This window comes from Pseudomonas sp. GW460-12-10-14-TSB1 (assembly GCF_017349775.1).
GTDB classification, from domain to species: Bacteria; Pseudomonadota; Gammaproteobacteria; order Pseudomonadales; family Pseudomonadaceae; genus Aquipseudomonas; species Aquipseudomonas piscium.
In genome coordinates this window covers 57,672-113,681 of the sequence record NZ_JACNAC010000010.1, presented here as the reverse complement: position 1 = coordinate 113,681, position 56,010 = coordinate 57,672, and the positions used below count along the sequence as shown (strand labels likewise).

54 protein-coding genes, 1 tRNA gene and 1 pseudogene (2 of these 56 running past the window's edge) are annotated in these 56,010 nt (G+C 61.9%); 34 read left to right on the top strand and 22 right to left on the bottom strand.

Going from position 1 to position 56,010, the window contains the following annotated elements; all coding sequences use genetic code 11:
- The 3 genes from J4D52_RS09415 to J4D52_RS09405 form a co-directional block, all read right to left on the bottom strand.
- On the bottom strand, nt 1–429 hold the beginning of the coding sequence (locus J4D52_RS09415; protein WP_063432797.1) for a sigma-54 dependent transcriptional regulator. 906 nt of this gene lie to the left of the window's left edge; only the first 429 of its 1,335 coding nucleotides appear in the window; the start codon lies at nt 427–429; its stop codon lies beyond the left edge, outside the window.
- Nucleotides 423–2,189, bottom strand: coding sequence for an ATP-binding protein (locus J4D52_RS09410; protein ID WP_063432796.1), 1,767 nt, complete (start codon nt 2,187–2,189; stop codon nt 423–425). The genes J4D52_RS09415 and J4D52_RS09410 overlap by 7 nt, the downstream gene beginning before the upstream one ends.
- A gap of 143 nt (nt 2,190–2,332) precedes the next feature.
- Entirely contained in the window at nt 2,333–3,856 is a 1,524-nt protein-coding gene (locus tag J4D52_RS09405) for a fumarate hydratase (RefSeq protein WP_007931196.1), read from the bottom strand.
- Nucleotides 3,857–4,213: 357 nt separating this feature from the next.
- On the opposite strand from J4D52_RS09405, the gene J4D52_RS09400 reads away from it, so the two are divergent.
- The 3 genes from J4D52_RS09400 to J4D52_RS09390 are packed head-to-tail and all read left to right on the top strand — an operon-like array spanning nt 4,214 to nt 7,030.
- Entirely contained in the window at nt 4,214–5,320 is a 1,107-nt protein-coding gene (locus J4D52_RS09400; protein WP_025805945.1) for a diguanylate cyclase, read from the top strand.
- The gene (locus J4D52_RS09395) at nt 5,313–6,251 is read left to right on the top strand and encodes an iron-sulfur-binding ferredoxin reductase (RefSeq protein ID WP_102677826.1); all 939 of its coding nucleotides are present in this window, start codon (nt 5,313–5,315) and stop codon (nt 6,249–6,251) included. Before J4D52_RS09400 ends, J4D52_RS09395 begins: the two co-directional genes overlap by 8 nt.
- A 29-nt stretch (nt 6,252–6,280) precedes the next feature.
- Nucleotides 6,281–7,030 (top strand): enoyl-CoA hydratase-related protein, encoded by a 750-nt coding sequence (locus J4D52_RS09390; protein ID WP_025805942.1) that lies wholly within the window; start codon nt 6,281–6,283, stop codon nt 7,028–7,030.
- Between the two features lie 182 nt (nt 7,031–7,212).
- Here the strand turns inward: J4D52_RS09390 and pyk are convergent, their stop codons facing one another.
- Entirely contained in the window at nt 7,213–8,664 is a 1,452-nt protein-coding gene (pyk, locus tag J4D52_RS09385; RefSeq protein WP_063432793.1) for a pyruvate kinase, read from the bottom strand.
- 157 nt (nt 8,665–8,821) lie between these two features.
- Here pyk and J4D52_RS09380 point away from each other — a divergent pair, with 157 nt between their 5' ends.
- Entirely contained in the window at nt 8,822–9,196 is a 375-nt protein-coding gene (locus J4D52_RS09380) for a tol-pal system YbgF family protein (RefSeq protein ID WP_025805940.1), read from the top strand.
- Nucleotides 9,197–9,348: 152 nt separating this feature from the next.
- Complete coding sequence (locus tag J4D52_RS09375; protein WP_025805939.1) at nt 9,349–9,708, top strand: PilZ domain-containing protein; 360 nt, start codon at nt 9,349–9,351, stop codon at nt 9,706–9,708.
- 3 nt (nt 9,709–9,711) lie between these two features.
- Here J4D52_RS09375 and J4D52_RS09370 read toward each other — a convergent pair whose 3' ends face one another.
- Genes J4D52_RS09370 through J4D52_RS09345 form a run of 6 tightly spaced genes read right to left on the bottom strand, consistent with a single transcriptional unit; the run spans nt 9,712 to nt 16,460 of the window.
- Nucleotides 9,712–11,043, bottom strand: coding sequence for a DUF58 domain-containing protein (locus J4D52_RS09370; RefSeq protein WP_063432792.1), 1,332 nt, complete (start codon nt 11,041–11,043; stop codon nt 9,712–9,714).
- A gap of 13 nt (nt 11,044–11,056) precedes the next feature.
- Nucleotides 11,057–12,082 (bottom strand): MoxR family ATPase, encoded by a 1,026-nt coding sequence (locus J4D52_RS09365; protein ID WP_053280631.1) that lies wholly within the window; start codon nt 12,080–12,082, stop codon nt 11,057–11,059.
- Nucleotides 12,079–13,242 carry a DUF4350 domain-containing protein gene (locus tag J4D52_RS09360; protein ID WP_102677827.1) on the bottom strand — a complete coding sequence of 388 codons (1,164 nt, stop codon included), beginning with the start codon at nt 13,240–13,242 and terminating at the stop codon, nt 12,079–12,081. The genes J4D52_RS09365 and J4D52_RS09360 overlap by 4 nt, the downstream gene beginning before the upstream one ends.
- Entirely contained in the window at nt 13,239–14,777 is a 1,539-nt protein-coding gene (locus tag J4D52_RS09355; RefSeq protein WP_102677828.1) for a DUF4129 domain-containing protein, read from the bottom strand. The genes J4D52_RS09360 and J4D52_RS09355 overlap by 4 nt, the downstream gene beginning before the upstream one ends.
- A complete protein-coding gene (locus J4D52_RS09350) occupies nt 14,764–15,741 on the bottom strand; it encodes a stage II sporulation protein M (protein WP_025806027.1) in 978 nt (325 codons plus the stop codon). The genes J4D52_RS09355 and J4D52_RS09350 overlap by 14 nt, the downstream gene beginning before the upstream one ends.
- Nucleotides 15,738–16,460, bottom strand: a complete 723-nt coding sequence (locus J4D52_RS09345) for an RDD family protein (RefSeq protein WP_102677829.1) — start codon at nt 16,458–16,460, stop codon at nt 15,738–15,740. Before J4D52_RS09345 ends, J4D52_RS09350 begins: the two co-directional genes overlap by 4 nt.
- Nucleotides 16,461–16,642: 182 nt before the next feature.
- Between J4D52_RS09345 and sbcB the strand changes: the two genes are divergently transcribed.
- Nucleotides 16,643–18,073, top strand: a complete 1,431-nt coding sequence (gene sbcB / locus J4D52_RS09340) for an exodeoxyribonuclease I (RefSeq protein ID WP_009050490.1) — start codon at nt 16,643–16,645, stop codon at nt 18,071–18,073.
- 104 nt (nt 18,074–18,177) lie between these two features.
- Here sbcB and mvaT read toward each other — a convergent pair whose 3' ends face one another.
- Nucleotides 18,178–18,552 (bottom strand): histone-like nucleoid-structuring protein MvaT, encoded by a 375-nt coding sequence (mvaT, locus tag J4D52_RS09335; RefSeq protein WP_007931174.1) that lies wholly within the window; start codon nt 18,550–18,552, stop codon nt 18,178–18,180.
- A gap of 338 nt (nt 18,553–18,890) precedes the next feature.
- Here mvaT and purU point away from each other — a divergent pair, with 338 nt between their 5' ends.
- Entirely contained in the window at nt 18,891–19,739 is an 849-nt protein-coding gene (purU, locus tag J4D52_RS09330; protein ID WP_007931173.1) for a formyltetrahydrofolate deformylase, read from the top strand.
- Nucleotides 19,740–19,817: 78 nt separating this feature from the next.
- On the top strand, nt 19,818–20,000 hold the full coding sequence (locus tag J4D52_RS09325) for a hypothetical protein (RefSeq protein WP_102677830.1): 183 nt from the start codon (nt 19,818–19,820) through the stop codon (nt 19,998–20,000).
- Between the two features lie 65 nt (nt 20,001–20,065).
- Here the strand turns inward: J4D52_RS09325 and J4D52_RS09320 are convergent, their stop codons facing one another.
- From J4D52_RS09320 to J4D52_RS30730, 4 genes and pseudogenes are all read right to left on the bottom strand, one after another.
- Nucleotides 20,066–20,842, bottom strand: a complete 777-nt coding sequence (locus J4D52_RS09320) for a DUF2334 domain-containing protein (RefSeq protein WP_173678566.1) — start codon at nt 20,840–20,842, stop codon at nt 20,066–20,068.
- Complete coding sequence (locus tag J4D52_RS09315; RefSeq protein ID WP_102677831.1) at nt 20,835–21,956, bottom strand: glycosyltransferase family 1 protein; 1,122 nt, start codon at nt 21,954–21,956, stop codon at nt 20,835–20,837. Before J4D52_RS09315 ends, J4D52_RS09320 begins: the two co-directional genes overlap by 8 nt.
- A 171-nt stretch (nt 21,957–22,127) precedes the next feature.
- Nucleotides 22,128–22,892 carry a methyl-accepting chemotaxis protein gene (locus J4D52_RS30735; RefSeq protein ID WP_370686811.1) on the bottom strand — a complete coding sequence of 255 codons (765 nt, stop codon included), beginning with the start codon at nt 22,890–22,892 and terminating at the stop codon, nt 22,128–22,130.
- A 93-nt stretch (nt 22,893–22,985) separates the two neighbouring features.
- Nucleotides 22,986–24,017: pseudogene (locus J4D52_RS30730) on the bottom strand (cache domain-containing protein); the annotation flags it as partial.
- A gap of 184 nt (nt 24,018–24,201) precedes the next feature.
- Between J4D52_RS30730 and J4D52_RS09305 the strand changes: the two are divergent.
- Nucleotides 24,202–25,689 (top strand): helicase HerA-like domain-containing protein, encoded by a 1,488-nt coding sequence (locus tag J4D52_RS09305; RefSeq protein ID WP_025805922.1) that lies wholly within the window; start codon nt 24,202–24,204, stop codon nt 25,687–25,689.
- Between the two features lie 15 nt (nt 25,690–25,704).
- On the opposite strand, the gene J4D52_RS09300 is transcribed toward J4D52_RS09305, so the two are convergent.
- A complete protein-coding gene (locus J4D52_RS09300; protein ID WP_102676950.1) occupies nt 25,705–26,160 on the bottom strand; it encodes a DUF721 domain-containing protein in 456 nt (151 codons plus the stop codon).
- A 306-nt stretch (nt 26,161–26,466) separates the two neighbouring features.
- Here J4D52_RS09300 and secA point away from each other — a divergent pair, with 306 nt between their 5' ends.
- The 4 genes from secA (at nt 26,467) to J4D52_RS09280 (ending at nt 32,211) form a co-directional block, all read left to right on the top strand.
- Complete coding sequence (gene secA / locus J4D52_RS09295) at nt 26,467–29,208, top strand: preprotein translocase subunit SecA (protein ID WP_102676951.1); 2,742 nt, start codon at nt 26,467–26,469, stop codon at nt 29,206–29,208.
- Between the two features lie 123 nt (nt 29,209–29,331).
- On the top strand, nt 29,332–30,549 hold the full coding sequence (gene argJ, locus J4D52_RS09290) for a bifunctional glutamate N-acetyltransferase/amino-acid acetyltransferase ArgJ (RefSeq protein WP_023966924.1): 1,218 nt from the start codon (nt 29,332–29,334) through the stop codon (nt 30,547–30,549).
- A gap of 94 nt (nt 30,550–30,643) precedes the next feature.
- Nucleotides 30,644–31,276 carry a glutathione S-transferase gene (locus tag J4D52_RS09285; protein WP_063432786.1) on the top strand — a complete coding sequence of 211 codons (633 nt, stop codon included), beginning with the start codon at nt 30,644–30,646 and terminating at the stop codon, nt 31,274–31,276.
- Nucleotides 31,273–32,211 carry a Nudix family hydrolase gene (locus tag J4D52_RS09280; protein ID WP_102676952.1) on the top strand — a complete coding sequence of 313 codons (939 nt, stop codon included), beginning with the start codon at nt 31,273–31,275 and terminating at the stop codon, nt 32,209–32,211. Before J4D52_RS09285 ends, J4D52_RS09280 begins: the two co-directional genes overlap by 4 nt.
- A 69-nt stretch (nt 32,212–32,280) precedes the next feature.
- Here the strand turns inward: J4D52_RS09280 and J4D52_RS09275 are convergent, their stop codons facing one another.
- From J4D52_RS09275 to J4D52_RS09265, 3 genes are read right to left on the bottom strand one after another with little or no spacing between them, the layout of a single operon-like run.
- Entirely contained in the window at nt 32,281–32,859 is a 579-nt protein-coding gene (locus J4D52_RS09275) for a cob(I)yrinic acid a,c-diamide adenosyltransferase (protein ID WP_102676953.1), read from the bottom strand.
- Nucleotides 32,860–32,861: 2 nt separating this feature from the next.
- Entirely contained in the window at nt 32,862–34,898 is a 2,037-nt protein-coding gene (locus J4D52_RS09270) for a HAMP domain-containing sensor histidine kinase (RefSeq protein ID WP_102676954.1), read from the bottom strand.
- A 45-nt stretch (nt 34,899–34,943) separates the two neighbouring features.
- Entirely contained in the window at nt 34,944–35,861 is a 918-nt protein-coding gene (locus J4D52_RS09265; protein WP_102676955.1) for a putative 2-dehydropantoate 2-reductase, read from the bottom strand.
- Between the two features lie 145 nt (nt 35,862–36,006).
- On the opposite strand from J4D52_RS09265, the gene J4D52_RS09260 reads away from it, so the two are divergent.
- Together J4D52_RS09260 and J4D52_RS09255 are read left to right on the top strand one after the other, a co-directional pair.
- Nucleotides 36,007–36,492, top strand: a complete 486-nt coding sequence (locus J4D52_RS09260) for a YajQ family cyclic di-GMP-binding protein (RefSeq protein WP_007931144.1) — start codon at nt 36,007–36,009, stop codon at nt 36,490–36,492.
- 137 nt (nt 36,493–36,629) lie between these two features.
- The gene (locus J4D52_RS09255; protein WP_025805912.1) at nt 36,630–37,469 is read left to right on the top strand and encodes a mechanosensitive ion channel family protein; all 840 of its coding nucleotides are present in this window, start codon (nt 36,630–36,632) and stop codon (nt 37,467–37,469) included.
- 191 nt (nt 37,470–37,660) lie between these two features.
- Here J4D52_RS09255 and J4D52_RS09250 read toward each other — a convergent pair whose 3' ends face one another.
- The gene (locus J4D52_RS09250) at nt 37,661–39,007 is read right to left on the bottom strand and encodes an OprD family porin (protein WP_025805911.1); all 1,347 of its coding nucleotides are present in this window, start codon (nt 39,005–39,007) and stop codon (nt 37,661–37,663) included.
- A gap of 922 nt (nt 39,008–39,929) precedes the next feature.
- On the opposite strand from J4D52_RS09250, the gene J4D52_RS09245 reads away from it, so the two are divergent.
- Entirely contained in the window at nt 39,930–40,355 is a 426-nt protein-coding gene (locus J4D52_RS09245; RefSeq protein WP_063432784.1) for an HIT domain-containing protein, read from the top strand.
- Nucleotides 40,356–40,358: 3 nt separating this feature from the next.
- On the top strand, nt 40,359–40,565 hold the full coding sequence (locus tag J4D52_RS09240; protein WP_009050472.1) for a SlyX family protein: 207 nt from the start codon (nt 40,359–40,361) through the stop codon (nt 40,563–40,565).
- Nucleotides 40,566–40,643: 78 nt separating this feature from the next.
- Here J4D52_RS09240 and J4D52_RS30640 read toward each other — a convergent pair whose 3' ends face one another.
- Nucleotides 40,644–41,249, bottom strand: a complete 606-nt coding sequence (locus J4D52_RS30640) for a cold-shock protein (RefSeq protein WP_009050471.1) — start codon at nt 41,247–41,249, stop codon at nt 40,644–40,646.
- A gap of 458 nt (nt 41,250–41,707) precedes the next feature.
- Here J4D52_RS30640 and J4D52_RS09230 point away from each other — a divergent pair, with 458 nt between their 5' ends.
- The 17 genes from J4D52_RS09230 (at nt 41,708) to J4D52_RS09150 (ending at nt 55,039) form a co-directional block, all read left to right on the top strand.
- Nucleotides 41,708–42,181, top strand: a complete 474-nt coding sequence (locus J4D52_RS09230; RefSeq protein ID WP_025805907.1) for a Dps family protein — start codon at nt 41,708–41,710, stop codon at nt 42,179–42,181.
- A 262-nt stretch (nt 42,182–42,443) separates the two neighbouring features.
- Nucleotides 42,444–42,665, top strand: a complete 222-nt coding sequence (locus J4D52_RS09225; RefSeq protein ID WP_007931131.1) for an FmdB family zinc ribbon protein — start codon at nt 42,444–42,446, stop codon at nt 42,663–42,665.
- Between the two features lie 96 nt (nt 42,666–42,761).
- Nucleotides 42,762–44,537 (top strand): aspartate--tRNA ligase, encoded by a 1,776-nt coding sequence (gene aspS, locus J4D52_RS09220; RefSeq protein ID WP_053280613.1) that lies wholly within the window; start codon nt 42,762–42,764, stop codon nt 44,535–44,537.
- 117 nt (nt 44,538–44,654) lie between these two features.
- Nucleotides 44,655–45,401, top strand: coding sequence for a YebC/PmpR family DNA-binding transcriptional regulator (locus tag J4D52_RS09215; RefSeq protein WP_102676956.1), 747 nt, complete (start codon nt 44,655–44,657; stop codon nt 45,399–45,401).
- Between the two features lie 158 nt (nt 45,402–45,559).
- Complete coding sequence (gene ruvC / locus J4D52_RS09210) at nt 45,560–46,084, top strand: crossover junction endodeoxyribonuclease RuvC (RefSeq protein ID WP_007931118.1); 525 nt, start codon at nt 45,560–45,562, stop codon at nt 46,082–46,084.
- 114 nt (nt 46,085–46,198) lie between these two features.
- Nucleotides 46,199–46,807: a Holliday junction branch migration protein RuvA gene (ruvA, locus tag J4D52_RS09205; protein ID WP_025805903.1), complete on the top strand. Its 609-nt coding sequence runs from the start codon at nt 46,199–46,201 to the stop codon at nt 46,805–46,807.
- Nucleotides 46,808–47,866, top strand: coding sequence for a Holliday junction branch migration DNA helicase RuvB (ruvB, locus tag J4D52_RS09200; RefSeq protein ID WP_009050468.1), 1,059 nt, complete (start codon nt 46,808–46,810; stop codon nt 47,864–47,866).
- 139 nt (nt 47,867–48,005) lie between these two features.
- Nucleotides 48,006–48,473 carry a tol-pal system-associated acyl-CoA thioesterase gene (gene ybgC / locus J4D52_RS09195; protein ID WP_102676957.1) on the top strand — a complete coding sequence of 156 codons (468 nt, stop codon included), beginning with the start codon at nt 48,006–48,008 and terminating at the stop codon, nt 48,471–48,473.
- Nucleotides 48,463–49,158 carry a protein TolQ gene (gene tolQ, locus J4D52_RS09190; protein ID WP_007931111.1) on the top strand — a complete coding sequence of 232 codons (696 nt, stop codon included), beginning with the start codon at nt 48,463–48,465 and terminating at the stop codon, nt 49,156–49,158. Before ybgC ends, tolQ begins: the two co-directional genes overlap by 11 nt.
- Nucleotides 49,159–49,172: 14 nt before the next feature.
- A complete protein-coding gene (gene tolR / locus J4D52_RS09185; protein WP_007931110.1) occupies nt 49,173–49,625 on the top strand; it encodes a protein TolR in 453 nt (150 codons plus the stop codon).
- The gene (tolA, locus tag J4D52_RS09180; protein WP_025805901.1) at nt 49,625–50,704 is read left to right on the top strand and encodes a cell envelope integrity protein TolA; all 1,080 of its coding nucleotides are present in this window, start codon (nt 49,625–49,627) and stop codon (nt 50,702–50,704) included. Before tolR ends, tolA begins: the two co-directional genes overlap by 1 nt.
- Nucleotides 50,705–50,742: 38 nt before the next feature.
- A complete protein-coding gene (tolB, locus tag J4D52_RS09175; RefSeq protein ID WP_007931107.1) occupies nt 50,743–52,002 on the top strand; it encodes a Tol-Pal system beta propeller repeat protein TolB in 1,260 nt (419 codons plus the stop codon).
- 52 nt (nt 52,003–52,054) lie between these two features.
- Entirely contained in the window at nt 52,055–52,552 is a 498-nt protein-coding gene (gene pal / locus J4D52_RS09170; protein WP_003178634.1) for a peptidoglycan-associated lipoprotein Pal, read from the top strand.
- 6 nt (nt 52,553–52,558) lie between these two features.
- Nucleotides 52,559–53,383: a tol-pal system protein YbgF gene (gene ybgF / locus J4D52_RS09165; protein ID WP_025805899.1), complete on the top strand. Its 825-nt coding sequence runs from the start codon at nt 52,559–52,561 to the stop codon at nt 53,381–53,383.
- A gap of 166 nt (nt 53,384–53,549) precedes the next feature.
- Complete coding sequence (queE, locus tag J4D52_RS09160) at nt 53,550–54,197, top strand: 7-carboxy-7-deazaguanine synthase QueE (protein WP_009050465.1); 648 nt, start codon at nt 53,550–53,552, stop codon at nt 54,195–54,197.
- A 1-nt stretch (nt 54,198) separates the two neighbouring features.
- Nucleotides 54,199–54,900, top strand: a complete 702-nt coding sequence (queC, locus tag J4D52_RS09155) for a 7-cyano-7-deazaguanine synthase QueC (protein ID WP_102676958.1) — start codon at nt 54,199–54,201, stop codon at nt 54,898–54,900.
- Between the two features lie 63 nt (nt 54,901–54,963).
- Nucleotides 54,964–55,039, top strand: a tRNA-Lys gene (locus tag J4D52_RS09150).
- Between the two features lie 99 nt (nt 55,040–55,138).
- Here the strand turns inward: J4D52_RS09150 and J4D52_RS09145 are convergent.
- On the bottom strand, nt 55,139–56,010 hold the 3' portion of the coding sequence (locus tag J4D52_RS09145) for an AraC family transcriptional regulator (RefSeq protein ID WP_102676959.1). Its footprint extends 13 nt past the window's final position; the window shows 872 of its 885 coding nt (coding positions 14–885); its start codon lies off the right edge, out of view — the gene reads right to left on this strand; the stop codon is at nt 55,139–55,141.

Genomic DNA, 56,010 nt, shown 5'->3' with positions numbered 1-56,010 from the left:
GGTGGAATCGATTTTCTCCCGGGTATCGGCCTGTTCGTGCAGGCGCCGGTTCTCCAGGACCAGGCCGCGTTTATCCAGAGCTCGGCGCAGGCTGCTCAGCAGGGTTTCCGGACTGAAGGGTTTTTCCAGGAAGTCATAGGCGCCGTCGCGCATTGCTTCCACCGCCATCGGCACGTCGCCGTGGCCGGTCAGCAGGATCACCGGCAGGTCGGCGTCGCGCTGCTGCACCTGTTTGAGCAGCTCCAGGCCGCTGATGCCAGGCATGCGCACGTCGCTGAGGATCACCCCGGGGAAGTCCCTGGGCAGCCGGGCCAGGCAGTCCTCGGCGCGACTGAACAGCTGCACCTCGAAGCCCGACAGGTTCAGCCATTGTTCGACGGCGGTGCGAATACTGGCTTCGTCGTCGACCAGCATCACCGAATTCAACATGGGATATGCGCCTCCAGGTCGATGGGCAGGCTCAGGGTGAAGATCGCGCCCTGGCCTTGATTACCGGCGCTCAGGCGCCCGCCCAGTTCGTGGACGATAGCGTAGGACACCGCCAGGCCCAGGCCCAGGCCGTCACCCACCGGCTTGGTGGTGAAGAACGGATCGAAGACGTTCGGCAGGTGTTCTTCGGCGATGCCGCCACCGCTGTCGATGACGCTCAGGCTCCACAGCTGCTGGTCGGCTTCGAGGCGGATTTCCAGGTGCTTGAGAGGCTTGTCGTGCATGGCGTCCAGGGCGTTGCGCAGCAGGTTGATCAGCACCTGCTCCAGGCGTATGGCATCGCCGCGCACCCAGGCCGGGCGTGTCAGCTGCAGGCGTGTGTCGACCTGTTCGTCGCGCAGCCGGGTATCCAGCAACTGCAGGGCCTGATCCACCACCGCCGCCAGGTCCAGGCGTTCGCGCAGGCCGCTGGGGCTCTTGCGGGCGAAGGTTTTCAGGTGGCCGGTGAGGCTGGCCATTCGGGTCAGCATATCGTCCAGCGGTTTCAGGGCCTGGTAGGCCTCGTCGACCCGCCCGTGATCGAGCAGCAGGCGCAGGGTGGCCAGTTGCATGCGCTGGGTGGTCAGCGGCTGGTTGATTTCGTGGGCCAGGGCCGCGGACATCTGCCCCAGGGCAGCGAGCTTGGCCGACTGCACCAGACCATCCTGGGCGGTGCGCAGGTCGCGGGTACGCTCCTCGACCAGGCGTTCGAGCTCCTCGCGGCTGCGCTGGCGCAGCCTGGCCAGGCGCCAGCGCTGGTTGAGGAACAGCAGCAGGAACACCAGGGTCAGCCAGGCGCCGGCCGCGGCCAGGCCGGCGTTGCGTCGGTCTTCGAAGGCGATCTGCGGGCGGCGCAGCAGATGCAGGGTCCAGCCTTCGGTCGCCAAGGGCAGGGACTCCCACAGGTAGTCGACGCTGCCGTCCGGGCCCTCGACCCGGGTCAGCGTACTGTCGTCGTCAAAGCGCCGCAGCGGCCGATGTTCGAGCGGGGTCAGCAGTTGCTTGTCGTACTGCCGGGTGGCCTTGAGTTCGGCACGGTCGCTGTCCGACAACGGACGCAACTGGCGATAACGCCATCCCGGCTGGTTGGCGATGAACACGATGCCACGGGCGTCGCTGACCAGCAGGGTGTCGCTGCCCTGGCTCCATTCGCGCTCCAGTTCGGGAAACTCCAGTTTCACCACCATGGCGCCGAGGAACTGTTCCTGCTCGTCCTTGACCGCGCTGGAGAGGAAATAGCCGGGAATGCCGCTGGTGACGCCCACGGCATAGAAGCGTCCGCTGCCCTGGCTGCGGGTCTGGCTGAAGTAGGGGCGAAAGCCGTAGTTGTGCCCGACGTAGCTGCTGGGCAGGCGCCAGTTGCTGGCGGCCACCGCGAGGCCGGTGTGGTCCAGCAGCTCCAGGGTGGAGGAGCGGGCGGCGCCGTTGATCCGTTCCAGTTTGCGGTTCAGGGCGTCCTGCTGTTCCGGGCCGACCGGTCCCTTGAGCGCCGAGCGCAGTTCCGGGTCCAGCGCCAGCACGGCGGGCAGGGCGCGGTAACGCTCGATCAGGGTATGCAGGGAGTTGGCATACAACGCCAGTTGCTCGCTGGCACGGGTGGCATCGTCCTCCAGTGCCTGACGCTCGGCGTGGCGCATGGCGAAGGTCGCGCTGACCACGGCGCCGGCGAGAATCACCAGGGTATAGAAGGTCAAGCGCAGCGGGCGGGAGATCTGGACCATGAGTCAAGGGCAGGCTGAAAGGGGCAGGAAAGATAACATGCCTGTCCGGGGCTTCGTTGATCGTGGACAGCCCTGGTCCGGGCAGGCATGAAAAAGGCGGCGCTGCTCATCGAGCAACGCCGCCTTGGGTGACCAGCAAGCGCTTACTGCACTTCTACCGCCAGGCTTTCACTGATCTTTTTCTGCCAGATGGCAGGACCGGTGATGTGCACCGACTCGCCTTTGCTGTCGACCGCGACAGTGACCGGCATGTCTTTGACTTCGAACTCGTAGATCGCTTCCATGCCCAGTTCGGCAAAGGCCAGGACCTTGGACTTCTTGATCGCCTGGGCCACCAGGTAGGCAGCGCCGCCGACGGCCATCAGGTACACGGCCTTGCTGTCCTTGATCGCTTCGATCGCGGTCGGGCCGCGCTCGGACTTGCCGATCATGCCCAAGAGGCCAGTCTGCTCGAGGATCTGGCGGGTGAACTTGTCCATCCGCGTCGCGGTGGTCGGGCCAGCCGGGCCCACCACTTCGTCACCGACCGGATCGACCGGGCCGACGTAGTAGATGAAGCGACCCTTGAGGTCCACCGGCAGGGTTTCGCCCTTGTTCAGCATCTCGACCATGCGCTTGTGCGCGGCGTCGCGACCGGTGAGCATCTTGCCGTTGAGCAGGACGGTTTCGCCCGGCTTCCAGCTCTGCACTTCTTCCGGGGTCAGGGTGTCGAGGTTGACACGGCGGGCCGACGGACCGGCTTCCCAGACGATTTCCGGGTAGGCGTCCAGAGGTGGCGCTTCCAGGGACGCAGGGCCCGAACCGTCGAGCACGAAGTGCGCGTGACGGGTCGCGGCGCAGTTCGGGATCATGCACACCGGCAGGGAGGCGGCGTGGGTCGGGTAGTCCATGATCTTCACGTCGAGCACGGTGGTCAGGCCACCCAGGCCCTGGGCACCGATACCCAGCTGGTTGACCTTCTCGAACAGCTCCAGGCGCATCTCTTCGATACGGTTCTGCGGGCCGCGAGCCTTCAGCTCGTGGATGTCGATGGATTCCATCAACACTTCCTTGGCCATCACCGCGGCTTTCTCGGCGGTGCCGCCGATGCCGATGCCGAGCATGCCCGGCGGGCACCAGCCGGCGCCCATGGTCGGAACGGTCTTCAGCACCCAGTCGACGATCGAGTCGGACGGGTTGAGCATGGCCATCTTCGACTTGTTCTCGGAGCCGCCGCCCTTGGCCGCCACGTCCACTTCCACGGTGTTGCCGGGAACGATGGAGTAATGGATGACCGCCGGGGTGTTGTCCTTGGTGTTTTTACGAGCGCCCGCCGGGTCGGCGAGGATCGAGGCCCGCAGGACGTTTTCCGGCAGGTTGTAAGCGCGACGCACGCCTTCGTTGATCATGTCGTCCAGGCTCATGGTCGCGCCGTCCCAGCGCACGTCCATGCCCACGCGTACGAATACGGTGACGATACCGGTGTCCTGGCAGATCGGGCGGTGGCCGGTGGCACACATGCGCGAGTTGATCAGGATCTGCGCCATGGAGTCACGGGCCGCTGGCGATTCTTCGCGCAGGTAGGCTTCGTGCATCGCCTGGATGAAATCCACGGGGTGGTAGTAGGAAATGAATTGCAGGGCGTCGGCAACGCTCTGAATCAGGTCGTCTTGCTTGATCACGGTCATGAGTCGCGCTCCTCTAAAAGACGGGAACATTTAATAAGGTGCTTGCAGCTTGGGTGTATCGGTCGGTTGCAAACACCTTCAAGGCACGCCGGACACACTGGCGCGACGCTAAAAAGGCGCGGCAGTATACCGCGCCTCGGGGCCAGGCACACGCGCCGGCAGTCAAACCAAAGTCGCATGCCCGGGACACGCCAGCCGGGATACCGCCAGGCATGACGGTGGGCGCGGCCCGGCGCGGGATGGCGCTGGGCGGGGACAAAAATGGGATAGTTATTTTTTGGCGACACCACTAAAGTGGCAAGTGGCCTGTAGGGTAGGAAACTCTTTAAAGCCCCCTTTCGCATGGTGAGTCAACGATTGACCCATAACGCTATCCAGAGTCTTTTACTCAAGCGCTTCGTTCTTGCGGCGGGTACCTATGGACTGGCGTTGCTGCTGCTCTGGCTGGCCATTTTCAGTGGCCACTATTCGGCGCCGCTGCGTTCGGCGCTGATCGATACCGGCCTGGTGGTGCTGAGCCAGGCGGTGCTGCTCTGGCTGTTCGTGTCCGGGCGCAACCTGCGCTTTCGCGACCCGAGCCTGACCGAGATCCAGATCCTCCTGGGCATCGGCTGGCAGACCTGGATGCTGGCCCACCTCGATACCGCGCGCGGCACCTTCCTGGTGTTCTACCTGCTGATGCTGTTGTTCGGCCTGTTCCACCTTCCGCGCCGGGCCTTCGTGCGTTGCGCCCTGTGCATTTTCATCGGCTTTGCCGGGATCACGCTGTGGGACGGCTACCACTTCCGGCTGGCCGATCCGATGCTCGCCGTGCTGCAGGTGTGCGTGCTGTTCGTGGTGCTGGCCTGGCTGTGCCTGTATGCCAGCTATGTGCAGGCTTCCCGGCAGCGCATGCGGCAACGGCGCTTTGCCTTGCAGGCCCACCAGGACACCTTGCGCGGCATGATGCGACAACTGGAAGACCTGGTCGCCACCGACGAACTGACCGGCCTGTACAATCGACGGCATTTCCTGCGGCTGGCTTCGCGCGAACTGCATGCGATGAGCCTGGACCAGATGCATGGCCTGGCGCTGATCGACCTCGATCACTTCAAGCGGATCAACGACGTGCACGGCCATGCCGCCGGCGATCAGGTGCTGCAGGCGTTCGCCGCCGTGGCCAGCGCCTGTTTGCGCGATGGCGATGTATTGGCCCGCTACGGCGGCGAGGAGTTTGTCATGTTGTTGCCCGATTGCGATCCCGAACGCCTGACCTCCTGCTGCGAGCGTCTGCGCGTGGCCTTCATGGACGCCCAGTTGATCGGCATCGAGGTGCCGGGCCTGAGCCTGTCCGTGGGGATGACCCTGGTGGAACTGGGCGACGATCTGGACGACGCCCTGCAACGTGCCGACCAGGCGCTGTACCGGGCCAAGCGCGACGGGCGCAACCGCTGCGCCGCGGCCTGGGAAAATATCGATGCCTGAGCTGCGTGTCGGTGAGCGGCAGTGGTCGGTGGCTGCTGGCAGCAATTTGCTCGATGCCTTGAATCAGGCCGGCGTGGCGGTGCCTTACAGCTGCCGCGCCGGCAGTTGTCACGCCTGCCTGGTGCATTGTGTCGGGGGCCTGCCCAGCGACAGCCGGCCCGATGCCCTGAGCGACGATCAGCGCCAGCGCGGCTGGCGGCTGGCCTGTCAGTGCCAGGTGGTGGAAGACCTGCGGGTGGAAACCTACGACCCGCTGCGCGATGGCGCACCGGCCGAGGTGGTGGGTGTGGACTGGCTGTCGGCCACGGTGCTGCGCCTGCGTTTGCAGCCGGAGCGCAACCTGCGTTATCAGGCCGGCCAGCATCTGGTGTTGTGGACGGCCTCTGGCGTGGCGCGGCCGTATTCGCTGGCGAGCCTGCCCGGCGAAGACCGCTTTCTCGAGTTCCACCTCGATTGCCGCCAGCCCGGCGAGTTCAGCGACGCGGCGCGCCAGCTCAAGCCCGGCGATGGGCTGCGCCTGGGCGAACTGCGCGGTGGGGCGCTGCATTACGACCCAGACTGGCAAACCCGGCCATTGTGGCTGCTGGCGGCGGGCACTGGGCTGGCGCCGTTGTTCGGTATCCTGCGCGAGGCTCTGCGCCAGGATCATCAAGGCGCCATCCGCGTCATTCACCTGGCCCATGACGCCAGCGAACATTACCTGGCCAAGCCCCTGGCGGCGCTGGCGGCGAACCGCGCCAACCTCAGTGTCGAGCTGTTGACCGCGACCGAGCTGCCAGCGGCTTTGGCACAACTGCGGCTTGTTTCGCGACAAACCCAGGCCTTACTCTGCGGGCACCCCGACAGCGTCGATGCTTTCGCCCGACGCTTGTACCTGGCGGGGCTGCCGCGCAATCAACTGCTGGCCGATGTATTCCTGCCCCGTGGTTGAGCGCTGATCCGTCCTGAGCGAGACCACCCATGACCGATACCATCCTGCTTGAACGCGAGGGCGGGCTGCTGACCCTGCGTCTGAACCGCCCGGACAAGAAAAATGCCCTGACCCGGGCCATGTACAGCCAGCTGGCCGAAGGGCTGCGGCAAGCCGACGCCGACCCTGAGGTCCGCGCGGTACTGATCAGCGGCAGCAGCGACTGCTTTACCGCCGGCAACGATATTGCCGACTTCCTTCAGCAGCCGCCCACCGGCCTCGACAGCCCGGTCTTCCAGTTCATGCTCAGCCTGTTCGAGTGCCGCAAGCCGGTGGTCGCCGCGGTCGCGGGCCCGGCCGTGGGGATCGGCACCACCCTGCTGCTGCATTGCGACCTGGTGTACGTCAGTCGCGATGCCCGCTTGCGCATGCCTTTCGTCAATCTCGGTTTGTGCCCCGAGTTCGGTTCCAGCCTGATCCTGCCGCGCCTGCTTGGGCAGGCCAAGGCCGCCGAGCTGTTGTTGCTGGGTGAGGGTTTCAGTGGCGAACAGGCTGCGCAGTGGGGCATTGCCAACCTGGCCTTGGCCGACGGCGTGGCGACCCTGGACAAGGCCCGGGAGATGGCGCTGCGTTTCGAGAAGCTGGCGCCGCAGGCGGTGCAGATCAGCAAGCAGCTGATGCGCACACCCGATCGCGAGCAACTGCGCAAGGTGATTGCGGAGGAGGGCGCGCTGTTCACCCAGCGCCTGCATTCGCCGGAAGCGCTGGCTGCCTTGTCGGGGTTTCTTGCCAAGAACTGATCCCGGCCCTGTAGGAGCGAAGCTTGCTCGCGATGGCGGGCGCCGCGTTGTTTCTGGTGGACCGCGGTGTAGCTATCGTGGGCAAGTCGGATCGCCGCCCGCTCGCTCCTACAGGTTCGCAGAGTCCATAAAAAAGCCCCGCAGTCTTCACTGCGGGGCTTTTTATTGTTGCGTCAGGTGGCTCAGACCATTGGGTCGCCAACGTGCAGGATCTTCATGCCGTTGGTGCCGCCGGTGGTGTGGTAGCTGTCGCCCTTGGTCAGGATCACCCAGTCGCCTTTCTGTACGACGCCGCGCTTGACCAGCTCGTCGATGGCCTTCTGGCTGACTTCGCTTGGCGGCAGGGATGCCGGGTCGAACGGGATGGTGTAGACGCCACGGAACATCGCGGTGCGGGCCTGGGCTTCGCGGTGCGGGGTGAACGCGTAGATCGGCACCGAGGAACGGATACGCGACATGATCAGCGGGGTGTAGCCGCTTTCAGTCAAGGCGATGATCGCCTTCACGCCCGGGAAGTGGTTGGCGGTGTACATGGTGGCCAGGGCAATGCTCTCGTCGCAACGCTCGAAGGTCTTGCCGATGCGGTGGCTGGAGGTCTTGCTGGTCGGGTGCTTTTCCGCGCCGATACAGATGCGGTCCATGGCCTGCACCGCCTCGAGCGGGTAGGCGCCGGCGGCGGATTCGGCGGACAGCATCACGGCGTCGGTATAGTCGAGCACGGCGTTGGCCACGTCGGACACTTCGGCGCGGGTCGGCATCGGGTTCTGGATCATCGACTCCATCATCTGGGTCGCCACGATCACCGCCTTGTTGTGGCGACGGGCGTGCAGGATGATTTTCTTCTGGATGCCCACCAGCTCGGCGTCGCCGATTTCCACGCCCAGGTCACCACGGGCCACCATCACGGCGTCGGACGCCTTGATCAGGCCGTCGAGGGTTTCGTCGTTGGCCACGGCTTCGGCGCGCTCGATCTTCGCCACCAGCCAGGCGGTGCCGCCGGCTTCGTCGCGCAGTTGGCGGGCGTATTCCATGTCAGCGGCGTCACGCGGGAAGGACACGGCCAGGTAGTCCAGGTCCATGGCCGCGGCCAGCTTGATGTCGGCCTTGTCTTTTTCGGTCAGGGCCGGGGCGGTCAGGCCACCGCCGCGACGGTTGATGCCCTTGTGGTCCGACAGCGGGCCGCCGATGGTCACGACGCAATGCAGTTCGGTGCTGGTGGCGGTTTCGACGCGCATCACCACGCGGCCGTCGTCGAGCAGCAGCTCGTCGCCCACGCCGCAGTCCTTGACCAGGTCCGGATAGTCGATGCCGACGATGTCCTGGGTACCTTCGGTCAGCGGGTGGCTGGTGGAGAAGGTGAACTTGTCACCGATCTTCAGCTCGATGCGCTTGTTGGCGAATTTGGCGATACGGATCTTCGGGCCTTGCAGGTCACCCAGCAGCGCGACGAAGCGGCCATGCTTGGCGGCCAGGTCACGCACCAGCTTGGCGCGAGCCTTGTGCTCGTCCGGGGTGCCGTGGGAGAAGTTCAGGCGGGCGACGTCCAGGCCAGCCAGAATCAGCTGTTCGAGAACTTCCGGCGAGTTACTGGCCGGGCCAAGGGTAGCGACGATTTTGGTACGACGGACGGACATGCAAAGACTCCTGAGTTCAAGCGCAACGAGAGGCTACTATGGTCCGAAGCTGTAGTCATTGTTCGTTTGCACTACTTATTCGTTTGTTTCTTTAAACGAACATTCCTGAAGATTTTCCAACGCGGGTCGATAACGTGCACAAGACAGGAGAACCCCCATGCGATTCGTGCTCATTGCTGCCCTGGCCGTCAGTGTTGTCGGCTGTACCCGCTGGTCGATGGACCATCATCTGAATACCGCCTACCGCGCCTATGACGCCGGCAACTGCGAACGGGTGATACTCGAACTGAGCCAGGTCGACCGCACGAGTCGCTCGCGCCCTTATATCCAGCCCGAGGTATCGATGCTGCGCGGACAGTGCCTGGAGCGGCAGAAGCTGTTCCTCGATGCTGTGCAGACCTATCAGTACATCATCACCGAGCACCCCGGCAGCGAGTACGCCTACCGCGCCCGCGCGCGCCTGGAAACCCTGCAGCAACTGGGGCATTACCCTTCGCGCAGCAGCGCTCAGGCGCGTCCGACCGCGTTGTAACGATCTTCATCGTGCCGTCGCTGGTCCCGCATGAGTCTTGAACTAACATCTGTGGGCCTGTTTTAGAGTATCGTTTCTAAAATGGGCCGGCCGGGGCCAGCAGTCCTCGGTGCGACGATGCGCAATGACCTTCTTAAATAGCGATGCATGACATGTTCACGGACCGGCGGATCGAGCGGCACCAGTTGCCGTGTTTTTTGAAAGTGTTCAATCGGCTGACCGATCGACCCATCGGTTATCTGGGCAACGTCTCCGAAGACGGCTTCATGTTGATCAGCCAGTTGCCGATGCTGATCGGCGCCGATTTCGAGTTGCGCCTGCAGGTTCCCGGTCGCGACGGCCAGTTGCAATCGATCGAGATCACCGCCTCCTGCCGCTGGTGCCATGAAGATGTCACGCCCCATCATTACGACACCGGCTTCGTGCTGCTGCGTTCGCCTCCCGAGTACCGCGAGCTGGTGACGGCCTTGCGCACCTACTTCAGTTTCTACCCGTTGCAGACCTCCGCCTGAGCGTTACAGCGTCCCGGCCTTTTTCCAGCTGAGGTAACGGGTCACCAGCTCTGCCCCCAGTTCACCCGGCCGCACATCGAGCAGGGCAACGCCCTGGGCGCTCAGGCGCTCATGCAGGTTGGTACGGGCATTCAGGTAATTGATCGTGCCGCAGTAGGCCAGGGCGTCGGGCAGGTTGTGCACCGGCGCCTGGCGCAGCTGATCGAGGACTTCCTCGCGCAGGCTGGCCACCAGCACCCGATGCTGGCGCCCGAGACGCTTGACCGCGGTCAGCAGTTCCTCGTCGTCCTCGTCCCTCAGGTTGGTCACCAGCACCACCAGGGCCCGGCGTTTCTGCCGCGCCAGCAGCTCGCTGGCGGCGGCCTGGAAGTCGGCGCAGCGCTGGCTGCTGTCCAGGTCGTAGACAGTGTTGAGCAAGGCACTCAACTGGCCCACGCCCTTGACCGGCGCCAGGTAGCGGCGGCGTTCGCCGGCAAAGGTGCTCAGGCCCACCGCATCGCCCTGGCGCAAGGCGACATAACTGAGCAGCAGGCAGGCGTTGAGCGCATGGTCGAAATGCGCCAGTTCCCCGTCCTGGCTGCGCATGCGTCGGCCGCAGTCGAGCATGAAGACGATCTGCTGGTCGCGTTCGTCCTGGTACTCGCGGGCAATCGGCGTGCGTTGCCGGGCGGTGGCTTTCCAGTCGATCTGGCGCAGGCTGTCGCCCTCGCGAAACTCGCGCAGCTGGTTGAACTCCAGGCCCAGGCCGCGACGTGGCTGTTGCCGCACGCCGATCTGGTTCAGCCAGTTGTCGACGGCCAGCAACCGGGCGCCGTAGAGGCGGGCGAAATCCGGGTAGACGCGCGTGCTGTCGTTGAGCTTCAACAACCGACGCGCCGACCACAGGCCCAGCGGGCTGGGCAGGCTGACCTCGCAGCGCTCGAAGTTGAAATGGCCGCGCTTGAGCGGCCGCACCCGGTAACCCAGTTCCTGCGACTGGCCCGGTTCCAGCAGCAGCGACTGCGGCAGGTATTCGAAGCCCAGGCCGTCCGGCACATGATCGAACAGCTCCAGGGTCAGCGGCTGAGTAAAGTCGTGGCGAACCTCTAGGCGCACTTCGCTCCAGCGGCCCAGGGGCAGGCTGCCGGGCAACTGGCGCTGGAGCTGGGGCGAAGGCAGGCGCCTGAGCCGGAAGGCATCCAGCACGGCCAGCAGCAACAGGGCCAGGAGCAGGCCCCAGGCAATCGCTTGCAGGCTGGTCGCGACCGCCAGGCCATAGGCCCGCGCGGCGCCGAGCAGCACGTCCAGCGCCAGCAATACGCCAAGCCAGGTCAGAAACAGGCGTGAGGGTTTCATCGCTTCAGCGGGCTCACAGTCGCGGTGCCGGTACTTGATCGAGCAGTTGCTTGAGCACCTGCTCCACCGACAGGCCTTCGATATCCAGCTCCGGGGCGATCCGCACGCGATGGCGCAGTACCGCCAGGGCACAGCCCTTGATGTCGTCCGGAATGACGAACTCGCCGCCCCGCAACAAGGCCCTGGCCCGCGCCCCACGAACCAGGGCGATCGACGCCCGCGGCCCGGCGCCGAGGGTCAGTCCCGGCCAACTGCGGGTGGCCCTGGCCAGCCGCACGGCGTAGTCGAGGACCTGCTCGTCCAGCGGCAGGTCGCTGGCGATCCGCTGCAGGGCCAGCACGTCCTTGGCCTGCAGCAGGGTGCGCAGCGGCTGCACGTCGAGCATGTCGGCCCGAGGCGAGCGGGTGACCTGGCGGACCATGTTCAATTCCTGGTCGCTGTCCGGGTAATCCATGCGCAGCTTGAGCATGAAACGGTCGAGCTCGGCTTCCGGCAGCGGGTAGGTGCCTTCCTGTTCAATCGGGTTCTGCGTGGCCAGGACCATGAAGGGCTGGACGATGGGCAACGCCCGGCCTTCGAGGGTGACCTGGCGCTCCTGCATGGCTTCGAGCAGGGCAGCCTGGGTCTTGGCCGGCGCGCGGTTGATCTCGTCGGCCAGCAGCAGGTTGGTGAACAAGGGGCCCTTGCGCAGCTTGAACTGCTCGGTCTGCAGGTCGTAGACCGCATGGCCGGTGACGTCGCTGGGCATCAGGTCCGGGGTGAACTGGATACGCGCGAACTCGCCGCCGAAGCAACGGGCCAGGGCGCGCACCAGCAAGGTCTTGCCCAGCCCGGGCACGCCTTCGAGCAGCACGTGGCCGCCGGCGATCAGGGCGGTGAGCACGTCGTCGATCACCGCGTCCTGGCCGATCACTGCCTTTTGCAGTTCATGGCGCAGGGCCTGGGCCAACTGGCTGGCGCGCTGGCGTTGCTGGACGGCATGCGCTTGCGCATGACCGGGCTCGGTGGCGGGAAGCGGTTCGGCGGGAAGGTCGCTCATAGGGCATTCCTGAGAGTTTGCAGGTGGGTGACCAGGCGGCTGAAGTCGGCGCTGGAAAGGCGTTGTTTCGGCTGGGGGGCCAAGGCCTGGCTGATGACACTGTCCGGTTGCCGGGTGAGGCGGGCGAGGACCTGCCCTTGTTCGGCGGCGGTGAGTCGTTCGAAACCGGGATGACGATGCTGGGCGCGGCGCAGGATGTCCTGGCGCAGGGCGTGCAGCAGCCCTTGCTGGCCGGTATGGCGCAACAGGAAGCGGGCACTGGCTTGCAGGTGCTCGCGCAACTGGCGCCGGGCTTTGGGCGTCGGGGCCTGCATCGGTCCGTGGCGAACCCCGACATGCCACAGCCACAGGCCGAGCAGCGCGGCGAGGGCGACCAGCGCCTGCGGGAAGTACTTCAGCAGCAGGCTCCAGAGGCTGTCGTGATCGGTGTCGAACAGCAGGGTGACGTCGCTGTCGGCGCTCAGGTACCAGAGCAGCCAGGCGTTGTCGTACTTGGCGATGAACGGGGTCTTCCAGATCTCGGCGTCGGTGAGCACGGTAACCGAACCCTTGCCGTAGCTCAGTTGCATCATGTGGGTCGCCCGGGCGCTGTTGGCCCAGGACTGGGCGAGGTTGTCCGGGTCTTCCAGATGGAAGTCAGTGTCGAAACCGATGTAGGCCGGGGCGTCTTCGTCTTCCAGGTAGAGCTTGGTCAGTTTCGGGTAGGGCTCTTTGCCGGCGTTGGGCGGTGGGGCTTTCAGGTCCTTGCTGAGAAATTGGCGCAGGTGCAGGCGATCGAGCAGCAGGTCGCCGCTGCGTCCAGCCTCTTTGTTCCACAGTGCTTCGGCGACGAACAGCAGGCGCCCGCCGGCCCTGGCCCAGTCCAGTAGTTGCTCGACCTGCTGCGGCGTCATGTTCGAGCGCTCGCCCAGCAGCAACAGGCTGTGTTGTTCCGGCTTGAGGGTCGGCAGCACCTCCAGGCCGTTGGCGTGGTGAACCTGCAGGCCGCGCTGGCGCAGGAACATTTCCGCCGCCAGGTAAGGGTTGGCGCGGGCTTGCGGGGAAGGGCCGTGATCGATGGTTTCCTGGTAGGGCCTGGCGTTGAGGTAGAGGTACAGCAGCAAGCCGCCGAGCAGGCCGGCGACCAGCAGCGCGAGCAGCGGCAGCAGGCGCCGGTTCACCGTGGAACTCCCGGGCCGAACAGGGTCCGCCAGCCATCGCACAGTTCCTGCTTCAGCTGTGCGGGAGGCAGGCGATGACCGTAGGCCAGGTTCTGCCAGTGCTGGGTCAGGCTGCTGCTGAACGCCTGGAGCTGAGGCAACTGTAAAGCCTTGATCTGCTCGAGGACCTGGCCCTCGGTGTCCGCCGGTTTCAGCGGCAGGCGGAAGTCATGCAGGAGCCGGCTCAGCAGCGCGCGGTACAACAGCCCGAGGGCCTCCCGAGGCTGCTGTGGCCAGAGCGCTTCGGCAGCGGCGGCGACATCTTCGGGCAAGGCGTCGGGGCTGAGGTCCAGGCCGAACAACTGTTGTGGAGCGGTTCGCGCGGGGACCTTGCCGGACCGCGGTCGGCGGCCGACAAAGGCCCGCAACCACTCACGATGACGCCACACCAGCAAGGCCAGCGCCCCCAGTAGCAGGGCCCAGAGCAGGATCTCCAGGGCTTTGGCCGCGGCGCCGAAGACACTGTTGTCGAGCAGATCGGTCAGGGCCTTGAGCCAGCCCGGCAGCTCAGATTCTTCAGCGCTTTTCGGGCTGTCTTCGTCGAACCGGTAACGGGTCAGGGTCTGCGGGTTCTTGAAGGGCGGCTGGTCGAGGATCTGGTTGATGCTGTCTTTCGCGGCCTGGCTGGTCAGCGGCTGATCCAGCAGGCGCGGGCTGTCGGGCGTGGCGAGCGGTTCGGCGGCCCAGGCCTCGGGCGCCAGGGGCAGCAGGCTCAGGCTGCCCAGGACCAGTAGCAGGGCGACGCCGCTCAAGCGCTGCCGCAGGCGGCGCAGCACCAGTTCGATATCCCAGGCCTCCAGCAGTGTGCGGCGATTGAGGTAAAGGCTGAAGCCGCAGGCGACGTACACCGGCTCCCAGATAATCAGGATCAGGGCATAAAAGGCGTTGGTCAGGTGTTCGAGCCAGAGCCAGTCCTGCTGGGCGGCGGCGATCAGGGTCTGCCAGTCCCAGTCCAGCTCGATCTGCTGTGGCAGCAGCAGATAGAACAGCGCCAGTAGGCCGATCCACAAGATGCCTTCCAGGTGCACGCCGATCAGGGTCAGCCAGTGCGCGGCCCCGGCATTGCGCTGTAGCAACACGTGCACCCGCTGCTGGCGCGCCTCGCCGCTCAGGCCTTCAAGCTGCACCACGGGCATGATGAAACTGCGGCTCAGGCTCAGGCGGCGCCAGGTCAGGCTGGCCAGCAGTTGCGGCTTGAGCAGCCGTGGCCATTGGCGCAGGGCCTGGCGCAAGGTTGGGGTTTCGCCGAACAGGGCCTTGGCGAGGATGTACAGCGGCAGCCGTTCGAAGGCCGGCTTGAGCCACCAGAACAGCAGCAGGGCGAGGGTGGGCGAATCCCAGAGCAGCAGGCTGAGCAGGGCGAACACCGGCAGGGTGATCAGCGCCCAGCTGGTCATCAGCAGGCGCCGGTGGCGCTGGCTCAGCAATACGCCCAGGTCCATGGCTTCCCAGGTCGTGCGCGGGCGAATCACCACGCTGGCTTCACTCAGGCGCATGACGGCGTCCAGCGAATATCAGGTAGGCCAGGACCAGCAGCCAGCAGGCGCCGCCGACCAGGTATTTGATCCAGGCCGCGGGCCAGGTCAGGGAGGACCAATAGGCTTCGATGAACGCGGCGATCAGCAGGAATAGGATGACCCCGCAGATCAACTGCACACTGGTGCGCGCGGCCAGCAGCAAGGCTTCGCCGCGGGGCAGGCGCCCGGGGGCGATCAGCGCCCAGCCCATTTTCAACCCCGCCGCGCCGGCCAGGGCGATGGCGCTGAGCTCGAAGGCGCTGTGGCCGACGACGAACGACCAGAAGGTGGCGCCATAGCCGATCTGGGTCAGGTGGCCGGCCACCGCGCCGATGGTCAGGCCGTTGAAAAACAGGAAGAACAGGCTCCCCAGGCCAAACAGCAGGCCGCTGGCAAAGGTCTGAAAAGCGATGCCGATGTTGTTCATGATGTAGTAGCCGAACATCATCCAGTCTTCGCCGGCGGCGCGGTTGGCGAGCCGGCCCAGGCGGCTGGCGTTCGGGTCGTAGAGGCGTTGCATCTCGGCCACCTGTTGCGGGCTGATCACGCTGTAGATCAGCTCGGGCACCAGGTACACCAGCAGGCCGATACCCAGCAGGCTGCCAAAGAACACCAGGCTGGCGGCCAGGACGAAGCGCCATTGCTCGCGCACGAGCTGCGGGAAACCGGCCAGGATGAAGCCCAGGACCCGGGCGCCCAAGGGGCTGCGTTGGCGATAGAGCTGCTGATGGCCACGCAGCGCCAGTTGCTGCAACGGATCGACCAGGAAGCTACTGTAGCCGCGCTCCTGGGCCAGGGCCAGGTGCTGGCACAGGCGCCGGTAATCCTCGGGGAAACGGGCGCAGGTCTCGGGCGTCGCCTGGCCGCGTTCCAGTTGCTCGAGCTGTTCGCGCAGGCGCTGCCACAAGGCTTGATGACGGCTTTCGAACAGGCTCTGTTTCATGTCGGCCCCAGCAGCCCGCGGGCGATGCCGTTGAGTTCCGCAGTGGCTTGCGCAGGCGTGACATGCAGGGGCTCGGCGAGCAGGGCGGCCAGTTCCTGGACCCGCTGCTCGGACAGTTGCTCCTGGCGTTCGGCGAAGCTGAGGATGGCTCGTTGTTCGGCCAGGCTCAGGGTGAAGGCGGCGGTTTTGGCGGGCACTGCCGGCAAGGTCGGGCGGACCACCGGCTGCTCGCGGTAGATCACCAGCGTGCCGGCGGCCAGGTCGCCGAGGCGCTTGAAGGTCGGGTGCTGCAGGCAACTGATGGCGCCGAGGCAATAACCGAACGGCAGCATGTCGACAAAACGCAGCAGGTTGCGGGTCAGGGAAGGGCCCCAGCCGATGGGGGTGCCATCGTCCTGCACGACCCGCAGGCCCATCAGTCGCTTGCCTGGCGAGCAGCCCTGGTTCAACACCTCGAACAGCACCATGTACCACCAACTGACCAGAAACAGCAGGATCGAACCCAGCCCCATGCCGAGCTGCCCGAGAAACCCCAGGACAATAAACAGTACGCCGAGGATCAGGCCACGAAAGCCCAGGTCGATGGCAAAGGCCAGGGCACGCGACATCAGCCCCGCCGGCCGCAGCGGCAGGTCGATGCCTTCTGGCGTTTCGACCTGGTAGCGGGTGTCCAGCGGTGGGGGCAATGCTTTCCCTGGCAGTGCTGTCGTCTCGAGCATAGGCAACTTGAGGCTGGCCTGGTGGCGATGGATGACCGCCTGATGCTAGCAGTGTCGGAGGGGCGAACGACATCATTAACTGTCTCGCGTGACGTGCGCCGTTACCCTTGAATCGCAAGAAGGCTGGCCGCGGCCGATGCCAAGCGCCTAGACTTCGCCGGTCTTTTGCTCAGGAACAGCCCGTGACTTCCATCTTCTGGTACGACTACGAAACCACCGGCATCAACCCGCGCTGCGATCGGCCGTTGCAGGTGGCAGGGATTCGCACCGACTTCGAGCTCAACGAGATCGGCGAGCCGGTCAATCTCTATTGTCAGCCCAGCGACGACATCCTGCCCCATCCGGCGGCCTGCATGATCACCGGCATTACCCCGGGCCGGCTGGCCGAGCAGGGGTTGAGCGAAGCCGATTTCATGACCCGGGTGCACGCCCAGCTGGCGGCGCCGGGCACCTGTGGCGCTGGCTACAACACCCTGCGCTTCGACGACGAGATGACCCGCTACAGCCTGTACCGGAATTTCTTCGACCCTTACGCCCGCGAGTGGCAAGGCGGCAACAGCCGTTGGGACCTGATCGATGTGGTGCGCACCGCTTATGCCTTGCGCCCGGAAGGGATTGTCTGGCCACGGGACGAGGAAGGGCGGGTGACCCTGAAGCTGGAGCGCCTGACGGCAGCCAATGGCATCGATCACGGGCATGCCCACGAAGCGCTGTCCGATGTGCGCGCCACTATCGCCTTGGCCAAGTTGATTCGCGACAAGCAGCCGAAACTGTATGAATGGCTGTTCCAGTTGCGCAGCAAGCAGAAGGTCATGGACCAGATCCGCCTGTTGCAACCGCTGGTGCATATTTCCGGGCGCTTTTCCGCGGCGCGCAGTTATGTCGGCGTGGTCCTGCCGCTGGCCTGGCACCCGCGCAATCGCAATGCCCTGATTGTCTGCGACCTGCACCTGGACCCACAGGGATTGCTCGACCTGGACGCCGAGACGTTGCGCCAGCGCTTGTATACCCGCCGCGAAGACCTGGCCGAAGGCGAGTTGCCGGTGCCGTTGAAGCTGATTCATATCAATCGCTGCCCGGTCGTCGCGCCGCTGAATGTATTGCGTGGCGAAGACCAGCAGCGTTTGCAACTGGACATGGCGGAATATAAGGCCCGGGCGCTGCGGCTAAGTGACGCACAAGAAGTTTGGCGGGATAAACTTGCGGCTATTTATGCCAGCGAGGATTTTGCCCCCAGCCTCGATCCCGAGCAGCAGTTGTACGACGGTTTTATCGGTGATCGCGACCGACGCTTATGCGAACAAGTGCGCAATGCCGAGCCGGTTCATTTGGGGCAAGAGCAATGGCCGTTCGATGATGAACGTTTGCCGGAATTATTATTTCGTTATCGCGCCCGTAACTTTCCTGACACCTTGAACGGGGAGGAGCAAGAACGCTGGAAAACATTCTGTCAGCAGCGCCTGTGCGACCCGCAGTGGGGAGCGCCCAATACCCTGGAAAGTTTTAATCAGGCGGCTGCCGAACTACTGGCGAGTGCTACATCGATTCAGCGTCAGGTGCTGGATGAATGGCAGGATTACAGCCGGTCGCTGGCGCTGCGTTTCGGCCTTTGATTGTTCGGCTTAGAACATTTCGGGCGTTTGCCGGAAATAAAAAAACGCCAGCAAGCTGGCGTTTTTTCATAAGGTCGCAAATCCCTCTGTGACGGGCGTACGGCTTAACCCAGCAGGGTTGCCCAGCCTTCGACCACGTCGCCGCCCCACTTGGCTTTCCACTCTTTCAGAGTTTTGTGGTTGCCACCCTTGGTTTCGATGACTTCGCCGTTGTGCGGGTTCTTGTATTGTTTGACCTTGCGTGCGCGCTTGGTACCGGTAGTTTTGGCGGCAACACGTGGCGCTTTAACTTTCGAGTCCGGATCCAGCAGCGCGATGATGTCGCGCAGGGACTTGGAGTATTCACCCATCAGGGCGCGCAGTTTGCCTTCGAATTCCAGCTCGGCTTGCAGTTTGTCGTCTTGCGACAGGTTCTTCAAACGGGCTTGCAGCTCTTTGATAGCTTCTTCTGTGGCGCGGTATTCGTTGATCAGGGACATGAGAATTGCCTTATGTTGAGTGCTGAGTGGCAGGTGACAGTGGCGTAATAATAGTCAGGCAGTTTGCCCAAGTAAACAATAAAGCCGTCTTTTATTTAATTTGATTAGAGTGTTTAGCAAAGAAGCTGAGTGATGAGTTAAATGTTGTGAACGAGTCCGCAGGAATATTCCCCAAAGAGTTATAGGACTATTTCCAAGTGTGACTGATTTCCCTCTCGCATCGGGCATGAGCCCTACGGGCGGCTCAGAGGAATCGGATTCCGACATCACGAATACTGCAGTTTTGTCGCGCAATCGCTAGAATGGCGGCCTTTGCGAAGTTCTGGAGTTTCCCCCTCATGCGCACTTTTCGGTTGGTGATTTCTTGCCCGGACCGCGTTGGCATCGTTGCCAAAGTCAGTAACTTTCTGGCGTCCCACAACGGCTGGATCACCGAAGCCAGTCACCACTCGGATGACCTGAGCGGCTGGTTCTTCATGCGTCACGAAATACGTGCCGATTCTTTGCCGTTCGGCCTTGAAGCCTTCCGTGAAGCCTTTGCGCCGATTGCCGAAGAGTTCTCGATGGACTGGCGCATTACCGATACCGCGCAGAAGAAACGCGTGGTGTTGATGGCCAGTCGCGAGTCCCATTGCCTGGCGGACCTGCTGCACCGCTGGCACAGCGACGAACTCGACTGCGAAATCTCCTGTGTGATTTCCAACCACGACGACTTGCGCAGCATGGTCGAGTGGCATGGCATCCCTTATTACCACGTGCCGGTCAACCCACAGGACAAGGAGCCGGCGTTCGCCGAGGTCTCGCGCCTGGTCAAGCAGCACGATGCCGAAGTGGTGGTGCTGGCGCGCTACATGCAGATCCTGCCGCCGGAACTGTGCAGCGAATACGCGCACAAGGTGATCAACATCCACCACAGCTTCCTGCCATCGTTCGTCGGCGCCAAGCCTTACCACCAGGCTTCCCTGCGTGGCGTGAAGCTGATCGGCGCGACCTGCCACTACGTGACCGAAGAGCTGGACGCCGGCCCGATCATCGAGCAGGACGTGGTCCGTGTCAGCCACAGCGACAGTATCGAAGACATGGTGCGTTTCGGCCGTGACGTCGAGAAGATGGTCCTGGCCCGCGGCCTGCGCTACCACCTGGAAGACCGCGTGCTGGTGCACGGCAACAAGACCGTAGTGTTCTGATCAAAGGTGCTTTGACCGAATCCGCCGGGCCTGTGCATTCAAGCTTCAGGCCCGGCGATTTTTCATAAGGATCGGCCGATGAGTGATCCACTGGATAAAGCCACATCCAAGGCACCCGCCACCCTCGGTGAGGGCTGCCTGAGCCGCTACGACCCAGATGACATGAGCGCCGAGGACGGTACCGAATTTCCCGGTGCCGCCGAGTTGTGGCAGCAGTTGCAGCAGGATGTTCCGGATACAGACCCGCCTAAGCCTGCTTGAGCTTCATCAGGGTGCGCAGCAAGGGCGCCCGACCATCAGCAAGAATACCGACCCGATCGTCCGGCTCATGGGGCACCGCGCGCCCTCGGCGGCTGGGTGTCCAGCCAGTCGGCCTTGGTCAGCGGTATGCGTCCTTGCTCCAGCAGGCGTTCGAGGATGTCCAGCCAGTACTGGCGCGAGTCGGGGTAACGCATGTCCACCGGGTGCAGGCCGAGGCGAATGACCGGTGCCTGTCGCCAGCGTCGTTCGCGTTGGGCGTTGACCAGCCGGGAGACTTGTCGGCGCCAGGCGCTGCGGGCGCTCCACACCAGGCCGGGGGCGGCGATCGGCGAGAAGTCCGGCAGCCGGTACAGATGCTGCGGGCCGCTGGTGTAGCGCAGGGGCAGTTGGCGCAGGGCCTGGCGTGTGCCCGGGCTCATCAGCCAGGCGGGGGCGACGAACCCCTGCACGGGCCAGTTATAGCGCTGGAACACTTCCAGCCCGGCATGCAGGCGTGCCAGGGCAGCATTTTCCGAGAGGCTGTGGAACTCGCCCTCACGGGTATACAGGCGGCGCATGAACCAGTCGTACGGGGTGCTCGGTGGCGGCTGGTCGTCGCAATGGAAGCAACCATGCAGCACCAGTTCGTCGCCCCGTTCCAGGCGCGCGCTGAGCAGCCGGCGAAAACCGGGATGGGCATCGAGCGGGTTGTGCCGGTGAAAATCCGGTACCACCAGCCAGGTCATCGGTACGTTGCCCATGGCGTCGACCGCTTCGACGAAGACTTGGTAGTCGATCCAGGTTTGTGGCGCGACATCGTGCAAGACCAGCAGCACGCTGGGCACACCGGCGGACTCAACCATGGGCCAGCATCGGCTGCTGGGTGCCGAGCACGGCGCGATAGTGCTCCAGCAGGCTGGCGACCACCCTATCCCAAGCGTAGTAGCGCTCGACATGCCGGCGCGCCCGTTGGCCTCGCTCGGCACACCCCTGGGCGAACAGCTCTTGCACGGCATTGGCCATCGCCAGCGGATTGTTCGGTGCACAGAGCAAGCCACCTTCCGCGGTGACGATTTCCTGAAAGGCACCGGCGGCCACCGCGACCACCGGAATGCCGCTGGCCATGGCTTCCAGGATCACCAGGCCAAAGGTTTCCTGGTCCCCGGCGTGGACCAGGGCATCGGCGCTGGCCATCAGGCGGGCGACCTGAGGGGCGGGGCAGAACTGGTTTATCACCGTGACATTCTCCGGTACCGCGGTCGGCATGGCCGAGCCCACCAGCAACAGGTGGTAGCGCTTGCCCAGGCGTTGCATGCAGTTGAGCAGCACCGGCAGGTTCTTTTCCTTGGAGCCGCGACCGGCAAAGATCAGCAGGCGGCAGTCTTCGGCAATCCCCAGTGCGGTGCGCAGGCCGGGGTCGCGGTGACTCGGGTGGAAGGTCTGCAGGTCCACGCCCAACGGTTGCACATAGACGTTGCGCACGCCCAGGCCGATCAGTTTGTCGGCCATGACCTGGCTGGGGGCCAGGACCCGGTCGAAGTTGCCGTACAGCTTGCGCACGTAGGCTTCGACATTCGGGGTCAGCCAGGGGCCCATGCGGTTGCTGACCAGCAGCGGCAGGTCCGAGTGATAGAAGCCGATCACAGGTACGTCCAGCTGGCGCCGGGCATCCAGGGCCGCCCAGGCGGTGAGGTAGGGATCGCCGACTTCGATCAGGTCCGGTTGCAGGTCCTGCAGGATATTGCGCCAGGGCCCCAGGCGCAGGGGAAAGCGGTAGCCCTTGCCAAAGGGCAGGGGGGGAGCGGGGACTTTATAGATACCGTCGCGTTCGTTGAAGTGGGCCCCGGGAACCAGCAGGCTGTGACGGATGCCTGGCTGGCGTCCCAGGCGACGGTGCTTGGCGTCCAGATAGGTGCGCACACCACCGCTGGCAGGGGCGTAGAACATGGTTATGTCAGCGATATGCACGATGATCATCCCTCCGATCCGCTGCTCTCCTTAGGGTTGACCCTTATCAAGGATAGATGTTCGGTCGGGCTGCCGTGGCGCTTGGCGAAGTGTCTGGATGAACGGTTTGCTGCGGATGCAGGAACGATTGTCGCCAGTCCGGTGCCTGGATTTTGCCCTGGCACCGGGTAGCTGAAGGGGTCAGATACGGAAGCTGCCGACCAATTGCTTCAGGCGTGCGGCCTGCTGTTCCAGGTCGGAACAGGCGCGCAGGGTCGACTGCAGGTTTTCCACGCCTTCCTGGTTCAGGGTGTTGATCTCGGTGATGTCCATGTTGATCGACTCCACCACCGAGGTCTGTTCCTCGGTCGCGGTGGCGACCGACTGGTTCATGCCGTCGATCTCACCGATGCGCTGGGTCACGCTGTTCAGGCGTTCGCCGGCCTGGTTGGCGATTTCCACGCTGTCCTGGCTGTGGCGCTGGCTGTTGCTCATGGTGCTCACCGACTCGCGGGCGCCGACTTGCAGCTCCTCGATCATGGTCTGCACCTGTTGCGCCGACTCCTGGGTGCGGTGGGCCAGGTTGCGCACCTCGTCGGCGACCACGGCAAAACCGCGCCCGGCCTCGCCCGCCCGCGCCGCTTCGATGGCCGCGTTGAGGGCCAGCAGGTTGGTCTGCTGGGAGATGCTGGTGATGACTTCGAGGATCTGCCCGATGTTCACGGTCTTGCTGTTGAGGGTCTCGATGTTGCTGCTGGAGGCACTGATCATGTCCGACAGCTGGTTCATCGCCAGGATGCTGCGGTCCACCACTTGCTGGCCGTCCTCGGCCAGGTTGCGCGCATCGCTGGCTTGCTGCGAAGCCTGGGCGGCGTTGCGGGCGATTTCCTGGGCGGCGGCGCCGAGCTGATTGATCGCCGCGGCCACGCTGTTGGTGCGGCTGGCCTGCTCGTCGGAGTTGAGCATCGACGAGTTGGAAGCGCTGACCACCCGCAGGGCGACTTCGTTGACGTGCTCGGTGGCCGACGAGACTTCGCGGATCGAACCGTGGATGCGTTCCACGAAGCGGTTGAACGCGGTGCCGAGGATGCCGAATTCATCCTGGTTCTGGATGGTCAGGCGGCGGGTCAGGTCGCCTTCGCCCTCGGCGATGTCCTGCATGGCGCGGGTCATGACGTGCAAGGGCTGCATCAGCACCCGGATCAGCATGCCCAACAGGGCGATGATGATGGCCACGGCTATGACGGTGGCAATGATGGCCGAAGCGCGGAACTCGCTGAGCATCGAGAACGCCTTGTCCTTGTCCACGGACAGGCCGATGTACCAGTTCACCGACGGCAGGCCCTTGATCGGGGTGAAGGTGACGATGCGGGTCTTGCCCTCGACTTCGATTTCGCTGAAGTCGCCATTGATGCGCGGGGTGTTCTGCGGGTAGGCCTCGCTCAGGCTCTTCATCACCAGCGCCTTGTCCGGGTGCACCAGGATCTTGCCGTCGGCGCTGACCAGGAAGGCATAGCCCATGCCGTCGAAATCCAGGGCATTGAGGGTTTCGACCAGGGTCTGCAGGCTCAGGTCGCCGCCCACCACGCCGATGCTCTGCCCGGCATGACGCGAGGCGGTGGCGACAGAAATGATCAGCTGGCCGGTGGCTGCATCTATATAGGGTTCGGTGAGGGTCGAGCCACTACTGCTTTCGGCGCCCTTGTACCAGGGGCGAACGCGGGGATCGAAACCGTCGGGCATCTTCGCGTCTGGGCGGATGGTGAAGCTGCCGCTGGCATCGCCCAGGTAGGAGGCCATGAAAGTCGAGGTCAGGGCCTTCTGTTCGAGCAGGCTGGCGACCTTGGTCGATTGCGGGTCGATCGCCAGGTTTTGCGCCAGGTTTTCGATCAACAGGATGCGCCCGGTGAGCCAGGTCTGGATGTTGCTCGCGGTCACATCGCCCATTTCATGCAGGTAATTGTCCAGGTCTTCACGGATCGCGTTGCGCTGTAAGTAGTCGTTGTACAGCGTGAAGGAGGCGAAGGCGGCAATGACGATGAGGGCGGCGGCAAGCAGGATTTTATGGCTGAAGCGCAGGTTTTTGTTCATGGCTTGTGGTGTCCGCTAAGGTCTTAATGTCACGAGCGTGCTCTTATAAAAGCGCGCAAAATGGGCGGGGTTGAAAGTAAGTTGATATTTCCATCTCTCCTTAGGGAATTATCTGACCTATTTTTCAGTCTTTTCTGGTCTGATATCGGCCGGTCAAGGCTAAAGATTAATCATGGGTGACAAAATGCCGGATTCATCGCAACTCGTTATCGGTGCCGATCTCGCGGGGCAACCGATTGCCCAGGCCATGCGCCTGGCAAATCGTCACGGGCTGGTGGCAGGTGCTACCGGGACAGGGAAAACCGTCACTTTGCAACGACTGGCGGAAGCCTTCAGCGATGCCGGTGTCGCGGTGTTCGCCGCAGATATCAAGGGTGACCTGTGCGGCCTGGGAGCCGCGGGCAATCCCCAGGGCAAGGTGGCCGAACGTATTGCCGGGATGCCGTGGCTGAACCACAAGCCCCAGGCTTATCCGGTCACGTTGTGGGACATCCACGGGCAGTCCGGGCACCCGCTGCGGACCACCCTGAGCGAAATGGGCCCGCTGCTGCTGGGCAGCCTGCTGGAACTGACCGACAGCCAGCAGTCGGCGTTGTACGCGGCATTCAAGGTGGCTGACCGCGAAGGTCTGTTGCTGCTCGACCTGAAAGACCTCAAGGCGTTGCTCAACCACCTCAAGGACAACCCGCAGTTGCTGGGGGATGACGCGGCGCTGATGACCACCGGTTCCAGCCAGGCTTTGTTGCGGCGCCTGGCCACCCTGGAGCAGCAGGGCGCCGAAGCCTTGTTCGGCGAACCGGCCTTGCAACTGGAAGACATCCTGCAGCCGGCCAGTGACGGTCGCGGGCGGATCCACCTGCTCGACGCCAGCCGCCTGGTGCATGAGGCGCCCAAGGTCTATGCGACCTTCCTGCTGTGGCTGCTGGCCGAGCTATTCGAGCAACTGCCGGAGCGCGGCGATGCGGAAAAGCCGCTGCTGGCGCTGTTCTTCGACGAGGCCCACCTGTTGTTCGCCGGCACGCCCAAGGCGTTGCAGGACCGGCTGGAGCAGGTGGTGCGGCTGATTCGCTCCAAAGGCGTGGGCGTGTACTTCGTCACCCAGTCGCCGGGCGACTTGCCGGACGACGTGCTGGCGCAACTGGGGCTGCGCATCCAGCACGGCTTGCGGGCATTCACCGCCAAGGAACAGAAATCCTTGCGCGCCGTGGCGGATGGCTTCCGGCCGAACCCGGCGTTCGACGCGTTGTCGGTGCTGACCGAGCTAGGGATTGGCGAGGCGCTGGTCGGTACCCTGCAGGAAAAAGGTACGCCGGAGATGGTCCAGCGAGTGCTGGTGGCACCGCCGCAATCGCGCATCGGGCCGTTGACCGAGGCTGAGCGTGCCGCGCTGATCAGCAGTTCGCCGTTGGTCGGCCGTTATGACAAGCCGATCGACCGTGAGTCCGCCTATGAAGTGCTGATGGGGCGCAAGGGCCTGGCACCTGAAGCCGAGGCTGCGCCGGGCAAACCGGTTGCCGAGGAGCCGAGCTTTACCGATCGGGCCGGTGAGTTCCTCGGCACTGCCGCCGGTCAGGCCCTGAAGTCCGCCATGCGCCAGGCCGCCAACCAATTGGGCCGGCAACTGGTGCGCGGGTTGATGGGGTCTCTGCTGGGTGGCAGCAAGCGCCGCTGATCGATGGCTGGCCAGTTACGCCCGTGGTTTGGCGTGGCTGGCCAGGCGCTCCAGGGCCGCGCGCAGGTTGGGATCGGCGATGCCGTCGGCAGTGGCCTGAATGGTCTCGGCGGCATTGCTCGACAGGTCCATGGTGTGACCGGCCGCGCCGCGTTGCACGGTGGGAGGCTGCACCTTGAACAGGATCCGCGTCAGATTGTTGAACTCATTGAATTCCAGAAGCTGACGTTGCAGGCGTTTTTGCTGATAACGCAGGCGTGTCGCCCAGTGGCCGTCGGTAACGATCAGCAACAGGCTGCCTTCGCGCCAGGAGGCGACGTGGCAGTGCTCGCGCGCGGCCGGTTGCAGCTGGCTTTCCAGCAGGCGCTGCAAATGCGCCAGGCGCTGGGCGTGGCCGAGTATGGCTTTGAGGGGCTTGGCTTCGCGAAGGAGTACGGCGGGTGCTCTGGCCGTAAGAGGGCGAAATGCCATGATCAGACACCTGAAGTTACAGAGCCGCCATGGTAGCAGAAAGCGCTGGCCAGGCCTCGCTCATCGCGCAGGCGCGGCTTTATCTATTAAATCAATGGTTAACTTCGTACTCGTCCGGGTTGAAACTGGCGCAAAAGGCCTTATTGTAAGTGAGCCCCGTCACAGCGCTGTACCAGCATCGTGGAATAACGCCACTTTCCTCACCATCGTTTCCGGGTAGAATGCTCGTTCGCATGCGGCCATGAGGGCTGCACGGGCGACTCACGGGGCCGCCCTCCATCCCTATGTGTGGAAGATCCTGCCGATATGTTTGCGCCTTTGTTAAAGAAACTTTTTGGAAGCAAGAACGAGCGTGAAGTCAAACGCATGCTCAAGACGGTACAGATCGTCAATGCCTTCGAAGAGCAAATGGTGGCCCTTTCGGACGATCAGTTGCGCGCCAAGACTGAAGAGTTCAAGGCCCGCATAGCCAAAGGTGAATCCCTCGACAAACTGCTTCCCGAAGCCTTTGCGGTCGCCCGCGAAGCCGGCAAGCGGGTCATGGGTATGCGCCACTTCGACGTACAGTTGATCGGCGGCATGACCTTGCATGAAGGCAAGATCGCCGAAATGCGTACCGGTGAAGGCAAGACCCTGGTGGCAACACTGGGCGTTTACCTCAACGCGCTGTCCGGCAAGGGCGTGCACGTGGTCACGGTGAACGACTATCTGGCCCGCCGCGACGCCAACTGGATGCGCCCGCTCTATGAATTCCTCGGCCTGACGGTCGGCGTGGTCACGCCGTTCCAGCCGCCGGAAGAGAAGCGCGCTGCCTACGCCGCCGACATCACCTACGGCACCAACAACGAATTCGGTTTCGACTACCTGCGCGACAACATGGCTTTCAGCATGGAAGACAAGTTCCAGCGCGAGCTCAATTTTGCCGTGATCGACGAAGTCGACTCGATCCTGATCGACGAGGCCCGTACCCCGCTGATCATCTCCGGCCAGGCTGAGGACAGTTCCCGCCTGTACACCGAAATCAACAAGCTGATCCCGCGCCTTGAGCTGCACGTCGAGGAAGTGGAAGGCGAGGTCACCAAGGCCGGTCACTTCACCGTCGACGAGAAGACCCGTCAGGTCGAGCTCAACGAAGCCGGTCACCAGTTCACCGAAGAGATGCTGACCCAGGTCGGCCTGCTGGCGGAAGGCGAGAGCCTGTACTCGGCGCACAACCTGGGCCTGCTGACCCACGTCTATGCCGGCCTGCGCGCGCACAAGCTGTTCAACCGCAACGTCGAATACATCGTCCAGGATGGCCAGGTAGTCCTGGTGGACGAGCACACCGGTCGTACCATGCCGGGTCGCCGTCTGTCCGAAGGCCTGCACCAGGCCATCGAAGCCAAGGAAAACCTCAACATCCAGGCCGAAAGCCAGACCCTGGCGTCGACCACCTTCCAGAACTACTTCCGTCTGTACACCAAGCTGTCCGGCATGACCGGTACCGCGGATACCGAAGCCTTCGAGTTCCATCAGATCTACGGCCTGCAGGTGATGGTCATCCCGCCGAACAAGCCGCTGGCACGTAAAGACTACAACGACCTGGTGTTCCTGACCGCGGACGAGAAGTACGCCGCGATCATCAGCGACATCAAGGAATGCATGACCCAGGGCCGTCCGGTTCTGGTGGGCACCGCGACCATCGAAACTTCCGAGCACATGTCCAACCTGCTCCAGAAGGAAGGCATCGAGCACAAGGTCCTGAACGCCAAGTTCCACGAAAAAGAAGCGGAAATCATTGCCCAGGCCGGTCGTCCGGGCGCCCTGACCATCGCCACCAACATGGCCGGTCGCGGTACCGACATCCTGTTGGGCGGTAACTGGGAAGTCGAAGTCGCCTCCCTGGAAAACCCGACCCCCGAGCAGATTGCCCAGATCAAGGCCGACTGGCAGAAGCGTCACCAGCAGGTACTGGAGTCCGGCGGTCTGCAGGTGATCGCGTCCGAGCGTCACGAATCGCGCCGTATCGACAACCAGCTGCGTGGTCGTGCCGGTCGTCAGGGCGACGCCGGTTCCAGCCGTTTCTACCTGTCCCTGGAAGACAGCCTGATGCGCATCTTCGCCTCCGACCGGGTGAAGAACTTCATGAAGGCCCTGGGCATGCAGTCCGGCGAAGCGATCGAGCACCGCATGGTGACCAACGCGATCGAAAAGGCCCAGCGCAAGGTAGAAGGCCGCAACTTCGACATTCGCAAGCAACTGCTCGAGTTCGACGACGTCAACAACGAACAGCGTAAAGTGATCTATCACATGCGTAACACGTTGCTGGCCGCGGACAACATCGGCGAGACCATTTCCGACTTCCGCCAGGACGTGCTCAACGCCACCGTCAGCGCGCACATTCCTCCACAATCGCTGCCTGAGCAGTGGGACGTGGCCGGTCTGGAAGCTGCGTTGCAGAGCGACTTCGGTGTGAGCCTGCCGATCCAGCAATGGCTCGACGAAGACGATCACCTGTACGAAGAAACCCTGCGCGAGAAGCTGCTGAACGAGCTGGTGGCGGCGTACAACGAGAAAGAAGACCAGGCCGGTGCCGAAGCACTGCGCACCTTCGAGAAACAAATCGTTCTGCGCGTACTGGACGACCTGTGGAAAGACCACCTGTCGACCATGGATCACCTGCGTCACGGTATTCACCTGCGTGGTTATGCGCAGAAGAACCCGAAGCAGGAATACAAGCGCGAGTCCTTCACCCTGTTCTCCGAGCTGCTGGATTCCATCAAGCGCGACTCGATCCGTGTGCTGTCGCACGTTCAGGTTCGTCGCGAGGATCCGGTCGAGGAAGAGGCGCGCCTGCGTCAGGAAGCCGAGGCACTGGCTCAGCGTATGCAGTTCGAGCACGCCGAAGCCCCGGGCCTGGAGCAGCCGGAAGCGCTGGAAGAGGGCGTCGATGTCGACGTGGCCCTGGCCTCCGCTCCGGTACGCAACGAGCAGAAACTGGGCCGCAACGAACTGTGCTACTGCGGTTCGGGCAAGAAGTACAAACACTGTCACGGCCAGATCAACTAAGATTTTCGCCAGACACTGAAATACCCGCGCCGCGACCGGCATCAGCCGTCGCGGCGTTTTTCCATTCGCCGCACTGCCTTTTGCGATGGCAGTGCACACATCAGGTTAAAGAGGAGCGCATTCATGGCTGTTGGTCTTGGTCCTTTGCCAACGTTGCACCCGGTTGCCGGTTTTGAACTCGGTATCGCTTCGGCGGGCATCAAGCGCCCGGGGCGCAAGGATGTTGTGGTCATGCGCTGCGCCGAGGGCTCTACAGTGGCCGGTGTGTTCACCTTGAACGCGTTCTGCGCCGCTCCGGTGATCCTGGCCAAGCAGCGTGTGCAAGGCCCTGTGCGTTACCTGCTGACCAACACCGGCAACGCCAACGCCGGTACCGGTGAGCCAGGCCTGGCCGCCGCGACCCGCACCTGCGCCAAGCTGGCCGAACTGACGGGCGTCGATGCCAGCGCCGTGCTGCCGTATTCCACCGGGGTCATTGGCGAGCCGCTGCCGGTCGAGAAGATCGAAGGCGCGCTGCAGGCCGCGCTGGATGACCTGTCCGTGGACAACTGGGCCGCCGCGGCCACTGGCATCATGACCACCGACACCCTGCCCAAGGGTGCCAGCCGCCAGTTCCAGCACGACGGCGTGACCATCACCGTCACCGGTATCAGCAAAGGCGCGGGCATGATTCGTCCGAACATGGCGACCATGCTCGGTTACATCGCCACCGACGCCAAAGTCTCCCGTGAAGTGCTGCAGAACCTGCTGCTGGACGGTGCCAACAAGTCGTTCAACCGCATCACCATCGACGGCGATACCTCCACCAACGACTGCTGCATGCTGATCGCCACCGGCCAGGCAGCCCTGCCGGAAATCACCGAAGCCAGCGGCCCGCTGTTCGCCGCGCTGAAGCAGGCCGTGTTCGAAGTGTGCATGGAAGTGGCCCAGGCCATCGTGCGTGATGGCGAAGGCGCGACCAAGTTCGTCACGGTCGAAGTCAACGGCGGCGGCAATCACCAGGAGTGCCTGGATGTCGGCTACACCGTGGCCCACTCGCCATTGATCAAGACCGCGCTGTTCGCTTCCGACCCGAACTGGGGGCGTATCCTGGCCGCTGTCGGTCGTGCCGGTGTGCCGGACCTGGATGTGAGCAAGATCGATGTTTTCCTCGGCGAAGTGTGCATCGCCAGCCGCGGCGCGCGTGCCGCCAGCTACACCGAAGCCCAGGGCGCGGCGGTGATGCAGCAGGAAGAAATCACCATCCGCATCGAGCTGGGGCGCGGTGATTGCAGCGAAACCATCTGGACCACCGACCTGTCCCACGAGTACGTGAAAATCAACGCGGAATACCGTACCTGAGTACACCGCTACTCGCTTCGACGCATCACGTGTAGGAGCGAGCCTGCTCGCGATGGAGGCCCTGGGCCTCCATTCCCTCTGAAAGGTGCCCGACATGAATCTCCACCTGATCATCGGCGACAAACTCTATTCCTCCTGGTCGCTGCGCGCCGCCCTGGCGCTTGAGCTGGCCGGCGCGACTTACACCGAAGAACTGATTAAGCTGAACCAGCCCGATACCCGCGAGCGGATTCTCAAGCATTCGCCGACTGGCAAAGTCCCGTTGCTGAAGACCGAGCACGGCACCATCGCCGACTCCCTGGCGATTGCCGAATACCTGGTCGAGCGTTTTCCCGAAGCCGAGCTCTGGCCGCGCGATGTGGCCTCCCGGGCTCAGGCCCGCTCCGCCTGCGCGCAGATGCACAGCGGTTTCTTCGGCCTGCGCGGCAACCTGCCGTTCGACCTGAGCCGCGATGCCGCGCTGTCACCCATGCCGCCCGAAGCCCAGGCCGACATCGAGCGGATGCTGGCCTTGTGGGCCGAGTGTCGCGCAGCTGCGACCGAGCCAGGGCCTTTCCTGTTTGGCCGGGTCAGCCTGGCTGATGCCTTTTTTGCACCGATCGCCGTGCGCCTGCGCACCTATCGGGTGGCGCTGCCGGCCGTCGATGCCGCCTATGTTGAAACGATCTATCAATGGCCAGCCTTCAAGGCCTGGCAGAAAGCCGGTTTAGAGGAAGTTGTACGGTGAAACGAGTACATGTGGCGGCGGCCGTTATCCGTGATGCCGACGGCAGGATCCTGATTGCCCGACGTGCCGATACCCAGCATCAGGGCGGCCTCTGGGAGTTTCCCGGCGGCAAGGTCGAAGCGGACGAGGCGGTGGAAGCGGCGTTGACCCGTGAGCTGCAGGAGGAGCTGGGCATTCTGGTGTCCCAGGCGCGGCCGTTGATCAAGGTGCAGCATGACTACCCGGACAAGCAGGTGTTGCTGGATGTCTGGGAAGTTTTCGCTTTTACCGGCGAACCCCATGGCGCCGAGGGTCAGCCTTTGGCCTGGGTTACGTCCCGTGAGCTGGAGAACTACGAGTTCCCGGCGGCCAACCAGCCGATCGTGGCGGCGGCGCGTTTGCCGGGCGAATACCTGATCACCCCGGAAGACCTGGAAACACCGGCGCTGTTGCGGGGCATGCAGAAGGCTATTGCCGGCGGCATCAAGTTGATCCAATTACGTGCCCCCAACGGCTACGACCCGCAATACCGCGACCTGGCGGTGGATGCGGTCGGCCTGTGCGCGGGCAAGGCGCAATTGATGCTCAAGGGGCCGTTCGAATGGCTGGGGGACTTCCCCTCGGCGGGCTGGCATATCACCTCGGCGCAGCTGCGCAAATACGCCAGCGCCGGGCGCCCCTTTGGCAAGGAACGTTGGCTGGCGGCGTCCTGCCATGACGCTGAAGAGCTGTCCTTGGCGCAGCAGATGGATGTGGACTTCGTGACGTTGTCGCCGGTCCAGCCGACCCAGACCCATCCTGAGGCGCAGCCACTGGGTTGGGAGCAGGCCGCCCGACTGATCAGCGGTTTCAACAAGCCGGTGTACCTGCTGGGCGGCGTCGGTCCGGACCAGCGCGAGCAGGCCTGGGCAGCCGGGGCGCAAGGAGTGGCGGGGATTCGCGCGTTCTGGCCCTGAGGTCAGTCACCAGCCGGTTCGCTCCTGCATAAGTTGCAGGAGCGGGCTTGTTGGCGATCAGGGGGGGCGTTATTCGGGTTTCGCCGCCGCTTGCCAGAGAATCTCGGCAATCCCCTGGCGCTTGGCAATCAGGCGCGCCGCCACGAACAGCAAGTCGGACAGGCGATTGATATAGGCCAGGCCGACCCCCTCCAGCGGTTCCACGGCATTCAGATGCTGGCAGCGTCGCTCGGCACTGCGGGCCAGGCTGCGGCAAACATGGGCCTGGGCGATCAAGGCCGAACCGCCTGGCAAAATGAAATTCTCCAGTGGCCCCAACTCTTCGTTCCAGACATCAATGGCCGCTTCCAGGCGCTCGACTTCCGCGGTATTCAGTGCTTGATACACCGGCATGGCCAACTCGCCACCGAGGTCGAAGAGGCGATGCTGGCAGGGCGCCAGGACGTCGATCAGTTCCTGTAGGCCCGGATGCTCGATGCGCTGTTCGATCAGCCCGGCCAGGAGCAGCCCCAGCTGACTGTTCAGCGTATCGACTTCGCCGATGGCCTCGACCCGCGGATGGTCCTTGGGAACCCGGCGCCCATCACCCAGCCCGGTTTCGCCTTTGTCGCCGGTGCGGGTGTAAATCTTCGACAAGCGAAAGCCCATGCTTACCTCTCCAGTGGGGGATGTTCCAGTGGTGGCGGCTGACTGCCCGCCAATGGCAAACGCAAGGTGAAGCAAGTGCCCTGACCCTGCGTCGACTGCACTTCCATCTGGCCTTTGTGATTGTTGGTGATGATGAAGTACGAAACCGACAGCCCAAGGCCGGTGCCCTGGCCGATTTCCTTGGTGGTGAAGAACGGCTCGAAGGTCCGTTTGCGCACGTTTTCGCTCATGCCGATACCGTTGTCCTCGACCTGGATTTCCGCCCAGGGCGGGTTCAGCCGGGTGCGCAGGATAATGCGCCCGGGTTCGCTGTCGTCTACCCGCTGGTGAATGGCCTGGGCGGCGTTTTTCAGCAGGTTGAGCAGGACCTGCTCCAGTTCGTTGGCGGTACCGGGCACCGGCCCCAGTTGCGGGTCGAACTGGCGGATGATGGCTTGGCCCTTGAAGTCGAAGCCTATGGCCAGGTCGAAGTCGTTGCCGGCAATCTCCACCGCCTGGTCGATCAATGCCGGCAGGTCGCAAGGCGCCATCTGCCGGTTGCTGCGCCGGCTGAAACTGAGCATATGGGTCACGATCTTCGCCGCCCGGGCGCCAGCCTGCTGGATGCCATCGAGCAGTTGCGGCACTTCGCGGCTCTGCAGGTAATGGTTGACGGTTTCCAGCTCGATACCGATCTGCTCGGCATGTTCCTGATTCTTCGGCAGCTCGGGGGACAGGCGCCGGCGAATGTTCTGCACGTTGTGCAGGATGGCCCCCAGCGGGTTGTTGATTTCGTGGGCCATGCCGGCGGCTAGGCCACCCACGGAGAGCATTTTTTCCGACTGCACCATCATTTCTTCCAGGGACAGGCGCTGGGTGATGTCGTCGATCCGGATCACCACGCCGCGCCCGGTACCGCCCATCAGCGGGTAGAAGGTGAGGGCGTAGTGTCGGGCTTCGTCGTCCTTGACCCAGGTGACCCGCTCGACCTTGGTGACCGTATGCTGCTCCACGGTTTCCTTGAGCTGTGGCAGGAACGGCTTGAGCGGTTCGAAGGCGAGGAAGATCGGCTGATTCAGTGCTTCATCCAGGCGCGTGCCGGAGAGGGCGCTGGCCTCCTGATTCCATTGGGTGACGTAGAGCTGCTCGTCCAGGGCGATCAGGGCCGAGGGCATGGAGTCGATGATGCTGTTGAGGTAGTTCTGAAAACCGGTGAGTTTCTTTTCGATCTTGCTGCGCACCTGGACTTCCAGTTCCAGCTTGCGGTTGGTATGGCGGGTTTCTTCGGCCAGGCCCTGGGCCTGGTCATAGGCCGCCTGGGAATCGTCGCGGGCCCGCTTGAGTTGCTGTTCTCGCGCTTCGATGCGCGACAGCATGGTGTTGAAGGCCTCGGCCAGGCTGCCGATTTCATCGTGGTTGCCGCGGGCGGCGCGCAGGGAATAGTTCTCTTCGCGGGTCACCTGCCGGGACAGTTCTTCCAACTGATGAATGGGGCGGGTGATCAGCCGTTTGATCTGCCGGGCAATCACCAGCCACAGCAGCACGCTGAAGATCAGGATGCCCAGGCTCGCGGTCAGGGTGCCGGTGTAGAAGGCCATCGGCAGTTCACTGCTGGCCACCAGCAACAGATGGCCGGGAGGCTGGCCGGCGCGGGGCAGGGTGATGATCTGGTTGCTGCGAAATTCGGTCAGTTGCCAGGCTTCGATATGCCGATAGCGCTCCGGCAGGCTCAGGCGTTCGCCATGTTGCAGTTGGGCCAGGCGCGTGCCTTTGCCGTCATAGATCGCTGCGGCGCGCAGGGGGGAATAGCTGTTGAGTTCGTTGAGCAGTTTTTCAGCGTTTTGCGGCGAATCCAGCGCCTGTTCGGCCAGGGTCGGGTTGGACACCAGCCGGCCGATGGTCTGCAAGGCTTGCGGGGCCATGCTTTCCTGGGAGATCCAGTAGGCGGCGCTGATGAAGGTCAGGTTGGCGACCAGCAGTACGGTAATCAGCAGGACGAGCAAGGCGGCCAGCAGTTTTTGGCCGACCGGCAGGTTTTCAAGGCGCTGGCGCAATGGCATCGGGGACGTCGCTAGAGAGGAACACGTGGGCAGCGTAGCCGCTGCTCAGTCGCTGGGCAATCCGCGCTGTTGCAGGTGTTCCACCAATAGCCGACGCAGGCGGCTGAGGTTGGGCAGGTGCAACTGGTGCCTGGTGGCAACGTCGCAGGCATGCCCCAGTAAATAGCTGATTTCGGTTCTGCGCCGGCTGGCGACGTCCTGGTACATGGAGGAGTAGTTGGCGGCGGTCGCCTGGATCACCCGCTCCACTTCCTGTTGTAGGTTTTCCGCCGCGGCGGGCTGGCCGCAACGTTCCAGCAGTTCGCTCAGCTCGACGCACAGCATCGCCACTTCGCAATGATGCTGCAGCAGGCCGCCGTTGCGGCAGTCATGCAGGACCGTCAGGGGATTGATCGCGCAGTTGAGCGCCAGCTTGCGCCAGAGGCGGGTCAGGATGTCCGCGCTCCATTCATGGGGGATGCCGCTGGCGCTCAGGTCGTCGAGCCAGAAAGGCGCGGTGGGGTGGCTGGCGTCCCCCAGCCAGGTGTAGCCATGACCGGCGAACACCACGCGCCAGTCGCCATCGCGAAAGGCGCCTTCGGTGCTCGAGGCATAAATGCAGCGGGCCTGCGGCACCTGGGCGGCCACGGCGTCCTGGCTGCCCAGGCCGTTCTGCAGCAGGACCAGTTCGGCGTCGGGTGTCAGGCGCGCGGCCAGCTGGCTGACGGCCTGTTGCGCGTCATAGGCCTTGCAGGCCACCAGCAGGCGGGTAATGGGTTCAGGGTTGTCGAGGGTTTCGCCGGGAATGGCATGGAAACTGGCCTGCCCTTGTTCCACCAGTGTCAGCCCCCCCGCGGCCTGGTAAGCCTGCAGGCGGGCCTGATCGCGCAGGATCAGGCGCACCGGCAAGCCGGCCCGGGCCAGGCGTGTCGCCCACAGGGTGCCGAGGCTGCCCGCGCCCAGAATGTGCCAGGTAGTCGACATCAGCGTGGTACTCGGTTTGGCAGGCGCATGCGCGGCTCGCAGTGAAGGAGGGGAAAGACCCGTTATAATGAGCCCGGATTTTAACCGCAAACCGGGCGTGCTCCATCTTTATCGAGCTGCGCCCCTTTTTTATTGGAGAAATTACATGCCGTCGTTTGACGTGGTATCCGAACTGGACAAGCACGAAGTCACCAACGCCGTGGAAAACGCCGTCAAGGAGCTGGACCGCCGCTATGACTTGAAGGGCAAGGGCAGCTTCGAGTTCAAGGAAAAGGAACTGACCGTCAACCTGACCGCTGAAGCCGAATTCCAGCTGGAAGCGATGATCGAGATCCTCAAGCTGGCCCTGGTCAAGCGCAAGATCGATGTGCAGTGCCTTGAGGTCAAGGACGCGTACGCTTCGGGCAAGGTGATGAAGCAGGAAGCCACCCTCAAGGAAGGCATCGACAAAGAGTTGGCGAAAAAGATCGTTGCCCACATCAAGGACGCCAAGCTGAAGGTCCAGGCTGCGATCCAGGGCGAGCAGGTACGGGTTACCGGCAAGAAGCGCGACGATCTGCAAGAAGCCATCGCCGCTCTGCGCGCGAAAGAGTTCGGCATGCCGCTGCAGTTCAACAACTTCCGCGACTGATGGGATTTTTCGGGAACCTCGCGAGCTTATTGGCGTCCGAGGCCCGAGTAGTGGGCAGAAACGATTGAGCCTTTATACGGCTACTCGTTCTGCCCTTGTTTTTTGTGTGCCCGGCAGCCGGGAATCAGGAGAGATAGATGGATTTGAATGCTGAAGTGGACAACCTGGTCAAGGCTTCCCAAGCCTGGATTCCGATGATCATGGAATACGGCAGTCGGGTACTGCTGGCCGTCATCACACTGGCCATCGGCTGGTGGCTGATCAACAATTTGACGCAAAAAGTCGGCAAGTTGCTGGCGCTGCGTAATGCCGACCAGGCCCTGCAGGGTTTTATCAGCAGCCTGGCGAACGTCATTCTCAAGGTGCTGCTGGTTGTCAGCGTGGCCTCGATGATCGGTGTCGAAACCACTTCGTTCGTTGCCGCGATCGGTGCGGCAGGCCTGGCCATTGGCCTGGCCTTGCAAGGCAGCCTGGCCAACTTCGCCGGCGGCGTGCTGATCCTGCTGTTCCGTCCATTCCGCATCGGCGACGTGATCGAAGCCCAGGGCATCAGCGGCACGGTCGACAGCATCCAGATCTTCCACACGGTGCTGCGTACCGGTGACAACAAGACCGTCATCGTGCCTAACGGCAATCTGTCCAACGGCATCATCACCAACCACAACCGCCAGCTGACCCGCAAAGTGATCTTCGATGTGGGTGTGAACTACGAGGCTGATCTGCAAAAGGCCCGTGAGGTCCTGCTGGATCTGGCCAAGGACGAGCGTGTACTGGCCGATCCGGAGCCGGTGGCGGTGGTTTCCATGCTGGGCGACAGCGCCATTACCCTTTCCCTGCGTGTCTGGGTGAAGACCGCGGATTACTGGGACGTGATGTTCCGTTTCAACGAGTTGTCCCGTGATCGCTTGAAGGAAGCGGGTATTGATATTCCGTTTCCACAGCGAGTGATTCGCGTGGTTCAGGAAGCGGCTGTTTGAGTAAGTAAGGGGGATAGGGGTTAAGAGTCTGATCGAATGGTCAGGCTTTTAACGCGGTACTCGCTGGAAGATGTTTGAAACCTGGTTGTAACAATTAGCTGTCGATAACCGGAGCTTCAGCGAGTCGCCAACCCCAATAAAAAGGCCCATCGAATGATGGGCCTTTTTTATTACTTGCTAAGTAACCGCTATTACAAGATCGACAGTGGGTAGTCGACGATCAGGCGGAACTCTTTGATGTCGCCCTCACCTTGGTCGGCGTTAGCGAAGTGCCAAGCCTGGCGAACGCGGAAGGAGAGATCTTTTGCCGGGCCAGACTGAACAACGTACTTGGCTTCGAAGTTGGTCTCGTTGTGTTTGCCATCGGCACCGTACAGCGGAGCACCGGTGTCTTTATTACGGTACATGCTGTTGGCAGCCAGACCGGTGCCATCGATATCCCAGCCTTTGACATAGCGGGTCATGAAGCTCAGACCAGGAATGCCGTACTCGGCCATCTTCAGATCGTAACGGATCTGTGCGGATTTCTCGTTCGGGCCGTTGAAGTCAGAGTACTGGATGGAGTTGGCGAGGAAGATCGAGTCGCCGCCGCGGTTGTTCTTGCCCACGCCGATGTAGTCGAACGGGGTATCGCCGTTGACCTTCTGGAAGGCGACGGTGATGGTATGCGCTTTCAGGAACGAGTAAGCGGCTGCCAGGGAGAACGTGGTGTTGCTGATGTCACCAGCTTTGGCGCTGCCGGAGTCAGTGGTGCGGTAAATGTTACCGTCCAGGTTCAGCGACTGATCGCCACCCATCGGGATGGTGTAGTTCAGGTTGGCGTAGTACTGGTTCCAGATATCTTCCAGCTTGGCGCCGTACAGCGATGCGCTCAGATTGTCGGTGATGCCGTATTTGCCGCCGAAATAGTCGATGGTGTTGGCTTCCACGCCAGCGTAGTTGGCGTACAGGCCACCATCACGGGCATTTCGGTCCTGGCTGGTGGACGAATAGAAGTGACCGGCTTCCAGATCAAGGTTTTTGATCTCGCTGCTCTGCAGTTGGAAACCGCTGGCAGTTTGAGGAAGGATACGGGAACCGCCGACCGCGAACACCGGGGAGGTGCTTGGCTGCATGTCGCCGGCTTTCAACTCGGTTTTGGAGACGCGAAATTTGACGGCCGCGCCTGCTTTGCCCTGGCTATCGTTGACGTCGCCATCGGAGTCGCGGCTCATGTTGCCGGTACCGCCAGTGCCGTCGCCGCCGTCCAGTTTGATCGCCAGATAACCGAACGCATCGACACCGACGCCTACGGTACCCTGGGTGTAACCGGAGCTGAAGTTGCCCCAGATGCCCTGGGTCCAGTCTTTCTGATCGTTGCTGTGGTCTTTGTTGTCACGGTTGAAGTAATAGTTACGCAACAGTACGTCGAATTTTGCGTCTTCAACAAAGCCCTTGGCTTCAGACTGGTCACTTACGAAAGGTGCGGCCGTAGCCACTTGAGTACTGGCGGCTGCTGCAACTGCCAGTGCGATCATGCTCCACTTCATCACGCGCATCGTGATTTGCTCCTTTGGTTTTTAGAAGAGTACTGCCGTCCCACCTGTTTTATTATCTGGGCGGCTCTTTCTTTTTGTGTCGGCGCAAACTTATATCACGCCGACAATGTTGGCGATACTTACGTATCAGTCCTTTCAGCTTCTTTACGACCCTGTCGCAAAATGCTCGATCAATGTCGCAAATCCGCAGTCCGCATGTACCCGGACTGACAACTTCAGCGCTGTTTTCGAAGGCTTGAACCTGGAACAAAAAGAACTTTGGTCAAGCAGTCAAATCTCCATGGGGCAGCCTTGCCACTATTGTTATTAGTCTCAGGAGAAGCCTTTTTCCGATGGCTTCTCCTGGGACAATGTGGGTGTGAATGCAACAAGCGTGCACAAAACGCAAAGGCACCGAGTTTTTTTCGGCGATAGCCCTTCGGGCTGTAAAAACCGCATAAAACAGTGGTTTTAAGGTCGTTTTGTTTGGGCTTGACGTTCCCTGTCCTCCTGGTGTTGCTCCCTGAAAAAAACGCACGACATTCCAAAACGTTACCGGTTCACCCTGCTGAGTGAGTAGATAGCGGATGGTTAACGCACTGAGCGTAGACGCACTGTGAGGTTTTGGTGCAAAAGTTTCTTGATGCAGCTCAATCATCATCCGCCGTCGGGCGCTGAAGAATGTGCAGGGAAGAGGCTCTTTCGCGGTTTTTTCCTTGTTTTTTATGGGCTTCGTTCAGTCGTGGTGCAGCCCGTTGGAAAATGTTCCAGGTCGGGGCGCTCTGACGTGTGGCATCGAGGATGAATATTGAGGCGGGATCTGCGCAGCAGAGCGATGAACGGAAGAGCTTTCGCAGGTATGCTGCCGTTCTGTCGCTTGGCGGGCAGCCGGTCATGGCGTTCGCTAAGCTGAAACTTGATGAGCTGAGCGGGAGTGCGCGCGGTGTTCGCTTTAGATCCACGACTTCAACAAGACACATTGCCCATTGGGGATTTCCCCCTTTGCCGGCTGCTGTTGTCCAACGATTCCAATTACCCGTGGTTCATCCTGGTACCGCGCCGGGAAGATATCAGTGAGTTGTTTCAATTGGATGACGCGGACCAGCAGCAACTATGGCGAGAAACCACGGCGCTGGCGGAGTTGCTTAAAGACTCTTTCGATGCGGACAAGTTGAATGTGGCGACTCTGGGTAATGTCGTCAGCCAGTTGCATATGCACGTTATCGTTCGCAAGCGCGACGATGAGGCCTGGCCTGCTCCGGTATGGGGCAAGCTGCCTGCCAAACCTTACAGTGCCGAACAGGTGGCTGCGATTCGTGAGCGGTTACGACTGGTCCTGACCGATGATTTCAAGTTTCTGGAGGGCTGAGTCATGAGCCTGGAAGAGCGGGTAACCGACCTGGAAAGCCGACTGGCTTTTCAGGATGACACCATTCAAGCCCTGAACGATGTGCTGGTAGGGCAGCAGCGGGTGGTCGAGCGCCTGCAGTTGCAGATGGCCGCCTTGCTCAAGCGTCAGGAAGAAATGGTGGGACAGTTCGAGTCATTCGAAGAAGAGGCTCCGCCGCCACATTACTGAGCGCCGGACGGCTTGCCGTTCAGGCAATAAAAAACCGCGAGCAGCCTGGCTGCGTCGCGGTTTTTTTATGGGCGTGAATCAGCGACGCGGCAATGCCGCAATCACGTCTTCGGCTTGCAGGCCCTTGTCGCGATTCATGACGGAGAACTCCACGCGCTGGCCTTCCACCAGGACGCGGTGACCTTCGCCACGGATGGCGCGGAAGTGCACGAAGATGTCATCGCCGGAGTCGCGCGAGATGAAGCCGAAACCCTTCGAAGTGTTGAACCACTTGACGGTACCGGTATCGCGATTGCTCATGTCGTAGGTTTGCGACGTATTGGCCGAGGGGGACGATTTGTAGAAGCTGACGGCCAGGTGCAGAAGAACGGCGATCGCTGCGGTCACCAGGCTGAACAGCACAGCCGGTTGACCTGCGATAACCGGCATTGGTGCCAGCAGGGTCAAGGTCTGCAAGACCACCGCCAGCACCAGAAGCGCGCTGACCAGGTTTTGCAGTTGATGGCGCGGGCCTTTGTTCCAGTAAGGGATAACCGGAGCCAGCGTCAGGTTGAGCAGGCCGAAAAAGGCCAGGTAAAGAGCATCGGGTTGTTGCAGGAAGGGAACGGCTTCAGATCGCAGGCTAGGGATAAAGGACAGCAGCAAGGCCGCTGCGCCCGTTAGCAGGTGGACGATTTTCAACATTTTAATGAACTCACGTTAAGACGGATCACAAGGAAGAGCTGAGCGTGCACGGTTCGCTTCTGAACAATGGGAGGCGGTGAGCACGTGCGCGAGATCAGCCTATGCGCTGAGGCCGAGAAATAGGCAACAGCGACACGGCCTCTATTTAACAGCAAAGCCCAGGCCTTCTCAAATCAGGCGCTGTAGCCGGATGGAGGGAGAAAGCCCTGGTTGTCCCGAGGGAATACCGGACTATCGGGCAAAGCCTTGTTCTAGAGAGCCAGCACCCAAAAAACCTGGAACGGCGGCTTTTCAGGCGGGTCACAACGAGCCTGGGCTTTCTTCCAGGCACTGGTCGTCCGCCTGGTGGGCGATTTGTCGCAGTGCCTCGGGCGATCCCGGGCTGCGGGTGCAGGACAGTCTTGCTAGAGTGGTCCGGTACCTGATCTGTTGAATTCAATGTGTTAACGGAGATAGACATGGCAATCGATATCGGTATCGGCGCAGAAGATCGCAAATCCATCGTGGAGGGGCTCTCTCGCCTGCTTTCAGATACTTATGTGCTGTATCTGAAGACCCATAATTTTCACTGGAACGTCACAGGTCCGCAGTTCCGCACGCTGCATCTGATGTTCGAGGAGCAGTACAACGAACTGGCGCTGGCGGTGGATCTGATCGCCGAACGTATCCGCGCCCTGGGGTTCCCGGCGCCAGGTGCTTACTCCATCTATGCGCGTCTTTCTTCGATCAAGGAAGAAGAGGGCGTGCCAAGCGCCGATGAGATGATCAGGCAACTGGTGGCGGGGCAGGAAGCGGTGACCCGCACCGCCCGTGGCATTTTCCCGATCATCGACAAGGTCAGCGACGAACCCACCGCGGACCTGCTGACCCAGCGGATGCAGGTGCATGAGAAAACCGCGTGGATGCTGCGCTCGCTGTTGAGCGAGCAGTAATCCCGCAGACCGAATGGCGCCGTTATCGGCGCCATTTGCCTTTATGGGGCATGACTTGTCGTCCGATCATGGCTGTTCGCCCTCAGGCCCGATAGGCTGGGTATGGCAGCGGGGCGCTGGCTTTGTTTCGGCGGGCGGTGGTCTATCGGTGCCGTCATACGGCTGCACAGGGCCGATTTAATGGATATAATCCCGCCCTTTGCTATATAACCCGGGCCTCGGCACGGGTTAAGCCAGACGTTAAGTACGCCGAGACGCTCCCATGCCCATGTACGACTACCAATGTGCTTCCTGTGGTCATCAGTTGGAAGCCATTCAAAAGATCAGCGCGCCTGCGTTGGTCGATTGCCCTGCCTGCCAGGCGCCTGAGCTGAAAAAAATGCTGTCCATGCCAGGTTTCCGCCTCAGCGGTTCGGGCTGGTATGAGACCGACTTCAAAACCGGCGCCAAGAAGAATCTGGCCGGTGGCGACAAAGCTGATTAAGTTGAACGACACGCGCGAGCTCTTGCATTATCCGGTACCCCGAGGTGCGCAAGGCCTCCCATCGAATTTCGAATTACGAGAAGTGAAACCACTACCATGATGCGCAGCCATTATTGCGGCCAACTGAACGAAAGCCTGGAAGGTCAGGAAGTTACCCTTTGCGGATGGGTCCACCGTCGTCGCGACCATGGCGGGGTGATCTTCCTCGATATCCGTGATCGTGAAGGTCTGGCCCAGGTGGTGTTCGACCCGGACCGCGCTGAAACCTTCGCCGCCGCAGACCGCGTGCGCAGCGAATACGTGGTCAAGATCACCGGCAAGGTGCGCCTGCGTCCGGCCGGTGCCGGCAATGCCAACATGGCTTCGGGCATGATCGAAGTCCTGGGCTACCAGCTGGAAGTGCTGAACGAAGCGGAAACCCCGCCGTTCCCGCTCAACGAATACTCCGACGTGGGCGAAGAAACCCGCCTGCGCTATCGCTTCATCGACCTGCGCCGTCCGGAAATGGCCGAGAAGCTGCGTCTGCGCTCGCGCATGACCACCAGCATCCGTCGCTACCTGGACGAGAACGGTTTCCTCGATGTCGAAACCCCGATCCTGACCCGTGCCACCCCTGAAGGCGCGCGTGACTATCTGGTGCCGAGCCGTACCCACGCCGGCAGCTTCTTCGCTCTGCCGCAGTCGCCACAGCTGTTCAAGCAGCTGCTGATGGTCGCCGGCTTCGACCGCTACTACCAGATCGCCAAATGCTTCCGCGACGAAGACCTGCGTGCCGACCGTCAGCCTGAGTTCACTCAGATCGACATCGAAACCAGCTTCCTCGATGAAAAAGACATCATGGGCCTGACCGAAGGCATGATCCGCAACCTGTTCAAGGAAGTGCTGGATCTGGAATTCGGCGAGTTCCCGCACATGACCTTTGAAGAGGCCATGCGTCGTTACGGTTCCGACAAGCCGGACCTGCGTAACCCGCTGGAACTGGTGGACGTTGCCGACCAGCTCAAGGAAGTCGAATTCAAGGTGTTCAGCGGCCCGGCCAACGATCCGAAATGCCGTATCGCCGCCTTGCGCGTTCCTGGCGGGGCGAGCATGCCGCGCAAGCAGATCGACGACTACACCAAGTTCGTCGGCATCTACGGTGCCAAGGGCCTGGCCTACATCAAGGTCAACGAGCGCGCCAATGGCGTTGACGGTCTGCAGTCGCCAATCGTCAAGAACATCCCGGAAGCCAACCTGAATGTGATTCTCGATCGCGTGGGTGCGGTCGACGGCGACATCGTGTTCTTCGGCGCCGACAAGGCCAAGATCGTCAGCGAAGCCCTGGGCGCGCTGCGGATCAAGCTCGGTCACGACCTGAACCTGCTGACCTGCGAATGGGCGCCGATGTGGGTTGTCGATTTCCCGATGTTCGAAGAGAACGACGACGGCAGCTTCACCGCCTTGCACCACCCGTTCACCGCGCCGAAGTGCTCGCCGGAAGAGCTGGAAGCCAACCCGGCGACTGCGCTGTCCCGTGCCTACGACATGGTGCTCAACGGCACCGAGCTGGGTGGCGGTTCGATCCGTATCCACCGCAAGGAAATGCAACAGGCGGTATTCCGTCTGCTGGGCATCAACGAAGCGGAACAGGAAGAGAAATTCGGCTTCCTGCTCGACGCCCTGAAGTACGGCGCACCGCCGCACGGTGGCCTGGCGTTCGGTCTGGACCGTCTGGTGATGCTGATGACCGGCGCCCAGTCGATCCGTGAAGTGATCGCCTTCCCGAAAACCCAGAGCGCCGCTTGCGTGATGACCCAGGCTCCTGGCCTGGTCGACGCCAAGGCGCTGCGCGAGCTGCATATCCGCCTGCGCGAACAGCCGAAGGCTGAGTAAGGCCGACCTGAAGGCGCATCTGCGGATGCGCCTTTTTCTATTGGGTCGAGATATTTGTTGCCCGCCCGCCGTTACAGGCGTTGCGGGCAATGTTTCAAAGAGAATTTGGAGCGCGTTATGGCAGGTCATTCCAAGTGGGCGAACATCAAGCACCGCAAAGAGCGTCAGGATGCCAAGAGAGGCAAGATTTTCACCAAGTGGATCCGTGAGCTGACGGTCGCCGCTCGCCAGGGCGGTGGCGAACCCGGTTCCAACCCGCGTCTGCGTCTGGCCCTGGACAAGGCCCTGGGTGCCAACATGAGCCGCGACATCATCGATCGCGCTATTGCCCGTGGCGCTGGTGCGACCGAGGCCGACAACGTCGAAGAGCTGACCTATGAGGGTTATGGCCCGGGTGGCGTGGCGGTGATGGTCGAATGCATGACCGACAACCGCAACCGTACCGCAGCGGCCGTGCGCCATGCGTTCAGCAAATGTGGCGGCAACCTGGGTACCGACGGTTCGGTGGCGTATCTGTTCGAACGCAAGGGGCAGATCAGCTTTGCGCCGGGCGTCGATGAGGACGCACTGACCGATGCGGCATTGGAAGCCGACGCCGACGACGTGGTTGTTCATGAAGACAGCTCGATCGATGTGTTTACCTCGTTCACTGGTTTCTATGCGGTACGTAACGCACTCGAAGAGGCCGGTTTCAAGGGCGACGACGCGGAAATCGTCATGCAGCCGACCACCAGCGCCGAACTGGATCTGGAAGGCGCCGAGAAGGTCCTCAAGCTGATCGACATGCTCGAAGATCTGGACGATGTGCAGAACGTCTACTCCAACGCGGATATTCCCGAGTCGGTGGCCGAGCAACTCGGCTGATAGCACGATAAAAGATCGCAGCCTTCGGCGGTTTCCCCCCCCTTTACGCACAGGGTTAGGCTGTACCTGTAGGGGAGCTGTCGAAGGCTGCGATTTTTTGTTTCTCCGGCTTCTTCCGGCGTTACCTTAGGCAACCGAATTTTCTCTTTGCAGGCGTTATGACTCTTATTCTTGGTATCGACCCGGGTTCGCGCATCACCGGTTACGGCGTGGTACGTGATACCGGGCGTGGCTGCGTGTACGTGGCTTCGGGCTGCATTCGAACCGGCGCCGGCGAGCTGCATGAGCGGCTGCAAATTGTCTATCGCGGGGTTCGTGAGGTCATTCAGACCTACGGTCCGGTGACCATGGGCATTGAAAAGGTGTTCATGGCGCGTAATGCCGACTCGGCCCTGAAACTGGGCCAGGCCCGTGGCGCGGCGATCGTGGCGGGGGCCGAGGAAAGCCTGGAAATCGCCGAATACACCGCTACTCAAGTCAAGCAGGCGGTGGCGGGCACTGGCGGGGCCAACAAGGAGCAGGTGCAAATGATGGTCATGCACTTGCTCAAGTTGACCAGCAAGCCGCAGATCGACGCCTCGGACGCCCTGGCGATTGCCATCTGCCATGCCCATACCCGTTCCAGCCTGCTGCCTCATGGCCTGGGGACCGCACGCAGTCGTGGCGGTCGCCTGCGTCTCTGATAGCATCTGCGCAAACATTTGATGAGAGGAGTGCCCCGCGCCTGTCTGCCCGGCCCGGAACTCCGCTCTGTGACTCGCCGGCCGCTGATCTGGCCTGAGCTAAGGATCTGAAACGTGATTGGACGCTTGCGCGGCACCTTGGCTGAAAAACAGCCGCCGCACCTGATTCTCGATGTAAACGGTCTGGGTTACGAGGTGGAGGTCCCCATGACCACCCTGTATCGCCTGCCGTCGGTCGGTGAACCGCTTACCCTGCACACCCATTTGGTCGTGCGTGAAGACGCCCAGTTACTCTATGGCTTTGCCAGCAAGCGCGAGCGGGACTTTTTTCGCGAACTGATTCGCCTCAATGGCGTAGGGCCGAAGCTGGCGCTGGCACTGATGTCCAGCCTGGAGGTCGACGAGCTGGTGCGTTGTGTGCAGGCACAGGACACCTCGGCGCTGACCAAGGTGCCGGGGGTCGGTAAAAAGACTGCGGAGCGTCTGCTGGTCGAACTCAAGGATCGCTTCAAGGCCTGGGAGGCCGTACCGAGCATGTTCGCCCTGGTGCCGAACCAGCCGGATGCGCCGATGCCGGTGGCCAGCGCTGAGACCGATGCGGTCAGCGCCCTGATCTCCCTGGGCTACAAACCGCAGGAAGCCAGCAAGGCGGTTTCCGCGATCAAGGAAAAAGGCCTGAGCAGTGAAGACATGATTCGCCGCGCCCTGAAGGGAATGATTTAAGTGATAGAAGCAGATCGTCTGATCGCCGCCACGGGCCCCCGTGAGCGCGAGGAAGTCCAGGACCGTGCGATTCGCCCCGTCAGCCTGGCCGAATACATCGGCCAGCCGACGGTGCGCGAGCAAATGGAGCTGTTCATCCAGGCTGCCCGTGGGCGCAACGAGTCGCTGGACCACACCCTGATCTTCGGCCCGCCGGGTTTGGGTAAGACCACACTGGCCAACATCATCGCCCAGGAAATGGGCGTGTCGATCAAGAGCACCTCGGGCCCGGTGCTGGAGCGCCCAGGGGACTTGGCGGCGCTGCTGACCAATCTCGAACCGAACGACGTACTGTTTATCGATGAAATCCATCGCCTGTCGCCAATCGTCGAGGAAGTGCTGTACCCGGCCATGGAAGATTTCCAGCTGGACATCATGATCGGCGAAGGGCCGGCGGCCCGTTCGATCAAGCTCGACCTGCCGCCGTTCACCCTGGTGGGGGCGACGACCCGCGCGGGCATGCTGACCAACCCGCTGCGCGACCGCTTCGGCATCGTCCAGCGCCTGGAGTTCTACAGCACGGCGGACCTGGCGACCATTGTCGGGCGCTCCGCCGGCATTCTCGGCTTGCCGCTGGACCCGGACGGCGCCTTTGAAATCGCCCGGCGTGCCCGGGGTACGCCGCGGATCGCCAACCGTTTGTTGCGCCGGGTGCGGGACTTTGCCGAGGTTCGTGCCAAGGGGCACATCACCAAGCCTATCGCCGACCTGGCACTGAATCTGCTGGATGTCGACGAGCGTGGCTTCGACCACCAGGACCGGCGCCTGCTGCTGACCATGATCGAGAAGTTCGACGGTGGGCCAGTGGGGGTCGACAGTCTGGCGGCCGCCATCAGCGAAGAGCGGCATACCATCGAGGACGTACTCGAGCCCTATCTGATCCAGCAGGGCTATATCATGCGTACGCCGCGGGGGCGTGTGGTGACCCGGCATGCCTATCTGCATTTCGGTCTAAACATTCCGTCACGATTGGGGGAGATGCCTGTGGTAGACGAATTCCTCGATGCCGTGGACGATTAATAACCGCTTCGGCAGCGATTTATTCGCAGCTTGTGCGGTCCTAGGGGGCTGGCATTGCCGTTATTTCGCCAGAAAGCCGTTCGAGAATGAAAAACAGTTGCCCGGCCGGATTGGCAACCTGAGGAGTAAGCACTAGAGTATGCGCGCGCAAAACGGGCTTGAGTCGTTCGCACATCGTTGTCGCGTTTATTACGAAGACACCGATGCCGGCGGCATCGTGTATTACGTTAATTACCTTAAGTTTATGGAACGGGCTCGAACCGAGCGGCTACGAGATCTGGGCTTTGCCCAATCGCAGCTGGCAGGGGAGAACCTGTTGTTCGTCGTGCATTCCAGCGAAGCGCGCTACCACGCGCCGGCGCGACTGGACGACGAGCTTCTGGTAAGTGCAGAAGTCATCGAATTGAACCGGGCCAGCCTGCGCTTCAAACAGCAGGTCAGGCGAGTCACGGATAATGCACTGCTCTGCGAAGGGCAGTTTCTGGTGGCCTGTGTGCGCACCGACAATTTGAAACCCCGGGCCATTCCCGAAGCTCTACGTGCGGCCTTTGCCGACGTGAGCGGCGCGGGTACACACTCAGAGCAGGAGATAAAGCGTGGAAGCTAACGTCGTCGACCATTCCTCCATGTGGAGCTTGGTCAGCAATGCCAGCATCGTTGTGCAGTTGGTAATGCTGACCCTGGTAGCCGCATCGGTGACCTCATGGATCATGATCTTTCAGCGCAGCAACCTGCTGCGTGCCGGTCGACGCGCCCTGGAGAGCTTCGAAGAGCGCTTCTGGTCGGGCATCGACCTGTCCAAGCTGTACCGTCAGGCCGGCAGCAACCCGGACCCCGATTCGGGCGTGGAGCAGATCTTCCGTGCCGGTTTCAAAGAGTTCTCGCGTCTGCGCCAGCAGTCGGGCGTTGATCCCGAGGCGGTGATGGAAGGTGTCGCGCGTGCCATGCGTGTCGCCATCTCCCGTGAAGAAGAGAAGCTGGAGCAGAGCCTTCCGTTCCTCGCCACCGTCGGTTCGGTCAGCCCGTACATCGGTCTGTTCGGTACCGTCTGGGGGATCATGAACTCCTTCCGCGGCCTGGCCAGCGCCCAGCAGGCGACCCTGGCGACCGTAGCACCGGGTATCGCCGAAGCCCTGATCGCCACCGCGATCGGCCTGTTTGCCGCGATCCCGGCCGTTATTGCCTACAACCGTTTTGCGGCCCGTGGCGAGACCCTGATCAGCCGTTACTACACCTTCGCCGACGAGTTCCAGGCGATCCTGCACCGTAAAGTGCACACCAGCGAAGAGTGAGCAGGTAAATCCCCATGGCCCGAGTTCGCCACAAACGCAAGCCGGTTGCCGAGATGAACGTGGTGCCCTACATCGACGTGATGTTGGTACTGCTGGTTATCTTCATGGTGACCGCGCCGATGCTCAATCAGGGCGTGAAAGTCGATCTGCCCAAGGTTTCCAGCGAAGCCTTGCCGCAGGACAACAACACCCAGGTCCTGACCATTTCGATCAAGGCTGACAAGACCTACTACTGGAACCTTGGCAGCGAAGTCGACACCGACAAGCAGATGGACAAGGCCATGACCTTGCCGCAGATGACCGACGCCGTGACCAAGATCATTCGCGCCGGCAATGAAGGCGGCAAGCATACCCAGGTGTTCATCCGCGGCGACAAGTCCGTTGACTACGGTGCCGTCATGGGCGCCATGGGCGGGCTGCAGAAGGCCGGCGTCGGTAACGTTGGCTTGATTACCGAGGCGCCCTGATGCAGCAACAGCGAGAGCCGTCCGCCTCGGAAAGCTACTTCTGGCCTAGCGTGTGGGCAATTGCCCTGCACGTTCTGGTGTTCGGCATGCTGTTCGTCAGTTTTGCCATGACACCGGAATTGCCGCCGTCCAAGCCGATCGTCCAGGCGACCCTGTATCAGCTGAAATCGAAAAGTCAGGCGACCACCCAGACCAATCAGAAGATTGCGGGTGAAGCGAAGAAATCCGCCGCGCGCCAGACCGAAGTCGAGCAGATGGAGCAGAAAAAGGTCGAGCAGGAAGCGGTCAAGGCTGCGGAACAAAAGAAAGAAGAGGCTGCTCAAAAAGCCGAGGAAGCGAAAAAGGCCGACGAAGCCAAGAAAGCGGATGAGGCGAAGAAGGCTGATGAAGCCAAGAAAGCCGACGACGCGAAGAAGGCTGCGGAAGCGAAAAAGGCTGAAGAGAAACAATTGGCTGATATAGCCAAGAAGAAAGCCGAAGAAGAAGCCAAGAAAGCCGCTGAAGAAGAAGCCAAGAAAAAGGCCGCTGAAGAGGCGAAGAAAAAGATAGTCGAAGACGCGAAGAAGAAAGCCGCGGAAGACGCCAAGAAGAAAGCTGAAGCAGACGAGGCGAAGAAGAAGGTCGCCGAGGACGCGAAGAAGAAAGCCGCCGCCGACGCAGCCAAGAAAAAGGCCCAGGAAGCAGCGCGTAAATCCGCCGAAGAGAAAAAGGCCCAGGCCTTGGCTGATTTGCTTTCCGACACGCCGCAGCGTCAGCAGGCCTTGGCGGACGAGCAGGGCGACGAAGTCGCGGGCAGTTTCGACGATCTGATTCGTGCTCGTGCGGCGGAAGGCTGGGCTCGTCCTCCTTCGGCGCGCAACAACATGACTGTCGTGCTGCAAATCGGCATGTTGCCGGATGGTACGGTGACTTCCGTGTCGGTGGCCAAGTCCAGCGGCGATGGTCCGTTCGATGCCTCGGCGGTAGCTGCGGTCAAGAACATTGGACGTTTGACAGAAATGCAGGGAATGAAGCCGAGCGATTTCGCTCCGTATCGTTCATTCAAGATGACATTCACACCTGAGGATCTAGCCTTGTGAGAAACCTTCTTCGAGGATTGCTTGTCGTTATTTGCTGTATGGCAGGGATAGCGACAGCGGATGAAAAGAACATTCTGGTCACCAGTGGCAGTGACCGGGCCACGCCAATCGCCGTAGTGCCATTCGGTTGGCAAGGGGGCAGCGTGCTGCCCGACGACATGGCGGAAATCATCGGTAACGACCTGCGCAACTCGGGTTACTACTCGCCGATTCCAAAGCAGAACATGATCAGCCTGCCGACCCAGGCCAGCGAAGTCATCTACCGTGACTGGAAGGCCCTGGGCGCCCAGTACATCATGGTCGGCAGCATTGTCCCGGCGGGCGGTCGCCTGCAGGTGCAATACGCCCTGTTCAACGTCGCCACCGAACAGCAAGTGCTGACCGGCAGCGTCTCGGGCAGCGTCGACCAACTGCGTGACATGGCTCACTACATCTCCGACCAGTCGTTCGAAAAGCTCACCGGTATCAAGGGCGCCTTCTCGACTCGCATGCTGTACGTCACGGCAGAGCGTTTCTCCGAGAAGAACACGCGCTACACCCTGCAACGCTCCGACTACGACGGCGCGCGTGCGGTGACCCTGCTGCAATCCCGTGAGCCGATCCTGTCGCCGCGCTTCGCGCCGGACGGCAAGCGCATTGCCTATGTGTCGTTCGAACAGAAGCGTCCACGCATCTTCGTTCAGCACATCGACACTGGCCGTCGCGAGCAGATCACTAACTTCGAAGGCCTGAACGGCGCGCCTGCCTGGTCGCCGGACGGCCAGCGCCTGGCGTTCGTGCTGTCCAAGGACGGCAACCCGGACATCTATGTGATGAACCTGGGTTCGCGTCAGATCTCGCGAGTGACCGCAGGTCCTGGCATCAACACCGAACCCTTCTGGGGCAAGGATGGTTCGACCATCTACTTCACCTCGGACCGTGGCGGCAAACCACAGATCTACAAGACCAGCGCGGGTGGTGGCGGTGCGGAACGGGTGACTTTCGTGGGCAACTACAACGCCAACCCGAAACTGTCCGCGGATGAAAAAACGCTGGTCATGATTCACCGGCAGGATGGCTTCACAAACTTCAAGGTAGCTGCCCAGGATTTGCAGCGTGGCAACGTAAAAATCCTTACAGACAGCACACTTGATGAGTCGCCTACTGTTGCGCCCAACGGCACCATGGTAATCTACGCCACCCGCCAGCAGGGCCGGGGAGTCTTGATGCTCGTGTCCATTAATGGACGCGTGAGGCTCCCGCTTCCTACCGCTCAAGGCGAAGTCAGAGAACCGTCCTGGTCCCCTTACCTGAACTGACGCGGCGCTTTACGTTTTACTTAACACACTGGGGTTCATTAGGAGTTTCACGATGGAAATGCTGAAGTTTGGTAAGTTTGCTGCGCTGGCTCTGGCCATGGCTGTAGCTGTAGGTTGCTCCTCCAAAGGCGGCGACAACGCTGGTGAAGGCGCTGTTGATCCAAACGCTGGTTACGGCGCTAACACCGGTGCAGTTGACGGCTCCCTGAGCGAAGAAGCTGCTCTGCGCGCAATCACCACCTTCTACTTCGAATACGACAGCTCGGACCTGAAGCCAGAAGCCATGCGCGCTCTGGACGTTCACGCCAAAGACCTGAAAGCAAACGGCGCTCGCGTTGTTCTGGAAGGCAACACCGACGAACGTGGTACTCGTGAGTACAACATGGCTCTGGGCGAGCGTCGTGCGAAAGCCGTTCAGCGCTACCTGGTGCTGCAAGGCGTTTCCCCAGCTCAGCTGGAACTGGTTTCCTACGGCGAAGAGCGTCCAGTTGCTACCGGCAACGACGAGCAGTCCTGGGCTCAAAACCGTCGCGTCGAACTGCGTAAGTAATTCGTCATGCGAACGTGCCGTCGTGCTCTAACTGTCTTGGCTCTCAGCCTCGCGCCGCTTTCGGTGTGGGCTGCGGTTCCTGTGGTCGATAACAACTCAGGCTATAACAATAGCGGAGGCAGTTATCCGCCAGCGGGTTATGGCACGAACGGCGCCTATGCCGGGGGAGGGGTTTCGACCCCTGTCTCGGCACAGGGCGAGCTGTTCCAGCAACTGCAGCAAATGCAGGAGCAAATCGCACGGCAACAAGGTGTGATTGAAGTACTGCAAAACGATGTTGCGCGCATGAAGCAGGAAAGCCTGGAGCGTTACCAGGATCTTGATCGGCGCATTGGAGCGGGCGGTGCACCTGCCGCGACTCCTGATAATTCTTCTGCCGGTGGCGATGCAAGTGCCGCCGGTGCAGCTGCCGGGGCTGCCTCGCAGGCTCCAGCGGCAAGCAGTGAACCGGGCGATCCGGCGAAGGAAAAGCTGTATTACGACGCAGCCTTCGACCTGATCAAGGCCAAGGACTTCGACAAGGCCAGCCAGGCTTTCGCCGCGTTCCTGCGCAAATACCCGAACAGTCAGTACGCGGGCAATGCCCAGTACTGGTTGGGCGAAGTGAACCTGGCCAAAGGCGACCTGCAAGGTGCCGGCCAGGCATTCGCCAAAGTCTCCCAGCTGTATCCGAAGCATGCCAAGGTGCCGGATTCGCTGTACAAGCTGGCTGACGTAGAGCGCCGCCTGGGCCACACTGACAAGGTCAAGGGCATTCTGCAGCAGGTGGTGGCCCAATATCCGGGTACTTCCGCCGCCCAGCTGGCTCAGCGCGATCTGCAACGCATGTAATCGAGTTTGAGCAGTTTGGAAGAAACCCGCGCTTGCCGCGGGTTTTTTCGTTAGAATCCATGCCCTTTTTATGAAACACGCTTCCTGGGATTACCGTGTTTGCGGGATTCCTCGAGGTGCCTGACGGAGGCGGACAGCCTGTTTAGCTGTTACGCCCGTGGCGACTATGCAAGACACACTGAGAATTACCGAAGTTTTCTACTCGTTGCAGGGTGAAACTCGGACCGCCGGCCTGCCCACGGTATTTGTGCGCCTGACCGGTTGTCCGCTGCGTTGCCAATACTGCGACAGCGCCTATGCCTTCAGCGGCGGCACCATCCGCACCCTCGAGAGCATTCTCGAGCAGGTCGCCGGTTTCCGCCCGCGTTACGTCTGTGTGACCGGGGGCGAACCTCTGGCGCAGCCTAACGCCATTCCCTTGCTCAAGCAGCTGTGTGACGCCGGCTACGAAGTCTCGCTGGAAACCAGCGGCGCCCTGGATATTTCCGCAGTCGATCCGCGTGTCAGTCGAGTACTCGACCTGAAGACGCCAGGATCGGAAGAGGTTCAGCGTAATCGCTACGAAAACATCGAGCTGCTGACGCCGAACGACCAGGTCAAGTTTGTCATCTGTTCTCGCGAGGACTACGACTGGGCGGTTTCCAAGCTGATCCAGTATGGTCTGGAGCGGCGTGCGGGCGAGGTGCTGTTCTCGCCGAGCCATCACGACCTGAATGCGCGCGATCTGGCCGACTGGATCGTTGCGGACAACCTGCCGGTGCGCCTGCAATTGCAGCTGCATAAATACCTTTGGAATGACGAACCGGGGCGCTGAGATGACTGATCAAGCACAGAACCAAGTTGCCACTGAAAAGCGCGCGGTAATCCTGCTGTCCGGTGGCCTGGATTCGGCCACCGTGGTGGCCATGGCCCGCGCCGAAGGTTACCGCTGCTACACCATGAGCTTCGATTACGGCCAGCGCCATCGCGCCGAATTGCAGGCGGCCGAGCGTGTCGCTCGCGACCTGGGCGTGGTAGAGCACAAGGTGATCGGTCTCAACCTCAACGGTATCGGCGGCTCCGCGCTGACCGACAGCTCCATCGATGTGCCTGAGGCCCCGAGCGAAGGGATCCCGGTCACCTACGTGCCGGCACGTAACACGGTGTTCCTGTCCCTGGCACTGGGCTGGGCTGAAGTATTGGGCGCGCGGGATATCTTCATTGGCGTCAACGCCGTGGACTATTCGGGTTATCCGGATTGCCGTCCGGAGTTCGTCGAGGCCTTCGAGCGCATGGCCAACCTGGCGACCAAGGCCGGGGTAGAGGGGCAGGGGTTCCGTATCCAGGCACCGCTGCAGAACCTGAGCAAGGCCGATATCGTCAAGACGGGCGTCAAGCTCGGGGTTGATTACGGCCTGACCGTGTCCTGCTACCAGGCCGATGATCAAGGGCGTGCTTGCGGTAAATGCGACAGCTGCCGTCTGCGTGCGGAAGGTTTTGCTGCGGCCGGTGTCAGCGACCCAACAGCTTATTTTTGATTTTTTTCATATTGGGTGTTGAATTCTTTTTATAAATCAGTATTATACGCGCCACCACACAGCGGGTCGTTAGCTCAGTTGGTAGAGCAGTTGGCTTTTAACCAATTGGTCGTAGGTTCGAATCCCACACGACCCACCATTTTCTAGCAGTATTTAAAATCCGAAAGGCCCACGAAAGTGAGGATTTTCGGGTTTTTTTTTGCCTGCAGAAATCTATGGGCGCACTGGATTGGCCTGCTCATCGGCCTTCGATACGCAGCGGCAGGCTGTCGATCACCTGAGACAGTGTTTGCTCCAGTTCCAACTCTTCTTTTTTTACCAGTTCCGGGCTTCTTCGGCGTTGCCGGTATTCGCTGGGGCTGGCGCCCGCGAATTGCTTGAAGGCGCGGGCAAAGTAGGAGGGGTCCTTGAAGCCGACTTCATAGCCGATGCTGGTGATGGGCATCTGGCTGTTGTCGAGCAGATTCTTGGCGCAATCCATGCGCTTGCTCAGGATGTAGTCCATGAACCCCAGGCCATGGACTTCCTTGAACAGACGGCTGAAGCGGAATGTGGTCATGCCACAACGTTTAGCCAGCTCTTTCTGGTCGATGCTTTCCCGAAAATTCTGCTCGATGTACAGCAGCACATCGCTGAGTGCCTGATGTTTCTGGTGCTCTGCGGTCAGCCGGATGCTGTCCGGCAGGGACGGGCCGTGTTCGATCTGCAGGGTCTTGGCGCCGGATCCGCTGCTGTGGCGCAGTTCGTAGAGCTGCTTCAGCGCATGCAGGAAGCGTCGGATCTCGGCACTCGAGAGAGGGAGCACCATGTACTCCCAGACCCGCGAACGCATGGCCCAGACGGCGAGTTCTTCGGAGTGCTGCACCGTGAACATGGCGATGGGAATGGAGGGAATCTTGTGTTTGATCTCCAGCAACAGATTGAGCCCCGGCATGTCCGGGCGGTCATAGTGCATGCAGATCATGTCCGGTGAAGGATGAGCGTCCTTTTCGGGCAGAGACGCATCTTTCGACACCCGGCAATCGCAGGCTGGGCGAAACAGCGCGATCAGTTCTTCAGACGATCGGTCGCGCGTGAGGTCGAACCATAAAAGAGAGGGTTTTTGGGCCG

Coding starts and splice junctions, on each gene's coding strand:
- J4D52_RS09355 (WP_102677828.1), bottom strand. CDS start 14,777: ATGCGCCTGAGTGAAGCCAGCGTGGTGATTCGCCCGCGCACGACCTGG.
- J4D52_RS09240 (WP_009050472.1), top strand. CDS start 40,359: ATGAGCCTGGAAGAGCGGGTAACCGACCTGGAAAGCCGACTGGCTTTT.
- J4D52_RS09265 (WP_102676955.1), bottom strand. CDS start 35,861: ATGTCGACTACCTGGCACATTCTGGGCGCGGGCAGCCTCGGCACCCTG.
- J4D52_RS09325 (WP_102677830.1), top strand. CDS start 19,818: ATGAGTGATCCACTGGATAAAGCCACATCCAAGGCACCCGCCACCCTC.
- J4D52_RS09260 (WP_007931144.1), top strand. CDS start 36,007: ATGCCGTCGTTTGACGTGGTATCCGAACTGGACAAGCACGAAGTCACC.
- J4D52_RS09215 (WP_102676956.1), top strand. CDS start 44,655: ATGGCAGGTCATTCCAAGTGGGCGAACATCAAGCACCGCAAAGAGCGT.
- aspS (WP_053280613.1), top strand. CDS start 42,762: ATGATGCGCAGCCATTATTGCGGCCAACTGAACGAAAGCCTGGAAGGT.
- J4D52_RS09270 (WP_102676954.1), bottom strand. CDS start 34,898: ATGCCATTGCGCCAGCGCCTTGAAAACCTGCCGGTCGGCCAAAAACTG.
- queE (WP_009050465.1), top strand. CDS start 53,550: ATGCAAGACACACTGAGAATTACCGAAGTTTTCTACTCGTTGCAGGGT.
- tolA (WP_025805901.1), top strand. CDS start 49,625: ATGCAGCAACAGCGAGAGCCGTCCGCCTCGGAAAGCTACTTCTGGCCT.
- queC (WP_102676958.1), top strand. CDS start 54,199: ATGACTGATCAAGCACAGAACCAAGTTGCCACTGAAAAGCGCGCGGTA.
- purU (WP_007931173.1), top strand. CDS start 18,891: ATGCGCACTTTTCGGTTGGTGATTTCTTGCCCGGACCGCGTTGGCATC.
- pyk (WP_063432793.1), bottom strand. CDS start 8,664: ATGTCCGTCCGTCGTACCAAAATCGTCGCTACCCTTGGCCCGGCCAGT.
- J4D52_RS09375 (WP_025805939.1), top strand. CDS start 9,349: ATGTTCACGGACCGGCGGATCGAGCGGCACCAGTTGCCGTGTTTTTTG.
- J4D52_RS09405 (WP_007931196.1), bottom strand. CDS start 3,856: ATGACCGTGATCAAGCAAGACGACCTGATTCAGAGCGTTGCCGACGCC.
- J4D52_RS09305 (WP_025805922.1), top strand. CDS start 24,202: ATGCCGGATTCATCGCAACTCGTTATCGGTGCCGATCTCGCGGGGCAA.
- J4D52_RS30640 (WP_009050471.1), bottom strand. CDS start 41,249: ATGTTGAAAATCGTCCACCTGCTAACGGGCGCAGCGGCCTTGCTGCTG.
- pal (WP_003178634.1), top strand. CDS start 52,055: ATGGAAATGCTGAAGTTTGGTAAGTTTGCTGCGCTGGCTCTGGCCATG.
- J4D52_RS09275 (WP_102676953.1), bottom strand. CDS start 32,859: ATGGGCTTTCGCTTGTCGAAGATTTACACCCGCACCGGCGACAAAGGC.
- ruvC (WP_007931118.1), top strand. CDS start 45,560: ATGACTCTTATTCTTGGTATCGACCCGGGTTCGCGCATCACCGGTTAC.
- mvaT (WP_007931174.1), bottom strand. CDS start 18,552: ATGTCCCTGATCAACGAATACCGCGCCACAGAAGAAGCTATCAAAGAG.
- J4D52_RS09255 (WP_025805912.1), top strand. CDS start 36,630: ATGGATTTGAATGCTGAAGTGGACAACCTGGTCAAGGCTTCCCAAGCC.
- tolR (WP_007931110.1), top strand. CDS start 49,173: ATGGCCCGAGTTCGCCACAAACGCAAGCCGGTTGCCGAGATGAACGTG.
- J4D52_RS09370 (WP_063432792.1), bottom strand. CDS start 11,043: ATGAAACCCTCACGCCTGTTTCTGACCTGGCTTGGCGTATTGCTGGCG.
- tolB (WP_007931107.1), top strand. CDS start 50,743: ATGGCAGGGATAGCGACAGCGGATGAAAAGAACATTCTGGTCACCAGT.
- J4D52_RS09300 (WP_102676950.1), bottom strand. CDS start 26,160: ATGGCATTTCGCCCTCTTACGGCCAGAGCACCCGCCGTACTCCTTCGC.
- J4D52_RS09315 (WP_102677831.1), bottom strand. CDS start 21,956: ATGATCATCGTGCATATCGCTGACATAACCATGTTCTACGCCCCTGCC.
- J4D52_RS09350 (WP_025806027.1), bottom strand. CDS start 15,741: ATGAAACAGAGCCTGTTCGAAAGCCGTCATCAAGCCTTGTGGCAGCGC.
- J4D52_RS09390 (WP_025805942.1), top strand. CDS start 6,281: ATGACCGATACCATCCTGCTTGAACGCGAGGGCGGGCTGCTGACCCTG.
- J4D52_RS09365 (WP_053280631.1), bottom strand. CDS start 12,082: ATGAGCGACCTTCCCGCCGAACCGCTTCCCGCCACCGAGCCCGGTCAT.
- J4D52_RS09285 (WP_063432786.1), top strand. CDS start 30,644: ATGAATCTCCACCTGATCATCGGCGACAAACTCTATTCCTCCTGGTCG.
- argJ (WP_023966924.1), top strand. CDS start 29,332: ATGGCTGTTGGTCTTGGTCCTTTGCCAACGTTGCACCCGGTTGCCGGT.
- J4D52_RS09225 (WP_007931131.1), top strand. CDS start 42,444: ATGCCCATGTACGACTACCAATGTGCTTCCTGTGGTCATCAGTTGGAA.
- J4D52_RS09410 (WP_063432796.1), bottom strand. CDS start 2,189: ATGGTCCAGATCTCCCGCCCGCTGCGCTTGACCTTCTATACCCTGGTG.
- J4D52_RS09320 (WP_173678566.1), bottom strand. CDS start 20,842: ATGGTTGAGTCCGCCGGTGTGCCCAGCGTGCTGCTGGTCTTGCACGAT.
- ybgC (WP_102676957.1), top strand. CDS start 48,006: ATGCGCGCGCAAAACGGGCTTGAGTCGTTCGCACATCGTTGTCGCGTT.
- J4D52_RS09345 (WP_102677829.1), bottom strand. CDS start 16,460: ATGCTCGAGACGACAGCACTGCCAGGGAAAGCATTGCCCCCACCGCTG.
- J4D52_RS09380 (WP_025805940.1), top strand. CDS start 8,822: ATGCGATTCGTGCTCATTGCTGCCCTGGCCGTCAGTGTTGTCGGCTGT.
- secA (WP_102676951.1), top strand. CDS start 26,467: ATGTTTGCGCCTTTGTTAAAGAAACTTTTTGGAAGCAAGAACGAGCGT.
- J4D52_RS09395 (WP_102677826.1), top strand. CDS start 5,313: ATGCCTGAGCTGCGTGTCGGTGAGCGGCAGTGGTCGGTGGCTGCTGGC.
- J4D52_RS30735 (WP_370686811.1), bottom strand. CDS start 22,892: ATGCTCAACTCCGACGAGCAGGCCAGCCGCACCAACAGCGTGGCCGCG.
- J4D52_RS09250 (WP_025805911.1), bottom strand. CDS start 39,007: ATGCGCGTGATGAAGTGGAGCATGATCGCACTGGCAGTTGCAGCAGCC.
- ybgF (WP_025805899.1), top strand. CDS start 52,559: ATGCGAACGTGCCGTCGTGCTCTAACTGTCTTGGCTCTCAGCCTCGCG.
- J4D52_RS09230 (WP_025805907.1), top strand. CDS start 41,708: ATGGCAATCGATATCGGTATCGGCGCAGAAGATCGCAAATCCATCGTG.